This window comes from Pseudarthrobacter raffinosi (assembly GCF_023913835.1).
In the GTDB taxonomy this organism is placed as follows: Bacteria; Actinomycetota; Actinomycetes; order Actinomycetales; family Micrococcaceae; genus Arthrobacter; species Arthrobacter raffinosi.
In genome coordinates this window covers 115,344-171,782 of record NZ_JAMXBG010000002.1, presented here as the reverse complement: position 1 = coordinate 171,782, position 56,439 = coordinate 115,344, and the positions used below count along the sequence as shown (strand labels likewise).

Below are 56,439 nucleotides of genomic sequence, written 5' to 3'. Positions count from 1 at the left end.
GACCTGACTGCCCACGGGACCACCTCTGACGAGGACACCATCAAGGACACCGCCGTTGCGCAGCCCCTGATTGTTGCCGCCGGACTGGTGGCCGCAAAGTCGCTGTTCGACGTCGAACTCGGCACGCTTCCCGTGATCCTTGCCGGCCACTCCGTCGGTGAAATCACCGCCTCGGCCCTCGCCGGCGTGCTCACCGAGCAGGAAGCCATGACGTTCGTGCGTGAACGCGCCAACAGCATGGCCGCCGCCGCTGCCGTAACCCCCACCGGCATGAGTGCCGTTGTGGGCGGGGACCCCGCAGAGGTCCTGGCCGCCATCGAGGCTACCGGCGCGACACCTGCCAATGTCAACGGCGCGGGCCAGACCGTGGCAGCCGGAACCTTCGAACAACTCAAGGCCCTGGCGGACAACCCGCCGGCGAAGGCGCGGGTCATCCCGCTGAAAGTGGCCGGGGCGTTCCACACCTCACACATGTCCCCCGCCGTGAGCGCCCTCGAGTCGCTCAAGCCTGGCCTCAAGCCGCAGAAGCCGCAGGTGCCCCTGCTGTCCAACTTTGACGGCCGGGAAGTGACCGACGGCGGCGCCGCCGTCGAGAGCCTCATCGCGCAGGTCTCCCGGCCGGTCCGCTGGGACCTCTGCATGGAAACCCTTGTGCAGCGCGGCGTCACCGGTGTCATTGAGCTGGCCCCGGCCGGCACCCTGGCCGGGCTCGCCAAGCGCGGCATGCCCGGCGTCAAGACCGTTGCAGTCAAAACCCCGGACGACCTCACGGCCGCACTGGCACTCTTCGCAGAACTGGAGGGAAACGCATGAGCGTTCCCACGCTGAAACAGGTTTCCGTAAACGAATACAGCCGCATCATCGGCCTCGGCGCATTCCGGCCTGACGTCATCGTCACCAACGACGACGTCTGCCAGTGGATTGATTCCTCGGACGAATGGATCCGCCAGCGGACCGGCATCGTGACCCGGCACCGGGCCGCTGCCGACGTCAGCGTCATCGATATGGCCGAGGGCGCTGCCCGGGAGGCCCTGCAGCAGGCAGGCATCGAAGCCTCCCAGCTTGGTGCCGTCATCGTTTCCACCGTCACCCACCCGTACGCCACGCCGTCGGCTGCCGCCGCCTTGGCTGACCGCATCGGTGCGACGCCGGCTCCGGCCTTCGATATCTCGGCCGCCTGCGCCGGGTACTGCTACGGCATCGCCCAGGGTGATGCCTTGGTCCGCTCCGGCACGGCCACCTACGTGCTGGTGGTCGGCGCGGAGAAGCTCTCCGACGTCATCGACAACCGGGAACGTACCATTTCCTTCCTGCTGGGCGACGGCGCGGGCGCTGTTGTCATCGGCCCCTCGGACACCCCCGGCATCGGACCCTCAGTGTGGGGTTCGGACGGCAGCAAGTGGGACGCCATCGGCATGACGCGTTCCATCCTGGATGTCCGCGACCTCAGCATGGCCGCCCGCCAGTCCGACGAGCCCGGCGACTTTGCCCTGCTCGAAGAAGCGCAGGAGCTCTACCCCACACTCCGCCAGGACGGGCAGACCGTCTTCCGTTGGGCGGTCTGGGAAATGGCCAAGATGGCACAGCAGGCTTTGGAGGCCGCGGGCGTCAAGGCTGAAGACCTCGTTGCGTTCATCCCGCACCAGGCCAACATGCGGATCATCGACGAGATGGTCAAGAAACTGAATCTTCCTGAATCCGTCACCGTGGCCCGGGACATCGCTGATGCCGGAAACACCTCGGCGGCCTCCATCCCCCTTGCTACCCACCGCCTGCTCAAGGAAAACCCTGAGCTCAGCGGCGGCCTCGCACTCCAGATCGGCTTCGGCGCCGGGCTGGTCTTCGGTGCCCAGGTAATCGTCCTTCCTTAGGAACGCCCCATACAGCCCGCATCCGCGGACTGCACCGTTTCCGGCACCCCCTGCCGGCAATAACAAGAAAAGGAGCCATCAATGGCTAGCAACGAAGAGATCCTGGCCGGCTTGGCTGAAATCGTCAACGAAGAAACCGGCCTTGCCCCCGAGGCTGTGGAACTGGACAAGTCCTTCACCGAGGACCTGGACATCGACTCCATCTCCATGATGACTATCGTGGTCAACGCCGAAGAGAAGTTCGGCGTGCGTATCCCGGACGAAGAGGTCAAGAACCTCAAGACCGTGGGCGACGCCGTCAGCTTCATCGCAGGCGCACAGGCCTAGCCAAGGCTTCAGCCCCTTAAGGCTGACTGGACTGCCGGTCCGTGCTCAGGCCGGACCGGCAGTCCACCACATTTTTCGGCAGCCAGCTGCCCCACACGCGGGACCCCGCCGGACAACCGGATACGGCCTGCCCACCGACAGAGAGTGATCCAATGACACGCAAAGTAGTCATTACCGGTCTGGGTGCCACCACGCCCATCGGCGGCGACGTACCCACCATGTGGAACAACGCGCTGAAGGGGGTCTCCGGTGCCCGCACGCTGGAAGACGAATGGGTCGCCAAGTACGAACTGCCGGTCCACTTCGCCGCCCGCTGCTCCACTCCGGCACTATCGGTCCTGAGCCGCGTTGAGGCCAAGCGGATGGACCCGTCCACCCAGTTCGGCGTCATCGCCTCCCGTGAAGCCTGGGCCGATTCCGGCATCACCGAGATTGACCCCGACCGCCTTGCCGTCGCCTTCGCCACAGGCATCGGCGGCGTCTGGACGCTGCTGGACGCGTGGGACACGCTGAAGGAAAAGGGCCCGCGCCGCGTCCTGCCCATGACGGTGCCCATGCTGATGCCCAACGGCGTCGCAGCAGCCGTCAGCCTTGACCTTGGCGCCCGGGCCGGCGCCCACACCCCGGTTTCGGCCTGCGCGTCGGGCACCGAGGCCCTTCACCTGGGCCTGGAGCTGATCCGCTCCGGCAAGGCCGACGTAGTGATGTGCGGCGGCGCCGAGGCAGCCATCCACCCCATGCCCCTGGCCGCGTTCTCGTCCATGCAGGCCCTCTCGCGCCGCAACGACGACCCCCAGGGCGCCTCACGCCCCTACGATCTGGGCCGCGACGGCTTTGTGATGGGCGAAGGCGCCGGCGCGCTGGTGCTCGAAGCTGAGGAACACGCCATTGCCCGCGGCGCCCGCATCTACGGCGAACTGGCCGGCACCTCCGTGACGGCCGATGCCTACCACATCACCGCCCCGGACCCCCAGGGCCTGGGCGCCACGCGCGCGCTGAAGGCAGCCATGTTCGACGGCCGGATCCAGGCCGAGGACGTTGTCCACGTCAACGCGCACGCCACTTCAACTCCCGTCGGTGACAAGCCCGAGTACACGGCCCTCCGCGCATCGCTGGGGAACCACCTCGACAACATCGCAGTGTCCGCCACTAAGTCACAGATGGGCCACCTGCTGGGCGCGTCAGGTGCCGTGGAGGCAGTACTCACTGTGCTGGCCGTGTACCACCGCAAGGCCCCGGTCACCATTAACCTCGAGAACCAGGACCCGGAGATCCCGCTCGACGTCGTCACGTCGGCGAGGGATCTGCCGGCAGGCGACATCGTGGCCCTGAGCAACTCGTTCGGCTTCGGCGGCCACAACGCCGTGATCGCTGTCCGCAGCATCTAGCAGCAGCGCGGGAACAGCAAGTACCGCAGACGAAGCAGAGGCCCCGCCATGTGGCGGGGCCTCTGCTTTTGCTATGGAGCGCCGCCTTCCGATCCGGCACGTCTTCTGCCGGGACAGCGGACAGGAAGTACGACGTCGTGATGTCCGACGGCGGTCAGCCCACCTGGTGCAGCCAGCGGACCGGTGCGCCCTCGGCTGCGTGGCGGAACGGCTCTAGTTCCTCGTCCCACGCCTCACCCAAGGCCAGGGAAAGCTCGTGGTACACGGCCGAGGGATCGCCGGCACCCGATTCGTAGGCGTAACGGATGCGGTCCTCTGAGACCATGATGTTGCCGTGGACGTCCGTTGTGGCGTGGAAGATTCCCAGTTCGGGGGTATGCGACCAGCGGCCGCCGTCAACTCCCTGGCTCGGCTCTTCAGTGACCTCGTAGCGAAGATGGGCCCAGCCGCGAAGTGAGGATGCCAGCAGCGATCCGGTGCCCGGGGTTCCTGTCCAGGAGAGCTCGGCGCGGAACATTCCGGGCGCGGCAGGCTGAGGGGTCCACTCTAGATCCGTCCGCTTGTCCACGACGGATCCAATGGCCCACTCAACGTGCGGGCACAGTGCTGTAGGGGCTGAGTGAACAAACAGCACACCGCGGGTCATTGCAACAGACATTCCATCCTCCATAGCTGTAGGTACGTCTTCCCCAACGACCTCTGCCTGGATGAAACTGCCCGGTGCTGTATGTTCCAGCGGCGGTGTTCCCTGCCTGATTATTAAGCTGTGTCCGGACTTGCGGGTGACGCGCGAAGCGAAAGAGCTTCAAGCGTCACTTGAAAGTTGCCGGACGTGACTCTTATTGTGCCGTACGCCGCGTAATTACGCCAGTGCGATCCGCCATAGGTAACACAGTCCTGGAATTAACCCCGCGTTGGCGGGAATCCACGGCTCTCAGGCCCGGGGATGGGCCTGCTGGTAGCTGCTCCGGAGCCGCTCAACGGACACATGGGTGTAGATCTGCGTGGTGGCGAGGCTGCTGTGGCCCAGGATTTCCTGGACCGCACGAAGATCCGCGCCGCCATCGAGCAGGTGCGTTGCCGCAGTATGCCTTAGCGCGTGCGGACCGGTTGCTGAGGTGTCGCCCAAAGCTTCGAATAGAGCATTCACCACGGTCCTGACCTGACGCTGGTCAACACGGTTTCCTCTGGCGCCCAGGAAAAGCGCCGGTCCGCTGTGGCCCGTCGCCAGGAGCGGCCTGGCCCTGCGGAGCCAGTCGTCGACCGCTACAGCTGCCGGGACGCCGTAGGGAACCGTCCGTTCCTTGTTGCCCTTGCCGACCACCCGTAGGGTCCGGCGGTCCGGGTTGAGATCGTCCACATCCAAGGCGGCCAGCTCCCCCACCCGCAGCCCCGTGGCGTATAGGAGCTCCACCATGGCCCGGTTACGCACCGGAACCGGTGACCCGTTAGCCGCGGCTTCTTCCAGACTGTTCAGCAGCCTGAGGAGTTGTTGGGACTGCAGCACCCCGGGCAGTGACTTTTCCGCTTTGGGAGCCCTGAGACGGAGGGCAGGATCGGTCTCGATGAGCTCTTCCCGCATGGCCCACGTGGTGAAGGAACGCGCTGTAGCCGATCGCCGCGCAAGGGTGGCCCGGGATATCCCGGCCTGGCTCTGCGCCCCGAGCCAGCGTCGGAGAGTGCCCAGCTCCAGTTCCGGCAGATCCGTGACGCCCTCGGAGGCGGCGTATTCCAGGAGGCTTCGAAGATCGGACAGGTATGCCCGAAGCGTATGCCCGGACCGGGCCCGCTCGGCGGTCAGGTATCTGCCGAAGTCTGCGAGTGCCTGCTCAAACGCCCGGGACAGTTCCTGATTCTGCACTGTTCCACTGTCCCAGAACTCCGCGGGAATCCCGTGCCGGACACAGGCAACTACGCTAATTCCTTGGCCCGTTTCCAGCCTCCCCTTTCTGAAGCTGCGAGCCCCAGCAGGCCTAGCCTGCCCAACCCGGCCCGCACGGAGTCCGCACTGAGGCCGGCAACTGCGCAGAGCTTGTCCACGGACGTGGTGGACCGCAGCGGCAGGGCGTCAAGAAGGATCAGATCCTCCAGGGTCAGTCCGTCATGGTCGGCCGCATGCGCTGTCCCGGGCGCCGCAAGCCCCACGCCGCTTGGGGAGGCCAGTTCGGCGATCTCCGCGGCGTCAGTCACGCAGACAGCCCCGCCATCCCGGAGTAGACGGTGGCAGCCGGCGGAGTTGGCGCTGTGCACGGACCCCGGCACAGCTCCCACCGCCCGGCCAAGCGTCTCCGCGTGGTGGGCCGTGTTCAGCGCACCGGACCGCCAGCGCGCTTCCACCACCACCGTCACAGCGGCCAAGGCCGCGATCAGCCTGTTCCGTTGGAGAAAGCGGTAGCGAGTGGGCGCCGACCCCGGCGGCACCTCTGCGAGCACCGCTCCCTGGTTGCAGACCGCCCGCAGGAGATCCTCATTGCCGGACGGATAGAACCGGTCCACACCACCAGCCATCACCGCGATGGTAGGCACCGCCGCTGATCCCCCGGCCAGTGCTGCCCGGTGCGCGTGGGCGTCGATGCCGTACGCGCCCCCGGACACCACGGTGAAGCCCCGCTGAGCCAGGGAGTAGGCGAGGTCCCCGGTCACCGATGCGCCGTAGCTGGTGCTGTCGCGGGACCCCACCAGCGCCACGCTCCGGGCCGGACCGGGAAGCTCCTGTTCCAGGCCCCGCCACCACAGACAGATGGGCTCCTGCATCCCAAGGTCCCCGAGCTGGGCAGGCCAGAGATCATCCGACGGGATTATCAGCCGGCCGCCAAGGCGTGCCATGGTGGCCAGGTCACGCTCGGGCGCCAGATCCGGAATGCGGGGAGCCCAGCGTTTGAGGGAGGCAGCCATCCCCGCCCAGCTGGTTCCGGCGCCGTTGTCCGCCAGCAGTCCGGTGATCTCCCGCTCCAGTGCCGGGCCGGCGGCCGCCTGGCCCGTGGCGATTTTCAAGGCGTCGGGTGCGCCGGTGGCCTGTACCAGGGCCAGTCCGGCCGCGTCCTGCGGTTCCATGAGCCGCGACAGGGCGGCCCGGGCGATCCGTTCGTTGTCCATGTGGTTTCTTCCTTCACGCAGCTGCCGAGGCAGCCTGCCGGAGGCCAAGGGCCTGGCCGATGTCGTTGGTGTCGGGCATGTCGCGGTGCGACAGGTCCGCCAGGGTCCAGGCCAGCCGGAGAACCCTGTCATAGCCCCTGGCGGTCAGTACGCCCCGCTCCAGTGAGTGGTCCAGGATCCGCGTGGCGTCGGCCGGCAGCCGGAGGGCGCCGCGCAGAATCCGGCCGGGCACCTGCGAGTTCGTTTCCATTCCCAGCGGCCGCAGCCGTTCGGCCTGGCGCCGGCGTGCGTCGCCTACCCTCCGTGCCACGGCGGCTGTGTCTTCTTCGGCGCCCGCCTGGCCGAAGTCGGCCAGTGACACGCGTTCCACCTGCAGCTGGATATCCACCCGGTCCAGCAGCGGACCGGACATCCTGGCCACGTAGCGGCGCCGCATCATGGGCGTACACGTGCAGTCCAAACCCTTTCCCGAAGCCTTGCCGCAGGGACAGGGATTGGCGGCAAGGACCAGCTGGAACCGGGCAGGGTAGGCTGCCGTTCCTGCCGAGCGGTGAATGACCAGCTCCCCGCTCTCCAGGGGCTGGCGGAGGGCGTCCAGGACGCGCCGTTCGTATTCCGGGGCCTCGTCCAGGAACAGGACACCGCGGTGCGCCCGCGACGCCGCACCCGGGCGCGGCAACCCCGATCCCCCGCCGATAATGGCGGCGGCTGTAGCCGAATGATGCGGGTTTTCGAACGGCGGCCGCCGCACAAGCTGAACGGCGGATGAGGGAAGGCCGCAGAGGGAGTGGATGGCAGTGACTTCCATGGCCTCATTATCGGCAAGGTCCGGCAGGAGACCGGGAAGTCTTTCGGCCAGCATGGTCTTGCCCGCACCCGGGGGTCCGGTCAGGAGCAGGTGGTGGGCCCCGGCAGCGGCCACCTCGAGTGCACGTCTGGCTTCGCCCTGGCCGGAGACGTCGGCCATGTCAGGAACAGCCTGGGCTCCCGGTTCGGAGTCCCCGTGACCGGCCTCGTCCTCCGGCTCGAAGTCCAGTGCGAGCTCTTGCGGGTCTGCACCGAAATCGAGCGCCAGCCGCGCCAGCGTGCGGTACCCCTTGACGTTGGCTCCGGGGACTAGCGATGCTTCGCCGAGGTTGGCGTGCGCGACCACCACGTCCGGATAGCCGGCCTGCACCGACGCCATCACTGCCGGCAGGATGCCGCGCACCGGCCGTAGCCGGCCATCCAGCCCGAGTTCGGCGATGAAGACGGTCCGGCCGGTGGGCTTGATGTCATTTGCGGCCCTCAGGACTGCCATGGTCACGGCAAGGTCGAAGCCGGAACCGCGTTTGGGCAGCGACGCAGGGATGAGGTTGGCCGTGATCTTCCGCCGGCTCAGCGGAATTCCGGAATTTTTGGCCGCGGAACGTATGCGTTCCTTGGCCTCGTTGAGGGCTGCGTCCGGGAGGCCCAGGATCACGAATGCCGGCAGGGTCTGGCCAATATCTGCTTCTACCTCGACGATGTACCCGTTCAATCCCACCAGTGCCACGGAGTAGGCCCGGCCCAGCGCCATCTACCCCACCCCCTTGAGGTGTTCCACCACGGGTTCGCCGCCGCCGTCGTCCACCACGGCAATGACGTCCACGCGCCGTAGCGGCATCCGCAGCTCCCGGTCTCGGCACCACGCCGAACCGAGCCGATGCAGCCGGGCGAGTTTGTCCGGCCCCACGGCTTCGAACGGGTGCCCGTAGTCCAGGGAACGGCGGGTTTTCACCTCTGCGATGACCAGGGCGTCGCCGTCCAGGGCCACAATGTCTATTTCACCGTCGGCGCAGCGCCAGTTGCGTTCCACCACCAGCATGCCGAGCGATTCAAGATAGCCGGCCGCGAGTTCCTCGCCGCGCCGGCCCAACAGGTCTTTGGATTTCATTTCTACCTCCGCAACCAGCCTGCAGTGGCAGGACAGCGGAGGACAGCAGGCTATTCGCGTATGTGGGCAACCCGGGAAAACCGCCCCAATACAGCGGGGCTGTGGAGGAGCAGTGGGCCGGCGTCAGTTGCCGAGGTCAGCGTCCTTCGGCAGGGCGAGATCCTCGTTGCGGGGCAGTTCTTCGACGTTGACATCCTTGAACGTCAGGACACGGACTGTCTTCACGAACCGTGCCGAACGGTACACATCCCACACCCAGGCATCCTGGAGCGTCAGATCGAAGTAGACCTCGCCGTCGGCGCTTCGGGCCTGCAGGTCAACGTGGTTTGCGAGGTAAAAGCGGCGTTCGGTCTCGACAACGTAACTGAAGAGCCCGACAACATCGCGGTATTCACGGTAGAGCTGCAGCTCCATGTCGGTTTCATAGTTTTCAAGATCCTCTGCACTCATGCTTCCATCTTGCACCATCCAGGGCGCCGCAGTCGCAGCGTCCGCGCCGCACGAGCCCCACACCAGTGCGGCAGGCACTGGAGCGGCACGGAATCAGAGTTCGCCGCCCAGGAGGTTCCAACTCACCCGGTGGTACGGTGTGGCTCCGGCGGCGCGGAGCGCGTCCCGGTGAATTGCCGTGGCGTAGCCCTTGTTGACGTCCCAGCCAAACTCGGGGTATTCACAGTGCAGGCCGCGCATCTGCTCGTCGCGTTCCACCTTCGCAATCACGCTGGCTGCGGCCACGCTCAGGCACTGCATGTCCGCCTTGATCTTGGTGTGGACCGGGGCAAGGCACGCGAAATCCACGGGCGGCTCGTCAAACAGGGAGGGCTGCCCGGCGGGCGAGAGCCAGTTGTGGCTGCCATCGAGCAGCACCACATTGGGGCTGATGCCGGCCGCAAGGATGTCCTGCCAGGCGCGCGTACCGGCCAGCCGCAGCGCAGCGATTATGCCCAATGCGTCGATCTCCCGCGCGGAAGCGTGCCCGACGGCGGACGCAACACTCCAGCGTCTGACCAACGGTTCCAGCCGTTCCCGTTCGGCGGGGCTGAGGAGCTTGCTGTCCCGCACACCGGCCAGGGGCTTCTGGGTGTGGAGGTCCACGACGGCGATTCCGACGCTCACCGGTCCTGCCAGCGCCCCGCGGCCGACTTCGTCCACGCCGGCCAGGTAACGGGCGCCCTGCGCTTTGAACGTCCGCTCATGCCGGAGCGTCGGCGCTTTGGAGCGGACCCCGTCCGTCTGGCGGGCCGGAGCCTTGGACCCGGTGGCCGGTATCACTGCGGACACCCCTAGCCTCCCGCAGGCACGTTCCGGAAGACGGCCGGATAATTGTCAAGGACAGTGATCCGGTTCAGCGGCCATGCGATGACGGCGGCTTTGCCCTCTACGTCCACGAGGTCGACGAATCCGCCATTGGATTCCAGGTGCGAGCGGGAATCCGCGGAGTGATTGCGGTTATCGCCCATGACCCAGACCTTTCCTTCAGGAACAACGACGTCGAAAGCACGGATCTGCGGTTCCTCAGCCCCGTTGACATAGGTTTCATCAATAGGAGATCCGTTGATGGTCAGTTTACCGCCGGCGTCGCAGCAGATCACGTGGTCACCGGGTAGCCCGACAACCCGTTTGACGAGGTGCTGTTCCGAGTTGTCCGGCAAAAGTCCCACAAATGTCAGACCGTCCTGGACCCATGTGAAAGGTCCATTCGGTTCCTCCGGTGCGGAGCTCAGCCAGCCCTTGGTGTCACGGAAGACCACAACGTCGCCGCGTGAGAGGGAAAACGGCTCCGGAACCAGCAGGTTCACGAAGATGCGGTCGTTGACGTCCAGGGTGCTGACCATGGACTCGGACGGAATATAGAACGCGCGGAACAGGAACGTCTTGATCAGGAAGGACAGCACCACGGCGATCACCACTACCGTGGCAACCTCCTTCAGCCAGACAAAGAGCTGGCTGGGGGCGGCGGGCTCGGAAGTCGGTGCCGCGGATCGCCTGCCGGACTGTGGCGCCGACGGGCTGCTATCCGCCACGCCGTCGGATGTCCCGCCGCCGGAAATCGCGTTGGCGGACATACCGTCGGTGTCGGCACCGGGGGCGCCGTCGCGAGGCGGCTCAGGTGTCCGGGCTTTGTTCTCGGGCATCTACTGTCCGTCCTCTGTTGTTGATCCTGCCGCTGGCGGCCGTGGTACTGCAGCAAATCTATCAAGTGGCCAGACGATCTGGACCGGCGTGCCGATAACGCGGTCCATTGGCACCATGCCGCCGCCGGGCGCACCGAGCAGGCTGCGCGAATCGGCGGACGCCGAGCGGTGGTCACCGAGCAGCCAAAGCCTTCCGTCGGGCACCACGGCGCTGAAGACCTGCGTGCTTGGGCTGTCTCCGCCGAACAGGTACGGCTCATCGAGTGCCCCACCGTTGACGGTGATCTTTCCGTCTGCATCGCAGCAGACCACGGTGTCCCCGGGGATGCCGATGACACGTTTGACGTACGTGGTGTCGCTGCTGGCCAGGCCAAGCCACTGCCCGGCCGCTGCAAGGGAATCCAGAAAGGGGCCCTTCCCACTGTGCAGGGGAGCAAACGAACCCCTGCCGTCGAAGACCACAATGTCGCCCCGACGGATGGGTTCGGCATGGAAGTCTGTCCTGGAGACCAGGATGCGGTCCCCCTTCGCGAGGACCGGCTCCATGGATTCGGACGGTATGTAATAGACATCCAGCAAAAGTGAACGGACCAGCCCGCTGATGGCCACGGCCAGGAGAACTGCCAGGAACGCAAAACGCCAGCCCATTCGTCTGGGCTGGCGTTTTGTCTGGTCCATGATCCGTATTCCTGGGGCGCTGATGCGAAGGGCTCCGGCGCTGGCCTGGTACGGCTGGGGCCTGCTTTGTAGGTCCCTGGGGACTTACTTCTTGGGCTGGAAGTCGCGCTTTTCCTTGATCTTCGCAGCCTTGCCGCGCAGGTCGCGCATGTAGTACAGCTTCGCGCGGCGCACGTCACCCTTGGAGACAACTTCGATCTTGTCGATGATCGGGGAGTGCACCGGGAAGGTACGCTCCACACCGACGCCGAAGGAGACCTTGCGGATGGTGAAGGTTTCGCGAAGACCGTCGCCGTGGCGGCCAAGGACGAAGCCCTGGAACACCTGGACACGGGAGTTCTTGCCTTCGATGATGTTCACGTGAACCTTGAGGGTGTCACCCGCGCGGAAGACAGGAACATCGGTGCGCAGCGAGGCTGCATCTACGGAATCGAGAATATGCATAATTGCACTCCTGGTGAACGCCACAGGACATTCACTTTGGGTCACGGCGGGCAAGCCCGGAAGTACCGGAAATTACCGCCGAAAATTAAGTGGGGCCGGTTCCTTCACTGATTGAAGGTCCCGGGGTGTCCAGCTGTTGGTTGCGCTCCCCCTGTGGCAGGTGCGGACCCAGCAGACACAAAGACTAATTTTGCCACACTCGCGGGCCTACAGCCAATCGCCTTGGACCACAGACGCGCCGGTTCAGGTTGAGGCGTCGGTTCCGGCGTCCGTGCTGGTATCGGCCTGCCGCCGCGCCAGGAGGTGACCGTCGACGACCTCGTACCCGAGGTCGGCGAAAGCCGTCCGGTCGGCACGTGGCAGCTTCCCGGCGTCGAACGTTTCCAGGAGGTCCGGACGGCGTTCCGCCGTCCGCCGGTACTGCTCGTGGCGGCGCCACTGCGCGATCTTCCCGTGGTTGCCGCTCAGCAGCACTGCCGGGACTTCCCGGTCCCGCCAGCTGGCGGGCTTGGTATACACGGGGTATTCCAGCAGCCCGTCCGAATGCGACTCCTCCACCAGGGAATCAGGGTTGCCCACAACGCCTGGCAGCAGCCTGCCGATGGCTTCGACCATGGCCAAAACGGCCACTTCGCCGCCGTTCAGCACATAGTCACCAAGGCTCATGGGGCGCACCGTGAAGTGCTCTTCCGCCCACTCGATGACACGCTCGTCGATGCCCTCATAGCGGCCGCAGGCAAAAACCAGCTGGTCCTCTTCTGCGAGCTCATGGGCCAGGGCCTGGTTGAAGCGCTCCCCTGCCGGCGACGGGACGATCAGAACCGGTTTGGCGGGCTCGGCCGCCGTGGCCTCGGCGCCCCCTGCGGCTTCACCGGATCCGGCGACAGCAGCTGCGGCAACAGCAGCCAACGCCTGCGCCCAAGGCTCAGGCTTCATCACCATGCCGGCGCCGCCGCCGTACGGGGTGTCGTCCACTGAGCGGTGCTTGTCGGTGGTGAAATCACGCAGGTCATGGACGCGCAGGTCCAACAGGCCGTCCTGGCGGGCCTTGCCAATGAGCGAGAGCTCCAGGGGCGCCAGGTACTCCGGGAAGATACTGACGACGTCGATTCTCATCTACGCGTTTTCCTCCGCTTCACCGGGGCCGGCTTCGCCGTCGTTGACCTCAAAGAGACCGTCCGGCGGCGTCAGCAGGACGAAGCCATCGGCCACATTGACCTCCGGAACGATCTGCTCCACAAACGGGACAAGGATTTCCTTGCCGTCCGGCGTTTCAACCACGAGCAGGTCCTGGACGGGCAAGGTGTGCAGGGCGGCGATCCTGCCGACCACCTGCGACCCGACGCGCGCCTCGAGCCCTACTAGTTCGTGCTCGTACCAGCCTTCGTCGTCGTCCTCGTCCAGCTCTTCGGTTTCGATGAAAAGCTTGGCGCCGCGCAGGGTCTCTGCCTGGTTGCGGGTCTCGATTCCTTCGAATGCGAGCAGCAGGATGTCCTTGTTCCAGCGCGCACCCTCAACAATGAGCGGGCCGGCCGATGCAGGCTCCACCACAAACTCGGTACCGGGAACAAACCGGTCCCCCGGAGCGTCGGTCAGCACCTGGACCGTCACTTCGCCGCGGATTCCATGCGGTTTGCCGATTCGTGCCACCTGAAGCTGCATCTGTTCCTCTGTCTGTGATCGTGCCGGGATTGGGCGATGTGGTGAAAGCACTCCGGCCCCTCCACCGTTGCTGGTGGAAGGGCCGGAGCAAAAAACTGATGTTGCCGAGCGCTTAGCGGCGGCGGTCGGTGTCGACGACGTCGACCCTGACCGGCTCGCCGTCTGCCAGTGCCGCCACAACGGTGCGCAATGCCCGTGCGGTGCGGCCCTGGCGGCCGATCACCCGTCCCAGGTCATCCTGATGAACACGAACCTCGAGGGTGTCCCCGCGGCGGTTGTTCTTCGAGCTGACCTTGACATCCTCCGGCGAATCAACGATTCCCCGGACGAGGTGTTCGAGCGCTTCTGCCAGCAATCTACTCAGCCTCTGTGGTCTCTGCCTCGGCCGGGGCCTCGGCTGCGTCAGACTGCTTCGACTTCTTGGTGATGGCTTCCGGGATGATCACGGAACCCTTTTCAGGGGCAACAAAGGCAGCCTTCGGAGCTTTGGTCTTCAGGGTGCCTTCCTGGCCCGGCAGGCCCTTGAACTTCTGCCAGTCACCGGTGATCTTCAGGATCGCGGCAACCTGCTCGGACGGCTGTGCGCCGACGCCGAGCCAGTACTGGGCACGGTCCGTGTCCACCTCGATGTATGAGGGCTCTTCGGTGGGGTGGTACTTACCGATCTCTTCGATGGCACGGCCGTCACGCTTGGAGCGTGCGTCCATGACGACGATGCGGTAGTACGGTGCGCGCATCTTGCCAAAGCGCTTAAGGCGAATCTTTACGGCCACTTTTGTGGTCACTCCTGTTTCAGAAAAGGGGTGAACCGACGTTCTGCACCCGTGGGGCGGGCCATACTTGAGGGTTCGAAGGACAGGATCCGGACGCGGAGAGAGGGGCCACGCAGATCGAGTACCTGTTTATTGTGCCAGATCAGCGTCCGGATTTCGACTTGACACGTCGGGATGGGGCAGCCGGGCGGACCCGGCGGGCCACGGCCGGCCTACGACGACCAGACATACACGCCCGTGCGTGCGGCGTCATCGACGGAGTTGGCCAGCTCAGCGAACTGCTGGACATACGTCCGGGCCTCGGCCACGCCGAACGGCATGTCATCCTGGGCAGCCCACCTTTCAGCGACGTCGTCCAGGACATTGCCTTCGCCTTCAGTCTCGTAGCTGAGCAGGTCGGCGAGCGCACGCACCATGGCCGGCGGGACCCCGAGGAGGGAATCACTGGCCACGTCAACCATGGCCAGTTCGTAGTCCGCGCCACCGGCGTGCACCGCAACGCCGGCAAGATCGCCAAGCTGCTCGATTTCGAAATCGCTGATTCCGGGAATCCGCAGGGCCTGGCCCGCCGGGGAGCCGCCTGCATCCAGGACGTCCGCCCGCTTCAGCGCGGCATCGTGAGTGGAAACAAAAATTTCAGTGAAGCCCATGGGAACAGCCCTCATTCCGTCGACGGTGCGGCCTGGAAGGGCAGCAGCAAGTGCCGCCCCGGCCGTTCAGAATCAGCCTAGTACAAGGCAGTCCGCACATTTGGCATCCGCACTCAGCGGACGGCGACACGGATATTGTTGCGCCACGGGTCCTCGAAGCGAAGCTCGGCGCCCGTGTGGTGCGAGGCTACACCGGCGACCTTCAGGCGGTCGGCGAGCGCTCCGACGTCATCCCCGGAAGGGACCTCGATGAGCACTTCGCCGAGGCCCAGGGTGTCCTTGCGGGGACCGGCTCCGCGGCTGTTCCAGACGTTCATGGCCATGTGGTGGTGATACCGGCCCGCGGAGACAAACAGCGCCTGCCCGTGCCAGCCGGCGGTCTTTTCGAAGCCCAGCGTGCCCACGTAGAAATCGTGCGCTGACTGGACGTCGCCCACCTGGAGGTGGACGTGGCCCACGCCGGCTTCGCTGGCCCGCTGGCCGGCCACGGATTCCTGGGTCAGGTGCTGCTCGAGGTAGCGCTGCGGCGGCAGTGCCAGGCTGTCCATCACTACAGCCTTCCCGTTCCAGGACCAGTTTTCGCGGGGCCTGTCCCAGTACAGTTCGATGCCGTTGCCTTCGGGGTCGTTGAAGTAGAAGGCCTCGCTGACGAGGTGGTCGGCGCTGCCGGTGAAGGACCGGGGTTCGTACTGGGCGGCGGTGGCTACCGTGGCGGCCAGCGAAGCCTGGTCGTCAAACAGCAGTGCGGTGTGGAACAGCCCGGCCTCTCCCCTGCCAGGCAGATTCAAGGACGGGGCGGCCGCGAGATGGACCAGCGGGCGTTGAAGGCGGCCAAGATAGACGCCGCCGTCCTGTTCTGCGACGACCTCCAGGCCGAGCGCACGCTGGTAGTAGTCGGTCATCAGCTTCATGTCGCCCACCTTGAGCATCACGGTGCCCATGGAGAGGTCGGCAGGAAGGAGATCCCGGCTGGTGGCTTCCGCAGTCATTTGAACACTCCCGGTCCGTTGGCCTTCGGATGGAAGGCGGCTATGGTTCTAATTTACTTGAAGCTTCAATTTAATTCAAGTGGCGAAGCAGACTGATTGCGACCGCTTTCCCGTGATTGCTGTCACCAGTCCACCCTCGGCCTGTGGTAGCTTCGACTTGACCACACGGGAGCCCTTGCACGGGCTGAGATCGGGCTGACGCAGCCTGCGACCGTTGAACCTGTCCGGGTAATGCCGGCGAAGGAAGTGAGTATTCATTGAATACACAAGAAACACAGCTGATCCCCGTCCAAAATGAAACCGACGTGGATCAAACGCTCCAGCCTGAAACCCAGTCACTGAAGTCCCACTCGCTGGCGTTTATCACTGATGACGCCACCGGGATCCGGGTTCCCGTGACCGAGATCGCCCTCGAACCGTCGCCAAACGGCGCGCCGAACGGGCCTTTCCGGACCTACCGCACGGCGGGACCGGGCAGCGATCCGGTGGTGGGCCTCAACCCGTTCCGCTCAGAGTGGATCGCCGCCCGCGGAGACACTGAGCCCTACAGCGGCCGGGAGCGGAACCTGCTCGACGACGGCAAGTCGGCCGTCCGCCGCGGCGCAGCCTCTGCGGAGTGGAAGGGCGCGCAGCCGGTGCCCCGCCGCGCCGTCGGCGGCCGGACCGTCACGCAGATGCATTATGCGCGGCAGGGTGTCATCACCCCCGAGATGCAGTTCATCGCCCTCCGCGAAAACTGTGATGTGGAACTGGTCCGCAGCGAAGTCGCCGCCGGCCGCGCCATCATCCCCAACAACATCAACCACCCGGAATCCGAACCGATGATCATCGGCAAGGCCTTCCTGGTCAAGATCAACGCCAACATCGGCAACTCGGCAGTGACCAGCTCCATTGCCGAGGAAGTGGACAAACTCCAATGGGCCACCCAGTGGGGCGCCGACACGGTGATGGACCTGTCCACCGGAGACGACATCCACACCACCCGGGAATGGCTCATCCGCAACTCCCCCGTGCCCATCGGTACGGTGCCCATTTACCAGGCGCTGGAGAAGGTCAACGGGGAGGCCAACGCCCTGACGTGGGAGATCTACCGGGACACGGTCATCGAGCAGTGCGAGCAGGGGGTGGACTACATGACCATCCACGCCGGTGTGCTGCTGCGTTACGTGCCGCTGACGGCCAACCGCGTTACCGGCATCGTCTCCCGGGGCGGCGCGATCATGGCCGGGTGGTGCCTGGCGCACCACCAGGAGAACTTCCTCTACACCCACTTCGACGAGCTGTGCGAAATCTTCGCCAAGTACGACGTCGCGTTCTCCCTGGGCGACGGACTGCGCCCGGGGGCGACGGCGGACGCCAACGACGCCGCCCAATTCGCCGAGCTGGACACCCTGGCTGAACTGACCCAGCGGGCGTGGGAATTCGACGTGCAGGTCATGGTGGAAGGTCCCGGGCACGTCCCGTTCCACCTGGTGCGGGAGAACGTGGAACGCCAGCAGGAACTCTGCAAGGGCGCCCCGTTCTACACGCTGGGGCCGCTGGTCACGGATATTGCCCCCGGCTACGACCACATCACGTCCGCCATCGGCGCCACCGAAATCGCCCGGTACGGCACGGCGATGCTTTGTTACGTCACGCCCAAGGAACACCTTGGCCTGCCGAACAAGGACGATGTGAAGACCGGAGTGATCACCTACAAGATCGCCGCCCACGCAGCAGACCTTGCCAAGGGCCACCCCGGCGCCCATGAGCGGGATGATGCCCTGTCCAAGGCCCGGTTCGAGTTCCGCTGGCGCGACCAGTTCGCGCTGTCCCTGGATCCGGTCACGGCGGAGGCCTTCCATGACGAGACGCTGCCGGCCGAACCGGCCAAAACCGCCCACTTCTGCTCCATGTGCGGCCCGAAGTTCTGCTCCATGAAGATCAGCCAGGACATCAGGGACGAATACGGTTCCGCCGATTCGCAGGCGGCCATCGCCGAGGCCTACAGCGGGATGCGCGAAAAGAGTGCGGAGTTCCTGGCCGCCGGCGGGAAGGTCTACCTCCCCGAGCTTCGGATCCCGGCCGGGAACTGACGGCTCAGGACGCCTGAACCGAGCGTGACCTGCCGACGTCGGCGATGAAGGACCGGACGGCACGGTCACCTTCGGCAGAGTCCTGGGGCCGGTGTCCTCCCGCAGCGATGCGGTGCAGGGCACCGGTTTCCTGCAGATATCCGGCGATTTCCTCGTAGAGCGGTTCCCACCCACCCGTCAGGACCATGGTGGGGACGCCCGGAACTATGTGCAGCGGGGCCTCCCAGGACGGCGCCTGCAACCGGAGCCGGCGCGCCGACCGTTTTTCCTCCGGCGTGGCGGGCTCCTGCAGGTCCGCCGCGAACATTCGCCGCACGAACTCACGCTGGAAGTCTTCATCGCTGAGCTGGCGCCGGACGTCGAACAGCGGTTGCATCAGGGCGCGGTGTGCGGCCGTGGCAGGCAGTTCGGCGGTCAGGGACAGGCACGCCGGTTCTACCAGCGTGAGGGAATACACCAGTTCGGGGCGTTCGACGGCAGCCATCATGGCCGCAATCGCGCCCTCGGCGTGGGCAACAACATGGCCCCCAGTAGCCCCGCGGCCGTCATCGGCAAGTGAGCGCAGGATGATGGCGGTGTCTTCAGCGAACGAGGACTCTACGGGTTCAGCGACGGGGTCAAAACCGTGCCGCCGAAGGAACAGGGCGTCGTACGTCAGCGCCATGCCGTGCTGGCGCAGCCACGCCGCGGCACCGAAAGGTCCGGCGCCGTGCACGAATACTACCCGCTGTTTGAACATGACCCAACCCTATTCCACGGCACCGACATCCCAATTGGGCAGCTGCCAGTGTCGTTATGAGTGCCCACAACGACGCCTGCTACCCAGCCGGGAGGGGTGGCTACTTGCCGAGGAACTTGTCGAATCCCTTGGGCAGGTTCAGCTGCGACGGGTCGAAGTCGCCGGCCTGCTGGCCGAACGCCGCCCCCGTGGGGAGCGCCTTCGCCGCCCCGGCCCGCCGGGCCTCGGCGTCCTTCAGCTCCTGGGCAGCCTTGGCAGGGTTGCCTGAGCGGGCCTTCTTCTTCGGGGCGTTCTTGCCGCCCTTCCGCGCGCCGCCGGGGCCGCCCATGCCAGGCATCCCGGGCATTCCGGGCATGCCGCCGCCCTGGGCCATCTTCTTCATCATCTTCTGGGCCTGGCCGAAGCGCTCCAGCAGGCCGTTGACCTCGGAGACATGCACGCCGGAACCCCGGGCAATGCGTGCCCGGCGGGAGCCGTTGATGATCTTCGGGGCGACGCGTTCGTGCGGCGTCATGGAACGCACGATCGCTTCGACACGGTCGATCTCGCGCTCGTCAAAGTTCTCCAGCTGCTCACGGATGTTCTGCGCACCGGGCATCATCATGAGCATCTTTTTCATGGAGCCCATGTTGCGGATCTGCTGCATCTGGGAGAGGAAGTCGTCCAGGGTGAAGTCTTCCTGGTCGGCGAATTTCTTCGCCATCCGGGCGGCTTCGTCCTTGTCCCAGTTCTTTTCGGCCTGCTCAATCAGGGTGAGGACGTCACCCATGTCCAGGATGCGGGAGGCCATGCGGTCCGGGTGGAACAGCTCAAAGTCATCCACGCCTTCGCCGGTGGAGGCGAACATAACCGGCTTACCGGTGACCGACGCAACCGAGAGTGCGGCACCGCCGCGGGCGTCGCCGTCGAGCTTTGACAGCACGATTCCGGTGAAGTTCACACCCTCGTCAAACGCCACAGCCGTGTTCACGGCGTCCTGCCCGATCATGGCGTCGATCACGAACAGCACTTCATTGGGGACGATGGCGCGGCGGATCTCGCTCGCCTGCTCCATCATCTCGGCGTCAACACCGAGGCGCCCGGCGGTGTCAACAATCACGACGTCGTGCAGCTTCTGGCGCGCTTCCTCAACGCCGGCGCGGGCGACGGCGACCGGGTCACCGGCGGGGTGCTCCAGTTCCGAAGTGGCTCCGGGGTGCGGCGCGAAAACGGGCACGCCGGCGCGGTTGCCGACAACCTGGAGCTGGGTGACGGCATTGGGCCGCTGGAGATCACATGCCACCAGCAGGGGGCTGTGGCCTTGGGCCTTGAGCCATTTGGCGAGCTTGCCCGCCAGGGTGGTCTTACCGGCACCCTGAAGGCCGGCCAGCATGATGATGGTGGGACCGGTCTTGGCAAGGCGGATCCGGCGGGTCTCGCCACCGAGGATCTCAACGAGTTCCTCATTGACGATCTTGACGATCTGCTGGCTGGGGTTCAGCGCCCCCGATACCTCTGCCCCGAGGGCACGCTCGCGGACGCGGGCCGTAAACTCACGCACCACGGGAACGGCGACATCGGCATCCAGGAGGGCGCGGCGGATCTCCCGGACTGTGGCATCGACGTCGGCCTCAGTGAGGCGGCCCTTGCCACGGAGATTCTTGAAGGTTGCTGTCAACCGGTCAGAGAGTGAATTGAACACGCGCCGCGCACTTCTTTCAGTGGATTTACAGGGGGGACTCGACTATCTAGGGTACCAAGTCGGGCTTGCCGGATGGCATGCTGGCAGGGTGACCAGCCAAACAAGTGTAAAAACCCTGCTCGTTCTGGGTGCCTCAGGCGATCTGACGGGACGCCTCCTGCTCCCGGGACTGGCCCGGCTGGTGGCGAGCGGCCGCGCCGATGGCCTGACCCTGGTGGGCGCCGGCTCCGATGCCTGGACGCCGGAACAGTGGCGGACCCGGGTCCACGAAGCCTTCGCCCCCGCCGCGGAGGCCGCCGACGCGGCTGGAAAAAAGGCACTCACCGCCTTGGCGAAGGCCACTCCCTACCACCAGCTTGATGTTACGGCTGACGGGGCCCTGGCGGCATTGTTGGCCGGGCTCGAAGGCCCCACCGCGATCTATTTTGCGCTGCCTCCCCATGTCAGCCAGCTGGCCTGCGAGTCCCTGCACCGTGACCAGGTTCCGGCCGGAACACGGCTGGTAATGGAGAAGCCCTTCGGCGCAAGTGTTGCTTCGGCCCGTTCCCTTAACCACACGCTCGCCGCCCTGGTGCCGGAGGACCACATCCACCGGGTGGACCATTTCCTGGGCAAAGCGACGGTGCTGAACATCCTGGGCCTGCGTTTTGCGAACAATTTTTTGGAACCCGTCTGGAACCGCGATCACGTGGAAAAGGTCGAGATCATCTTCGACGAGGACCTGGCACTGGAGGGAAGGGCGAGGTATTACGACAATGCCGGCGCCCTGCGCGACATGATCCAGAGCCACCTGCTGCAGATCATGGCACTGATGGCCATTGAGCCGCCGGCCACCATCGGGGAGCGGGACCTACGGGACGCGATCGCAGCCGTGCTCCGCGCCAGCAGCATCAGCGCGCCGTACGCCAAATCCACGCGCCGGGCCACGTACACGGCAGGTTCGATTGCCGGCAGGAACGTCCCAGACTATACGCAGGAAGAAGGGGTGGACGCAGCCCGCGGGACCGAGACTCTGGCGGAAGTCCGGGTGGACATCGACAACTGGCGCTGGAAGGGGGTCCCGTTCATCCTGCGTTCGGGCAAGGCCCTCGGGGTGAAACGCAAGGAAGCCGTGGTCACGTTCCGCCCTGTCCCGCATCTGCCGGGAGGATTCACCGGCGTGGACTCCCCCAACCAGCTGCGGATCGGGTTCGGGCCGGATACCCTGGCGTTCGACGTCGACGTCAACGGCCCCGGCAGCATCTTCAGCCTGAGCCGCACAACGCTGAATGCGGAGCTGAGCGCTTCTGAGCTGCTGCCCTATGGCGAAGTGCTGGAGGGCGTCCTGAGCGGCGACCCGCTGCTCTCGGTGCGCGGCGACACCGCGGAGGAATGCTGGCGGATTCTTGAGCCCGTGCTGAAGGCCTGGCAGCGGGGCACGGTGCCGCTGGAAAAGTACGACGCCGGTTCCGCCGGTCCCGCCGGAGGGCCAAGTTCCGCGCCGACTGGCTAAGTGCTCGCTGGCTAAGGCTGGCTGGCTGAGCGGCGGCTGAGTAGGCCAGAACAAACGGAGCGGGCAGGGAGCCTTTTGAGGTTCCCTGCCCGCTCTTTCGTGTGGAACAGTCTGCTTTGCCGATCAATCAGCTTCCGGAACTGCTAGATGGCGGCGACGCCGCGTTCTCCCGTGCGGACCCTGACTGCTTCGAAGACGTCCACGGTCCAGACCTTGCCATCGCCGGCGCGGCCTGTGTTGGAGCTGGCGATGATGACGTCCAGGATGTCATCGGCCTGTTCGTCCGTGGCGAGGACTTCAACCCGGATCTTGGGCAGGAGGTCCACGTTGTATTCAGCTCCGCGGTAGACCTCTGTGTAGCCGCGCTGGCGGCCGTAGCCGCTGGCCGCGCTGACCGTCAGCCCCTGGACACCGTAGGACTCCAGGCCTTCCCGGATGGCTTCGAGCTTCTCCGGGCGGACGATGGCTGTGATCAGTTTCATGCTTCCACGCTTTCCTTGCCCGCTGCCGGTTCGGTCTTCTTTGCGCCGGCTGCTTCGCCGTCAGTGGCCGAACCCTTGCCCTTGATCAGTTCGTGGAGCGGCTGGAAGCTCCCGCCGTGGCCGCCCACTCCGAACTCGTACGCCGTCTCGGCGTGCAGGCTGAGGTCAACACCAACGACTTCCTGCTCCTGCGAGACACGGAAGCCCATGGTCTTGTGGATGGCGAAGGCGATGATTGCGGTGAGGATTGCCGAGTAAGCGATGGCGATGCCTGCTGCTGCGAGCTGGGCCCAAAGCTGGGTCGCGCCGCCGCCGTAGAAGAGGCCGCCGCCCACACCGTCGGTGGGGAGGGCGATGAAGCCCAGGGCAACCGTTCCGATGATGCCGGAGACCAAGTGAACGCCCACAACATCCAGGGAGTCATCGAAGCCCCAGCGGAACTTGAGTCCGACAGCCAGGGCCGAGGCGACACCGGCGATGACACCGAGGCCGAGCGCGCCCACCGGGCTGACGTTGGCACAGGCCGGGGTGATGGCAACCAGGCCGGCAACCACACCGGAGGCAGCACCAAGTGAGGTGGGGTGGCCGTCGCGGATACGTTCGGTGACGAGCCAGCCGAGCATTGCCGCGGCCGGGGCTGCGAGGGTGTTGATCCAGATCAGGCCGCCCTGCTCAGCAGTGGTGGCCGCGCCGCCGTTGAAGCCGAACCAGCCGAACCACAGGATGGCTGCACCGAGCATCACGAACGGGATGTTGTGCGGGCGGTGGTTGGGGTCCTTGCCGAAGCCGCGGCGGTTGCCGATGATCAAGACCAGGACGAGGGCTGCCACACCGGCGTTGATGTGGACCACGGTGCCGCCGGCGAAGTCGATGGCCGGTCCGAGTGCCTGGCCAACTGCGCCTTCAGGGCCGAAGAGGCCTCCGCCCCAGACCATGTAGGCCAGGGGGCAGTAAACGACGGTGACCCAGACGGGGACGAAGAGGGCCCAGGCGCCGAACTTGGCGCGGTCAGCGATCGCGCCGCTGATGAGGGCGACGGTGATGATGGCGAAGGTGGCGGCGTAGCCGACCTTGATGAGCCCGTCCGGGGTGGTGATGCCTTCAAGGCCGAACGTGGCGAACGGGTTCCCGACGATTTGCAGGAAGCCCTCGCCGGAGCTCATCGAAGCGCCCCAGAGGACCCAGACCACGCCGACCATGCCGATGGAGATGAAGCTCATCATCATCATGTTCAGTGCAGCTTTGGCGCGCGTCATGCCGCCGTAGAAAAATGCCAGACCTGGTGTCATGAACAGCACGAGTGCTGCTGCCACCATGAGCCATACGTGACCTGCGGTAAGTTCCATGGTGCACGTCCTCCCTATGATCGATGCTGCGGAATGCTCCGCCTTACTAACGCCTTTTGCGTCCTGCATCGAGTCTGTCGCTGCCGTGTTTCGCCCGCGGAGGATTTACATTGCTGGCTTGTTACAAGAACCTCCCGGAAGTAAATGGTGCATATCTGGCTTGTTACGGTTATGTTTCACCATTGCCGCCGACCCTCGGCTGCCTACCTTGCAAGGAACCCGCCCCATGACGGCACCATCACGCGTGAGCCGCGCCACAACGCGGATCTTGTCCGTTATCCGCCCGCAGAAGCCCACGCTTCCGCGCGACATCAAGGTGATGCTCGCTGCGGCGTTCCTGATTGCCCTCGGCTTTGGGCTGGTGGCACCGGTCTTGCCGCAGTTCGCCACCACTTTCGACGTCGGGGCAACAGCGGCCGCCGTGATCGTGAGCATCTTCGCCTTTATGCGGCTGGTGTTCGCACCGGCCGGCGGGGCCTTGATCGGACGATTGGGTGAGCGGCCGGTCTATGTGGCGGGGCTGCTGATTGTGGCGGTATCAACCGCGGCGTGCGCTTTTGCCCAGGACTATTGGCAGCTCCTGGTCTTCCGGGGGCTCGGCGGCGTGGGCTCGGTGATGTTCACGGTGGCCTCCATGGCCCTTGTGGTGCGGCTGGCGCCGCCGGAAAGCCGGGGCAGGGTATCCGGCGCTTACGCGTCCGCGTTCCTGATCGGCAGCGTCCTGGGCCCGGTGGTAGGCGGGCTGCTCGCCGGATTCGGCTTGCGGGTGCCGTTCCTTTGCTACGCCGCCGCGCTGATCCTTGCTGCCGCGGTGGTGCAGACCCAACTCAGCCACGCGCCGTCCGCGGACCGGTCCACAGTGGGCCGCGCCCCGGACATGCGCTTCGCCGAGGCCTGGGGAATTGGTGTGTACCGCTCGGCGTTGCTGTCCAGCTTCGCCAACGGCTGGGCCACATTTGGTGTGCGGATGGCCACCGTCCCGCTGTTTGCCGTTGCTGCGCTGGGTGCCGGTCCCGAGGCCGCCGGCCTTGCGCTGGCCGTTTTCGCCGCGGGCAATGCCGCCGCACTGACATTCTCCGGCCGGCTGGCGGACAGCCTGGGCAGGCGGCCGTTGATGGTCGTAGGGCTCCTGGTCGCTGGGCTCGCCACGGCCGCCATCGGCTTCACGTCCCACCTGGGCTGGTTCCTCGCCGCATCGGTTGTGGCCGGGGTGGGGTCCGGCCTGCTGGGACCTGCCCAGCAGGCCGCCGTCGCGGATGTCATTGGCAATGAGCGGTCCGGCGGGCGGGTCCTGGCGGCCTACCAGATGACCTCGGACGTCGGGGCCATTGCCGGACCGGTGCTGGTGGGCGTCCTGGCGGACCGGCTGGGCTACGGCTGGGCATTCGGCGTCACCGGCGGTGTGCTGGTGCTCGCGGCGGCCTGCTGGTCCGTGACGCGCGAGCCGCTGAAACGCGTCGAGGGGTGAGGTCCCGCTGCTCAAGCCTGTGCTTAGCGGCGGGAACTCACCCCTCGTTGGTGTCGACCCGGTGTAGACCCGGTCCCTAGTTCAGCAGGGCGTCGACAAAGCTTTCAACTTCGAACGGAGCCAGGTCGTCGGCGCCTTCGCCAAGACCGATCAGCTTGACCGGCACGCCGAGTGATTTCTGGATGGCCACCACGATGCCACCCTTGGCGGTCCCGTCCAGCTTGGTCAGGACAATGCCGGTGATGTTCACTACCTCGGAGAAAACGCGGGCCTGGTTCAGGCCGTTCTGGCCGGTGGTGGCGTCCAGCACCAGCAGAACCTCATCCACCTCGGCCAGCTTCTCGATGACGCGCTTGACCTTGCCGAGTTCGTCCATGAGGCCGGTCTTGTTCTGCAGGCGGCCCGCCGTGTCAATCATGACAACGTCGACTTCCTGCTCAATGCCCGCCTTGACCGCCTCATAGGCGACGGACGCCGGGTCCGCGCCGTCGACGTCGGACTTCACGGTGGGAACACCCACACGCTGGCCCCACGTGGCCAGTTGTTCGGCGGCTGCTGCGCGGAAGGTGTCCGCCGCGCCCAGCAGGACGTCCTTGTCCTCGGCAACAAGCACGCGGGCGAGCTTGCCCACGGTGGTGGTTTTGCCCACGCCGTTGACGCCCACTACCAGCACGATGGCCGGCTTGTCCGCATGCCTATCGGTGCGCAGTGCGCGGTCCATGGTGGGATCCACCAGCTTGATCAGTTCCTCGCGGAGCAGTGCCTTGACCTGCTCGGGGGTCCTGGTGCCGAGTATTTTCACGCGCTCCCGGAGGGCGTCGACCAGCTGCATGGTGGGTTCGGTGCCGAGGTCGGCCAGCAGGAGGGTCTCCTCCACTTCGTCCCAGACGTTCTCGTCGATCTTGTCGCTGGACAGCAACGCAAGCAGGCTCTTGCCGAGGATGTTGTTCGACCGGACCAGACGCTCGCGGAGGCGGGTCAGGCGGCCGGCAACGGGAAGGGGGGTTTCAACCTGGATGATTTCCAGGCCCGCCACGTCATCAGGAACATCGGTGACTTCGAGGTCTTCGAGGTCCACGCCGGAGGGAGCGTTGCGCTCGGCCGGAACCACGGGCGCGTCCTCGAGCAGTGTTCCCCCGCCTTGCGGGGTGGCGGGATCATTGGCGTCGCGCGTCCCGGGGTACTGGGTGATGTTCTTCCGCGTCTTCAACAGGACCGGGATCAGCCCGCCAATAACCGCCAGGGCAGCAACAATGGACAGAATAATGGGGAGGATGTCATTCACTCCCCTAGCTTCTCACAAACGCGGCAGGCGTTCGGGGCTGCCACCTGCGCGGACGCTAGACGTCGACGCCCAGCCGCTGGCTGATGACGGTGGACACGCCGTCCCCGCGCATGGTGACGCCGTACAGCGCATCAGCCACTTCCATGGTCCGTTTCTGGTGGGTGATCACGATCAGCTGGCTGGACTCCCGCAGCTCTTCGAAGATGGTGATGAGCCGGCCAAGGTTGGTGTCATCCAGCGCCGCTTCAACCTCGTCCATGACATAGAACGGTGAGGGACGGGCCTTGAAGATGGCCACTAACAGTGCGACGGCGGTGAGGGACCGTTCGCCTCCTGACAACAGTGAGAGCCGCTTGATTTTCTTGCCGGCAGGTCGCGCTTCAACCTCGATTCCGGTGGTGAGCATGTCCGAAGGGTCGGTGAGGACCAGCCGGCCTTCGCCGCCGGGAAAGAGCCGTTCAAAGACGTGGACGAACTGGTCCCGGGTGTCCTCAAAGGCCTCGGTAAAGACACGCTGGACCCGATCATCCACTTCCTTGATGATGTCCAGCAGGTCCTTGCGGCTGGATTTCAGGTCCTCCAGTTGAGTGCTGAGGAACTGATGCCGCTCTTCCAGGGCCGCGAACTCCTCCAGCGCCAGCGGGTTGACCTTGCCCAGGGCTGAGAGGTCCCTTTCGGCTTTCCGGAGGCGCTTCTCCTGCTCCTCCCGGACGAAGGGCTTGCCTTCGGTGACCGGTGTGCCGTCGTCGTCCACGGGTGTCCGCAGTGCGGCCCATTTGTCCCCGCTTTCCTCTGCGGGGACGGGCACGGGCACGTCCGGGCCGAAGTCCGCCACCAGCACGTCGGGGGTGATCCCGAGTTCCTCGATGGAGCGTGTTTCCAGGGCTTCAATCCGTGCCCTTTGCTGGGCGCGGGCCAGTTCGTCCCGGTGAACCGAGTCCGTCAGTTCTGCCAGCTCGCGGGCCAGGGCGTCATTGGTTGTCCGGGTCTCCAACAGTGCGCGGTCCCGCTCTTCCCGGTTCTCTTCGGCGAGGTCGCGTTCATGCCGGGCCAGCTCAACAGACACGTCGATGAACCGGATTGCCAGCTCCACCGCAGCCGAGACGGCGGCTGCCCGCCTGGCCTGGATCCGACGGCGGCGTGCCCGTTCGGCAGCCTCTTCACGCGCCCGGCGTTCGGTGGCCGCTGCCCGCTCCAGCGATAGGGCCCGGTTGCGGGTGGCGGTCAGCTGCTCTTCCGTGCTGCGGAGCGACAGCCTCGCATCCATCTCCGCAGCCCTGGCCAGCGACGCCGCCAATGCGAGGGCATCACGCTGTTCGGTGGAGGGCTCCTCCTCGGCCGGCGCCTCCTGCGCCGCAGCCAGCCGCGCCGCAACGGCGGCCAGCGCCTGTTCCTCGGTCACAACGTTGGCCTCCGCCCTGGCCAGCGAGGTGGCCAGCCTGTCGCTTTCGCCGACGGCGCTGCGCAGGATGGAGTTCAGGTGGCCGAGCTTTTCGGCCACGGCCGCGAGCCGGGCATCAGAATCGTGCAGGCGGTCCAGGGCAGCTTCTGCCCTCGTCAGGGCCTCGGCGCGCCGGACCTCGGCGCCTGCCAGGGCGAACCTGTTCCGTTCCAGATCCGCGGTGACAACGGCCAGCCGGGCCTCGGCGTCGTCCACGGCGGCCTGCACCTCAAGCAAGGACGGCGCCTTCGCCGAGCCTCCAGTCACCGTGAGGGCGGTAAACACGTCCCCGGCCCGGGTCACGGCTGTCAGGTCCGGGCGTTCGGCAACCAGCAGCCCCGCACCATCCAGGTCTTCAACAACTGCCACCCCGGTCAGGAGCGCGGCCACGGCGGGTGCGGGCACGCCCCCGCCGGATGCCAGGTCCACAGCCCAGCGTGCGCCTGCCGGCAAGGGTCCGCCCGTGCCGGAGTTTGCGTCCCGCATGGGCACAGCAGACGCCAGCAGCAGGGAGGCACGCCCCGCATCGTCGTCCTTCAGAAGTTGCACCACGACGGCGGCCACGGCTGGATCCCGGACCACTATCGCTTCGGAGGCGTCGCCCAGTGCCGCGGCAATCGCCGTCTCATAACCCGGCTGAATGGTGAGGCCCGAGGCAAGCGTGCCCACAACGCCGTCCAGCCCGGAGTTGAGGGCGTGCGCCGCGCCGTCTTTTCGGTTAAGGCCGAGCTGCAGTGCGTCCCGTCGGGCCACGAGGGCGTCACGTTGGCGGACAGCTTCTCCCCCTGCGGAGGTCAGATCGGCAATCTCCTGGACGACGGCGTCGAGCTCTGCGCTGGCGTCCTCGTAGTCGGCGTCGAGGCTTTCCTCCCCCTCTTCGACCCCCGCCACCTGCGTTTCCAGGGCGGTGAACTCGGACTGGGCACGGCGGCGGCGTTCCTGTCCGGCGGTAAGTGACTCCCGCAGCCTGCCCAGCTCGGCCTGCGCGGATTCAACCCGCGATCTTGCCGCACCAACTTGTCCGGCAAGTTTCGCCAGGCCCTCGCGCCGGTCCGCTGCGGCCCGCAGGACGGCAGTGAGCCTTTTTTCCTCGGCAGACGCCTCGAGTTCGGCCCCGGTCTTCGCAGCCGTCGCTGAGTCCAGCGCGCTGCGCCGGTCCAGGATGTGGCGCTCCAGCTCCGTCAGCTCGTCCCGGACCCGGACGGCCTGCCGTTCCAGCTGCTCAGGATCCCTGCCCGAGTACGGTTCAGCATCAACGGCGCCCAGCAGCCGGCCGCGTTCCTGGGCCAGTGAGCCCAGCGAACGGAGCCGTTCCCTGGAAGCGGAGAGCCGGTACCAGGTATCCCGCGCGGCGTTGAGCTTTGGCGTGGCCTCGGCGGCGAGCTGTTCCACAGCTGCCTGCTGGCGGCGCCCCTCCTCCAGCTGCTGCTCCACTACGGCACGGCGGGCCTTCAGCGCCGTTTCGTCAGCCACGTCCTGCTCGAGTGAACTCTGCTGCTGGACGAGGTCGTCGGCCAACAGCCGTGCGCGTGCGTCCCGGACATCGAACTGGACCCGCTGGGCGCGGCGCGCCACATCAGCCTGCTTGCCGAGTGGTGTGAGCTGGCGCCTGATCTCCCCCGTCAGGTCGCTCAGCCGTTGCAGGTTCGCCTGCATGGCCTCAAGCTTGCGGACCGTTTTTTCCTTGCGGCGGCGGTGCTTGAGGATCCCGGCCGCTTCCTCGATGAAGCCGCGGCGGTCCTCCGGAGTGGCGTGCAGGACCTTGTCGAGCTGCCCCTGGCCCACGATGACATGCATTTCCCGGCCCATACCGGAATCCGAGAGCAGTTCCTGGATGTCAAGCAGGCGGCAGCTGGCGCCGTTAATGGCGTATTCAGAGCCCCCGGTGCGGAAGAGGGTCCGCGAGATGGTGACCTCGCTGTATTCGATGGGCAGCGCCCCGTCAGCGTTGTCGATGGTCAGGGACACATGGGCCCGGCCCAGCGGCGGCCGCCCGGAAGTCCCGGCGAAAATGACGTCCTCCATTTTGCCGCCGCGGAGGGTTTTGGCTCCCTGCTCCCCCATCACCCAGGAGAGGGCGTCCACCACGTTGGACTTGCCGGAACCGTTCGGCCCCACCACTGCCGTGACTCCGGGCTCAAAATCGAAGGTCGTGGCCGACGCAAACGACTTGAACCCACGGACGGTAAGGCTTTTGAGGTGCAAGGTGTTTCTGTTCTCCTGAATGGCTGAAGCGGCTGCTTTGCTGCCCCAAATCTACTGCGTCCCTGCGGGTTTCCACGGATTTCCGGGTGTCTGTCCCTGCACCGGGCAGCGCCCGATCATGCCCGGCAGGGCGACGGCGGCCTACCAGCGGCCGTTGCGCGGGCGCGGCTGACAGACCGGGCAGGTGTAGGACGAGCGGTTCATGAACAGTTCGCGGCGGAGTACGGAGTTAATCCCGACGGCGGCACAACGGCTGCAGGGTTTCCCTTCCCGCCCGTAGGCATTCAGGGAGCGGTCGAAGTAACCAGAGGCCCCGTTGACGTTGACGTACAACGAATCAAAGCTGGTACCGCCGGCGGCAAGTGCGTCCAGCATGACTTCGCGCGCGCTGGTGATGAGCCGTTCCGCGTCGCCGCGTCGCAGCGTATCGGTGGGCCTGGCGTAATGCAGTTTTGCCCGCCACAGGGACTCGTCGGCATAGATGTTGCCGATGCCTGATACGAGACCCTGGTCCAACAGGGCGCGTTTGAGGCCCGTCTTGCGCTTTCGCAGCCGGCTGTAAAAAAGGTCAAAGGAAAACGCCGGATCCAGGGGATCCCGGGCGATGTGGGAGGCTTCCTCGGCGATGAACGCAACGGGAGATTCCGCCTGGCCGCCCGGGCCGCCGTCGTCCGTGGGAACCATGCCGGTGACGAACAGCCCGCCGAAAATCCGCTGATCCACAAACCGGAGCTGTTCAGGCATACCGGCCCCGGGACTCAGGCGCAGCCTGACCTTGAGGTGTTTCTCGTCGGGCACGTCCGCGTCCTGCATCAGGAGCTGGCCGCTCATCCCGAGGTGGGCCATCAGTGCGACGGTGGGCGTGTCGGTGGCGCCGGGTGTCTCACACAGCGGCATCCAAAGGAATTTACCGCGGCGCACCACGTCCACAACCGTGGCACCCTGGAGGTTGCCTCTGAAATCCTCGGCGCCCAGGGCATGGCGGCGGAGCGAACGCGGATCCAGCACGTCCACCGATGTGATGGTCCGGCCGCGGACCCAACTCACCAGTCCGCGGCGGACTACTTCGACTTCAGGCAGTTCGGGCACGGCTCAGCCTAGACGCTGCGGGAGGACTCTGGTGATGCGTCCTCCGCCGCTGAGGCCACGGCGGCTCCCGCGCTTGGGGAGAGCTGCCGCCAGGCGTCCGCGGCAGCTTCCTGCTCCGCTTCCTTCTTCGAATGGCCCGACCCATTGCCATATGGCTTGCCCCCGATATTCAGGACAGCCGCGAAAGTACGGGCGTGGTCGGGCCCGTCCCCCTCAACGGCGTAGTAGATAGTGCCCATCTGCCGGCTGGCTGCCAGTTCCTGGATGCTGGTCTTCCAGTCCGTGCCGGCGCCGAGTGCGGCCGCATCCCTAAGGAGCGGCCCAATCAGGCGCATGACCAGCTGGCGGGCAGTCTCAATGTCGTTGGACACGTACGTGGCACCAATGAGTGCCTCCATGGTGTCCGCCAGGATGGAGGCCTTGTTCTTGCCCTCGGTGAGCTTTTCGCCCTGCCCCAGGTAGATATAGTCCCCGATGCCCAGGCTGCGGCCGATGCCGGCGAGGGCGCGCGTGCTGACAACCGCAGAGCGGCGCTTGGCAAGGTCGCCTTCGGGCAGCGTGGGGTTGTCCCGGTACAGGGCATCGGTCACGGAGAAGCCCAGGATGGAGTCGCCCAGGAATTCGAGCCGCTCGTTGGTGGGGATGCCGCCGTTTTCGTAGGCGTAGGAACGGTGTGTGAGAGCAAGACGAAGCGTCCCGGCGTCAATGGAGACACCGAGACGCTTCAGAAGCTCTTCAGTTGAAGACATCATGTCAGCCCAAGCGGCCGATTAGACGTCTGCGACCTTGCGGCCCTTGTACTCAAGGAACAGCGCGGTGCCAGCCGAGTCGGTAACGACCTTTGCCTGGTGCGGCAGGCTGTAGGTAACCTGGCCGTTTTCGACAGTCTTCACCAAGTGGGGGGCAGTTGCCTTCCACTGGGAGCGGCGGGCGCGGGTATTCGAGCGAGACATTTTCCGCTTCGGGACAGCCACGGCTAACTCATTTCTCTCTAGACAAACACGTACAAATCAGTTTTGCCGGTCAGGCTTAGCCAAGTCGGCTAGGGCAGCCCAGCGAGGATCTACGATCTCGTGGTGATGCCCCGGCTCGTCTTCCAGGCGGACTCCACATTCGGAGCAAAGGCCCTGGCAGTCTTCCCGGCACACCGGCTGGAACGGCAGCATGGTTACAACTGCGTCCCGCAACACCGGCTCAAGATCGATGACATCGCGCTCGACTCGATATTGCTCTTCTTCGTCTTCTTCGTCCGAAAGCACAACGCCCTCGTAGAAGAAAAGTTCTTGCACATTGACCTCAAGGTCATACGCAAGGGGATCCAGGCATCTGCCGCATTCGCCTTTTACTTCGGCGACTGCGGTTCCTGATACCAGGATTCCTTCGTGTACGGCCTCAAGCCTCAGATCCAGCTCGATGTCCGAGCCTTCCTGAACGCCAATGAGTGCCGCACCAAGATCACTTGGTGCGGGTACATGTTCCTTCAGTGTCCGCATGCTGCCCGGGCTGCGCCCGAGATCCTTGACGTCGAACGCCAAGGGCGAACTAGCATCTCGTTTAATGAGAACTCCTGTTGAACATATGACCGACGTACCATCTTAGCCTGAAGAACCGCAGGGACTCAAACCAGGCGACGGACGGCCGTCGAAGTACCGGACTAGCCTACCCTCTTGCCGGCTGATCGGGCGCAGACCCGCCCGCGAGCAACCTTTTATGTACGGACCGGGGCACATAGTCGGACACGCTGCCACCCAGACCGGCCACCTCTTTGATCAGGGTGGATGACAAATGCAGGTAGTGCGCCTCCGCCGGCAGGAACACTGTTTCCACGCCGCTGAGCTGGCGGTTCATCGTTGCCATCGGAAGTTCGTAGTCGAAGTCTGAGGATGAGCGGAGACCTTTGACGATCGCGGAGACACCGCGCTGGCGGCAGTACTCGGCCAGGAGACCGTCGCCCACCGGTTCCACCACAATGCCTTTGAGGGATGCCAGGGTTTCGCGCGCCATATCCAGACGGTCCCCCAGGCTGAACATGTACTTCTTCGCATAGTTGGTCGAAACCGCCACGATCACCTCATCGAAGAGGCCGGCGGCACGGGCGATGACCTCGAGATGGCCGTTGTGAATGGGGTCAAAGGATCCGGGGCAGACAGCGCGTCTCATGCACCGAACCTACCGCATGGGACGGCCGGGATACCATGACTGGATGCATCCACCACGGGACCTTTCCATGCCCACCGTGCCTGCCCCGTGGCAGCGCACCGCCTCAGGCGCCAATCTGCTGGGACCTGCCGGCCAACTGGGCGTCACCATCTTCGAAGAGATGACCACGCTGGCGGCGCAGACCGGCGCCATCAACCTCGGGCAGGGCTTTCCTGACGAGGACGGACCGCGGGAAATCAAGGCGGCAGCGATGGCCGCGATCGAAGCCGGGGCCAACCAGTACGCGCCCGGCAAGGGCATCCTGGAACTGCGTGAGGCCGTGGCTGCCCACCAGGAGCGGTTCTACGGGCTGGCCCCGGACCCGCACACAGAGGTCATCATCACTACCGGCGCCACAGAGGGGATCGCCGCAACGTTGCTGGCGTTCGTCGGCCCTGGCGATGAGGTGCTGACGTTCGAACCGTTTTATGACTCGTACGGCGCCGTCATCGGCCTGTCAGGGGCCACTCACGTCACCGCCCCGCTGCTGGCTCCCGACTTTTACCCGGACATGACGGCCATGGAGGCGGCCTTCACCGACCGCACCAGGGTGGTGCTGTTGAACAACCCGCACAATCCCACCGGTGCCGTCTTCCCCCGCCATGTTCTGCAGCGCGTCGTTGAGCTTGCCGCAAAGCATGACTGCCTCATCATCACCGACGAGGTGTACGAGCACCTCACCTTCGGCGCCAGGCACATTCCTGTCGCCACCCTGCCGGGTGCAGCGGAGCGGACCATCACCATCTCGTCCGCCGGAAAGACCTTCTCCTTCACTGGCTGGAAGATCGGTTGGCTGACCGGCCCGGACCATCTGGTGGCGGCTGTCCGGACGGTCAAGCAGTTCCTGACTTACAGCTCCGGTACACCGTTCCAGGCGGCCATTGCGACCGGCCTCGCACTGCCGGATGAGTTTTACCAGGGCGTTGCGGCCACTCTCCAGAAAAAACGGGACATCCTCAGCGAAGGCCTTCGCGCCGCAGGATTCGACGTTTACACGCCGCAGGGAACCTATTTCGTCAACGTGGATACCGCACCCCTCGGCATTGGCGACTCCGTGGACCTGGCCCGCAGGCTGCCCGGACTGGTGGGAGTGGCCGCGGTCCCCGTCCCCGTGTTCTGCCACCCGGAGGGCGCGGAACGGACACGGAGCCTGCTCAGATTCGCGTTCTGCAAGAAAGTGGAGCTCCTCGAGGAGGCCGCCGCCAGGCTGGCGACCCTCCGCGGAAAGCTCTGATGGCGGAGCCCGACGGCACACGTTCCACGCGGTTCCTGCGGACCACGGGACAGCACGCCTCCATCGAGCCCGATGCTTTCACCGACGGCGGCTACGTCCTGAGGATCGGCGGGGCCGAGCAGTCCCATGTTAACCTGGCGCATCCCGAGGAGATCTTCTACGAGTACCTGCGACGGATCGGCCACATTGTGGACCTCGCCGCTCCCGAAGGCCGGCCAATCACCGCGCTCCATCTTGGGGCCGGAGCCCTGACCCTTGCGCGCTACATCCAGGCGACGAGGCCCGGATCCGTCCAGTATGCGGTGGAGCTGGAACGCGAGCTCCTCGACTTTGTCCTGCAGCAACTCCCCCTGCCTGACGGTACCGAGCTGCACACCGTCATCGGCGATGCCCGAGACGCCCTGGCGGACCTGAACGCGGAACTTCTGTTCGACGTCGTGATCCTGGACATCTTTTCGGGTCCGGAAGCCCCGGCCCACATCGCCTGCGAGGAGTTCTACCAGGAGACGCGTGCACGCCTTGCACCGGAAGGCTTGCTGATCGTCAACGTGGGCGATGAACCCGGCCTGACCCTGGTACGAAGCCAGGCCGCCGCCATGCGCCGCGCCATGACCGACGTGGCGGCCTTCGCCGAAACCGGGATGTTCGCGGGCCGCTACCCCGGCAACATCATCCTCGCCGGAACGCAGGCGCCCTGGCCCGAAGCCTGGTCAGCCGAATTGACGGCACGCGGCCCCCACCCCGCGAAGGTTCTCGCCGGCGTGGACCTGGATAGGCTGGCCGGCTGAGCCGCAGACTCCCCGCCGTCCCAGGCGTCCCAGGCGTCCCAGGCCCTAAACCTGCTTCGGCGGCTGCTCCTCAATAACAACGTCCGGCGTGATGGCGTCCGGCGTGATGGCGTCCGGCACAAATGGCTCCGCGAACCAGAGCCGCGTTTCGCCGTACTTCTTCTCGGCAAACCGTTCCAGGCCGGCGGGCCAGAACGGCTCCGGTGAACGCGAGGACCGCTCCACCACTACCACGGCCGCCGGAGCCAGATGATCGGCGAGTTTGCCCAGCACCGCCGACAGGGCAGGGTCATCCAGCGGATACGGCGGGTCCAGGAACACCAGGTCCCAGCTGGCCGTCTCCGCCGTGCGCTCCAGGAAGGACTCCACCTTGGACCGGTGTACCGTCACTGCCTTGCGGCCCAGCACGCCGTTGATCAGGTCCGCGTTGCGTTGGCACACGGAACTGGCCTTGGCATCGAATTCCACGAGGTCGACGGCCTCAGCGCCCCTGCTGCTGCTCTCCACGCCCAACGATCCGGACCCTGCGTACAGGTCCAGGACCCGGGCGCCGGCAATGATCCCGAATGCGTCGAGCCGGGAGAACAGTGCTTCCTTCACGCGGTCGGTAGTGGGCCTGGTCAGGGAGCCGGGGACGCTGACCAGGGGGGTCCCGCCTGCGGCGCCCGCGATGATGCGGCTCATGGCCGCCTCCTATCCGCGCTCAAGGAACGCCTCCTTCTCGGGGTTCAAGTACTCGTCAATGGCCTCCGCCAACCGCGGATGCCGCGCCAGGGCCGGATCCGAGCCCACAATTTCCTGGGCGTCCTGGCGCGCCTGCGCAATGATGTCCTCGTGTTCCAGCACGCGCAGCAGTTTCAGGGTGGAGCGGCCGCCGGACTGCGACGCGCCCAGGATGTCGCCCTCGCGGCGCAGCTTCAAGTCCTCCTGCGACAGTTCGAAGCCGTCGGTGGTTGCCGCCACGGCATCGAGCCGGCGCCGGCTCGGGTGCCCGCGTTCGAAGTTGGTGACGAGCAGGCACGTTCCGGGAAGCCCGCCACGGCCCACCCGGCCGCGCAGCTGGTGCAGCTGGGAAATGCCGAAGCGGTCGGCGTCGAGGATCACCATCAAGGTGGCGTTATGGACGTCGACGCCGACTTCGATAACGGTGGTGGAGACCAGGAGCTTGGTCCGGTTGGCGGTGAAGTCGGCCATCGCGGCGGATTTCACTGCGGTGTCCAAACGGCCGTGCATTGGCCCAAGGGGCACACCGGCCAGAGCCGGCACCTGCTGGAGATGTTCGACGACGGCGGTCACCGACGCAAGCTCCCGCGCAGCGCCGTCGCCCGCCAGGTCAGCCGCGGAAGGTTCCGCTTCCCCCGGGCTGAAGTCGCCGTCGTCGTCCGTTCCGATCCTGGGGCACACCACATACACCTGATGACCGGCGTCGATCTCCTCACGGGAGCGGGACCAGATGCGGTCTGCCCAGCCGGGGTTCTCGGCGAGGCCCACCACATGCGTGGAAATCGGCGCCCGGCCGGCCGGGAGCTCGTCCAGGACGGACGTTTCGAGGTCGCCGAAGACCGTCATGGCCACGGTGCGTGGAATGGGCGTGGCCGTCATGACCAGCAGGTGTGGCGGTTTGTTGGCCTTTGACCTGAGGACGTCCCGCTGCTCCACACCGAACCGGTGCTGTTCGTCCACCACGATCAGGCCAAGGTCGTAGAACGCTACGTTGTCGCTGAGCAGCGCGTGCGTGCCGATCACAATCCCGGCGGCGCCGGATGCGGCGTCCAGCATGGCCCGTTTCCGGGCGCCGGTGGGCATGGAGCCGGTGAGGAGGGCGACCTGCACCGCCCCTTCGGCCAGGCTGCCCAGCAGCCCGTCCGCGGACAGCATCGGGTCACGGGACAGGGAGCCCAGGGTCCGCCGGATGGATTCGAAGTGCTGGGCGGCGAGGACCTCGGTGGGCGCCAGGAGGGCCGCCTGCCCGCCGGCATCCACTACCTGCAGCATGGCCCGCAGCGCGACGATGGTCTTGCCCGAGCCGACCTCACCCTGCAGCAGCCGGTTCATGGGGCTGTCCTGCGCCAGCTCCGTGGCCAGCGTTTTTCCGACGGCGGCCTGGCCGCCGGTGAGCGTGAAGGGCAGCTGCCTGTCGAACGCCGCCAGCAGCCCGTCCGTGGCCGGGCGCCGCGCCGTGGCTTCCTCGGCCGCAAGCTGGGCACGGCGCCGCGCCAAGGCCGCCTGCAGGACCAGGGCCTCCTGGTAGCGCAATCGCTCCTGGGCCTTCATCCAGTCAGCCTGCGATTCCGGCCTGTGGATGAGCCGGTAGGCCTCGGCCACGGGAAGGAATTTCTCCCTACGGGCCACCGCCTCCGGCAGCGGATCCGGCAGGGCATCCAGATCCACGGTTTCCAGGAGCGTGGCGATGACTTTCTGAATCGACCAGCTGGTGAGCTTTGCGGTGGCCGGATAGACCGGGATGGGCATCGCGGCGAGCTTTTCGGGGTCCATGACCGGCATGTCCGGGTCCTCGTCGAGGAGGTGGAAGTCCGGGTTGGTCAAGCCCAGGGACGCTCCGTAGCGCGTCACCTTGCCGGAGAACATCACGCGCCGGCCCGGCAGGAGCTGCGCCTGTGCCCGGTGTCCGCTAAAAAAGGTGATCTTGAGCGTGCCGTGCCCGCTGCCGGGGCCTACCGCGGAAAGGCGCGGACGGCCGTGGGAGGCGGCGTCGTCGGTGATCACAACGTCGGTGATGGAACCACGGCGCGTATGCATCTTGCGCGTGCTGTTGGAGAGCACCCGCGCAAAAAGCGTGACCTCTTCATCCAGCGGCAACTCGCTGATGGGCGTCAATTCACCCCGGTTCAGGTAGCGGCGCGGGAAGTAGTTCAGGAGGCCGCCGACTGTGGCGATGCCCAGGTGCTTCTCAATGGCCGACGCTGACCGCTTTCCGATCAGGCGTTCCAGGCCCAGGTCCAGTTCAGCGTTCATGCCCACTGGAGTTCACCGGAGCTGGTTCGGGTTCGCGGGCCAGGGCGAGTTCGCTGACCGAAATGTCGCTGGGCTCGCCGAGGGAACGGATCAGGGCCACCGCGGGTGCGGCGTCGGGGACGTGGACATGGACGCGCCACCGGTAGCTGCCTTCAGCATCGGCCAAACTGTCCACCTGGCTCATGATGACGGACTCGCCGACCTCGTCGAGCCGCTGGCGCAGCGTGGCCGCGCTGAGCGGCGAAAGGCTGATGGTGCACATGACCTCAACGCCGTCGTCAGCCGGCATGTCAGCGTGGATGTGGGGGTCCTGGACGTCGAAGCCGTGCAGCCCGTCGAGGAGTTCGCCCTGCAGTTCTTCGCCCAGGACGGCGGAGCGGAGGCAGTCAAGGATGAGCAGCATGCCAACGCCCCCGGCATCGACAACATGCGCGGCTTCAAGGGCTGCCAACTGGCTCTCGGTGCTGACAACTGCTCTCAGCGCACCGTTGACGGCAGCGTCGAGGGCTTTGCCCAGGGCCTGGTTGCTGTCGTCGCCGTTGTGGCCGGCGTCCACTGCCGCGGCGGCCCGTGCGGCGGCTTCCATCACCGACAGCATGGTGCCGGGGACGGGATCGCTCAACGCGGACCACGCCCGGATCTGGGCGCGGTTCAGCGCGGCGGCCAGGAGGGTTGACGTCAGTCGGGTGTGACCGGCCAGGGGTTCAGCCGCGGCGCAGAGAAAGACCGAGAAGAGGGTTCCGGAATTGCCGCGGGCCTGCTCCATCGCGGCCCTTCCGGCACGCGCCAGCACCGCTCCGACATCCGCCTGGCCGGCGTCAGCCGGGACTGCCGCGCCTTGGCCCGCCGGGCCGCTGTGCAGGGCACGGGCGGCCGCCCGAACGGTGAGGTAAAGGTTGGTGCCGGTGTCACCGTCCGCCACGGGGAAAATGTTGATGGCATTGAGGCGGTCGCTGTGGTTGGCAATGGCGGTTTCAGCCTTGTCCAACCACCGCTTCATCGCTTGCGCGTTGGCGGCAACCTTAGTCTGCAAAGTGATCCCATCCCCCGGTGCCAACGGCGTGGCCCGCAATTGTGACGCCCGGAAGTGTGGCGCTTCCCAAGGCTTGTACTGAGCCTATCGCAGTGAATCCGGCAGGCAGCTGAACGCCGGCCGGGAATGTGGCCAGCAGCCCGTGGTCCTCTCCCCCGCCCAGCACCCAGGCCATGGGGTCAGCTCTGAGAAGGTCCGACGCCGGGCGCAAGGCTTTCGCGAGAGGTTTCAGTGCGGCGGGGTCAAGGTCCAGGACAACCCCACTGGCCGCGGCGAGGCGGCCGCCGTCGCGCACCAGGCCGTCCGATATATCCAGCATGGCAGTGGCTCCGGCTGACCTGGCCAGCGGCCCCGCGGACAGTGGCGGCCGTGGCCTGCACTGCACTTCCACGAGCGCCCATTGCGCGGGCACCAGGGATTGCACAGCAGCCTCTGCTTCCAGGAGCGCAAGCCCGGCCGCGGCCCTGCCCACCGTACCGGCCAGGGCCACAACGTCGCCGGCACGGGCCCCCGACCGCAGGACCGCGTTGCCGCCAGCCAATGAGCCCAGCACGGCGACCGTCACGGAGATTTCCCTGCCGCGGCCCAAATCGCCCCCAGCCACCGAACAGTCTGTTGCCCCGAGTTCCCGGATTCCCGCAGTCAGGCCGTCGGCCAGGTCCGCCACCCAGCTGACAGGGGTGTCGGGCGGCAACGTCAGGCTCACCACCAGCGACGTGGCCACGCCGCCCATGGCGTTGATATCGCTGAGGTTCTGGGCCGCCGCCTTCCAGCCGACGTCGAAGCCCGTGGTGCGGTACCCGCTGGGCCATTGGAGCCGGAAGTCCTGGTCCTGCACCTGGGTATCGATGCTGATTACTGTCCTGCCATCCGGAGCGGCGATAATGGCGGCATCGTCGCCCGGGCCAAGCAGGGTTGCCGAACTGTACGTTCCGGCCATTTCCAGCCGCGGAAAGATCCGGGCCAGCAGTTCGGCTTCGGACAGCGCGGCGACAGTCAGCGTTTCTTCAGTCAACGGAATTTCAGGCACGCCCCTACGCTACAGCGCGGCACCGACATTGCTGGTCCGCCCCTTGTTGTAGAGATCCTCGCGACGGACGTCCGGTCCTTCCTGCGTCCCGCTCCATACGGCGGCGACGCTAGGCTGGATGGATGCGCAATCCCCGTTTTCCCTTGCCTGTCAGCGTGTCCGGAATCCTGCTGACCGCGGCCCTCACTGCAGCCGCTTTGTCCGCCTGTGCCCCGACTGTGGATGTCACCGCCGCAGGCGACGCGGCGAACCCGGCCTGCGCTCCGATGATGGTGGCCCTTCCTGACGCCATCGGCGATGCTGCCCTGCGGAAAACCAACAGCCAGGCCACCGCCGCCTGGGGGGACCCGTCTCAGGTGATCCTGCGCTGCGGCGTCAACGCTCCTGGCCCGACGACGGACCGCTGCGTGAGTGTCAACGGCATCGACTGGGTCATCAAGGAGGGCGACCCGATCTACACGCTGACGACATTCGGCCGCGAACCTGCTACCGAAGTCCTGATGGATCCGGAGGTCATCAGTTCAGCGACCGTCCTGGCTGATCTCTCCGCCGCGGCCGCAAAGATCCCGGCCAGCCGGAACTGCGTGGGTCAGGAAGACCTGCAGAGCCTGCCGTCCAGTCAGTAGGGTCCCGGTGGTGGGCCCACGCCGGCAGGGTTCCCTGGCCGAAGCGGAGCGAGGTTAGGGTGCCGGTGGGGACCGGTCAGCGCAGGCCGGTCTTCCGGTTCAAGGCCAGATGGATCAGCTCATCAATCAGGTCCGCGTAGTTCAGGCCTGATGCTGCCCACATCTGCGGGTACATGCTTTTGGGCGTAAACCCGGGCATGGTGTTGATCTCGTTGATGATCAGTTCGCCGTCGGGCGTGTAGAAGAAGTCCACTCGGCTCAGGCCTTCGGCACCCACAGCGTCGAAGGCAGCTGCTGCGAGTTCCCGGACCCGCACGATGGCTTCGTCGGGAATGTCGGCGGGGCAGCTCAGCGCGGCGGCGTCGTCCTCAACATACTTCGCGTTGAAATCGTAGAATTCGTGCGTTCCGGCGGCGACGGAAATTTCGCCCGGCATGGACGTCCGGGGGGAATCGGTCCCGCGTCCTTCCAGGACCGCGCACTCAATCTCACGCCCTACGATGCCAGCCTCGATGACCAGTTTGAGGTCGTGGCGCCGGGCTTCCTCGACGGCGGCGTCGAGTCCCTCGAGGGAGTCCACCTTGGAGATCCCCATGGACGAACCCGCCCGCGCCGGCTTGACGAACACAGGAAAGCCGAGCTGGTCCACCTGCTTGCGGACGGCCTCCGCGTCCTTGACCCATTGGCGGTCCGTGACGGCAATGTAGGGCCCCACGTGCAGCCCGGCGGCCTCGAACACAACCTTCATGTAGTGCTTGTCCATGCCCACAGCCGACGCAAGCACGCCGGCGCCGACGTAGCGCGTGTCGGACAGTTCCAGGAGCCCCTGGATGGTGCCGTCCTCGCCAAAGGGACCATGGAGAAGGGGAAAAACGACGTCCACGGTTCCGAGTTCCTGCGGGACCTGGTTCGGTGCGGCGACGATCAGCTGGTGCTCGCCGCCGATCTCGGCGAGCGTCACGGTTTCCGACGACGGCGGGACCTCCGGCAGCGACGACGCGGACAGCGACCATTGGGCGGTATCCCCCGCGGCCAGCACCCATTGCCCCGATTTGGCGATGCCGATGGGGATGACATCGTACTTGTCTTTGTTGATGGCGCCCAGGACGCCGGCAGCGGTCACGCAGCTCACGGCATGCTCGCTGGACCGGCCACCAAAAAGCACCGCGACGCGGGGTTTGGCCCGTGGGGCTTCATCCGCTGCGGTCAGGTTTTCATCGGACATCGTCAGTAATCGCCTTCGGGTTTCAGGTCCCGGGCCAGCAGCAGCGGCCCCAGTTGGTCAACGGACAGTTTGCCGGCCAGGACGGCAACGACGGCGGCGGTGATGGGCATCTCGACGCCCAGTTTCCCCGCTAGCTCGTGCACGGCCTGGCCGGATTTGATGCCTTCGGCTGTTTGGGTCATCTTCAGTGCCAGCTCGTCAAGAGTGAGTCCCTGGCCCAGCAACCGGCCAGCCGTATGGTTTCGCGACAGAGGCGAGGAACACGTCGCCACCAGATCCCCCAGGCCCGCCAGCCCGGCCATGGTCCGTGCCTCGCCACCAAGGGCAAGGGCGAGCCTGGATGTTTCGGCCAAGCCTCGGGTGATCACGGAGGCCTTGGTGTTGTCCCCCATCTGTTTACCTTCACAGATGCCCACGGCCAGCGCTATGACATTCTTGACGATGCCGCCAATTTCCACACCGACGACATCCGCCGTGGTGTACGGACGGAAGTACGGTGCGGTGCAGCTCCTCGCGATCCAGCCCGCGGCCGCCGCATCGGAACAGGCCACCACAGAAGCAGTCGGTTCCTCCCGGGCGATCTCCATGGCCAGGTTGGGACCGGAAACCACGGCAATGCGGTCCTTGGGAATCCCCAGTTCGTCGCTGATCACCTCACTCATCCGGGAGTCCGTGCCGAGCTCCAGGCCCTTCATCAGGGACACCACCACGGCGTCAGCGGCGATCAGCGGCTTCCATTCACGGAGCTGGAGTCGCAGTGACTGTGCAGGAACGGCCAGGACCACCAGGTCCGCGCCCGCCAGCACCTCGCTGACGTCTGTGGACGCTGTGATGCTGGGCGGCAGCTCTGTGTCCTTCAGGTACTGGACGTTTCGGTGCGTGCTGTTGATCTGCTCCACCACTTCGCTGCGTCGGCCCCAGATCCGGATGCTCCGCTGTTCCCCCGCTGCCCGAGCCGCATCGGCGAGGATCTTGGCGAACGTGGTACCCCAGGAACCGGCGCCCAGGACGGCGACAGACCGGGCGGAACCCTGACGGCTTCCGTCAGCCATCAGGTGGCATCCGCAGCGTCGTCAGGATTTTCCCGCACAACGAAGCGACCGTGCGTGGCTTGATTGTGCTTGGAAGGGTCCCAGCGTTCAGCGGGCGGCTCCTCCCCGCGGATGTCGGCCAGCAAACCGGTCACGGCATCCATGATCTTCTCGGTGGCCGCGGTCAGCGTTGCTTTGTCCAGTGGCCGGCCCATGAACTGGCTGAGGTCAACGGGCTTGCCCACCATCACCCTGGACGTCCTGCGCGGGAAAAGGTGGAACCGCTTCGCATAACGCGGGAACACCTCATGGGCGCCCCAGTGCGCGATCGGTACCACGGGAATGCCGCCTTCCAAGGCAAGGCGGGCAGCGCCGGTGTGGCCCTTCATCGGCCACAGCGCGGGATCGCGGGTGAGTGTGCCTTCGGGGTAGATGATGATGGCCCCGCCGTCCGCCACAATCTCCTGGGCGAGCTGCAGCGAGCGGTTCGCTCCCGCCGTCGAGCGTTCCACCGGGATCTGCCGGGTGGCCCGCAGGACCGCGCCCAGGACGGGAACCTTGAACAGCCCGGCCTTCGCCAGGAAGTGCGGGGCGCGGTTCTGGTTGTAGAGAATGTGCCCCACGATCAGCGGATCGATTTCCGTGCAATGGTTAGGCGCGGCAATAAACCCGCCGGCGGGGAGGTTCTCGAGGCCTTCCCACTTCTTGTTCATCATTGCGTTCAGCACCGTGCGCACTATGGCCGCGACCAGAACGAATGTGGCCTGGCTCTTGGCCGTTTCCTTCACGTACCCACCGCTACTTTGTCGAGGTGATGTCGAAGTCGGCGCCGAGGCCGGACAGCTTTTCGGTGAAACGTTCGTAGCCGCGGTTGATGATGTCGATCCCGGTCACGCGCGACGTGCCCGAAGCGGCCAGCGCCGCGATCAGGTGGCTGAAGCCGCCACGCAGGTCCGGTACGTCGATGTCGGCGCCCTTGAGCTGGGTGGGACCGGAGATGACGGCGGAGTGGAGGAAGTTGCGCTGGCCGAAGCGGCACGGCACGCTGCCCAGGCACTCGCGGTGCACCTGGATGCTCGCGCCCATCCGGATGAGCGCGTCGGTGAAGCCGAACCTGTTTTCATAGACGGTCTCGTGAACGATCGACACGCCTTCGGCCTGGGTCAGGGCCACCACCAGCGGCTGCTGCCAGTCGGTCATAAAGCCGGGGTGCACATCCGTTTCCAGGACCAGAGGGTTGAGCTTGCCGCCCCGGTGGTAGAAGCGGATGCCGTCCTCGCCGATGTCCATGCCGCCGCCTACCTTCCGGTAGGTATTCAGGAACGTCATCATGTCCCGCTGCGAGGCGCCTTCGACGAAGATGTCACCGCGGGTCACCAGTGCTGCCGAAGCCCACGACGCCGATTCGTTGCGGTCCGAGAGGGCACGGTGGTTGTAGCCGCCCAGGTCCCGGACGCCTTCAATGCGGATGGTCCGGTCGGTCTGGACGCTTATGATGGCGCCCATCTTCTGCAGCACTGCGATGAGGTCGATGATCTCAGGTTCCGTGGCAGCGCCGGAAAGCTCCGTGATCCCTTCGGCGCGGGTGGCGCTGAGCAGCACCTGCTCCGTCGCACCCACCGAGGGGTAGGGCAGATTGATCTTGGCGCCATGCAGGCCCTTGGGCGCAGAGATGTGGATGCCGCCCGGGCGCTTTTCCACCACGGCGCCGAACTGGCGGAGCACGTTCAGGTGGTAGTCGATGGGCCGGTCACCGATCTTGCAGCCGCCAAGGTCCGGAATGAAGGCCTCACCGATCGCATGGATCAGGGGTCCGCAGAGCAGGATGGGGATACGCGAATCACCGGCGTGGGCATCGATCGCCGTGCTCGGGGCGGTTTTGGCCGCCTTCGGATCCAGGGTGAGGTCACCGCTGACGGGATCCTTGACCACCGTCACTCCATGCAGCTGCAGGAGCGAGGTGACAACCTCGACGTCCTTGATCTCCGGAACGTTCCGCAACACCGACGGCTCGTTGCCCAGTAATGCTGCCACCATGGCCTTGGGAACAAGGTTTTTGGCTCCCCGGACGCTGACGCGGCCTGTAAGCGGGACTCCGCCGCGGATTGTCAGAACACTACTCATATACCGGTTTCCTTACGATTACTCGCCCCAAAATCCTTGCAAAGGCTCCAGCTAAGCATAGGAGGTTGCGTTACCGAACCGAAATACGGGCGCCGAAAGCCTCCGGCGCGGCGCTGTACAGGCGGCTCCGTCCGGGGCGGGAAACTCCGCGCTCCCGCTCAGGAAAGGCGGGCCGGAAGCGTTTTGGGCATAAAGGCCGGACGGGTGGCCTCGAAGGCGGTGATGTCCTCTTCGTGCTGGAGCGTCAGGCCAATATCGTCCAGGCCTTCCAGGAGGCGCCAGCGTGTGTAATCGTCGATTTCAAAAGGCGCGACGATACTGCCGCAGATAACAGTCTTTGAAACGAGGTCAACGGAGACTTGGGTGCCTGGTGCGTTTTCCAGTTCTTTCCAGATCAGCTCGATATCGTCCTGGGCGAGCTCGGCGGCCAGCAGCCCCTGCTTGCCGGAGTTCCCACGGAAAATATCGGCGAAACGTGAAGACAGGACCGTCTTGAAGCCGTAGTCCTTCAAAGCCCAGACGGCGTGTTCACGGGACGAACCGGTACCGAAATCCGGGCCCGCCACCAGAACGGAGCCGGCGTTGAACGGCGCCTGGTTCAGGATAAAGGCCGGGTCCTTGCGCCAGGCGGAGAACAGTGCGTCCTCGAAGCCGGTACGGGTGATCCGCTTGAGGTAGACCGCGGGGATGATCTGGTCCGTGTCAACGTTGCTCTGGCGCAGCGGGACGCCGATGCCGGTGTGGGTGGTGAACTTTTCCATGGCGGCCTCCTAGGCTGCGTCGGTGCGGATGGCGGCGGATTCGGGGGCCGGATCGAGATCCGACGGCGAACTCAGGGTGCCACGGATGGCCGTGGCCGCTGCCACCACAGGCGAGACCAGGTGGGTGCGGCCGCCCTTGCCCTGCCGGCCTTCGAAGTTACGGTTGGACGTCGAGGCGCAACGCTCCCCCACCTCGAGCTGGTCCGGGTTCATGCCCAGGCACATCGAGCAGCCGGCGAAGCGCCACTCGGCGCCGAAGTCCTTGAAGACCTTGTCCAGGCCTTCGGCCTCTGCTTCCAGCCGCACGCGGGCCGAACCGGGTACCACCAGCATCCGGATGTTGGGGTCCTTCTGGCGCCCGCGGATGATGTCCGCAGCAGCCCGGAGGTCCTCCATGCGCGAGTTGGTGCAGGAGCCCAGGAAGACCGTGTCCACCCGGATGTCCTTCATGGGCGTACCGGCGGTCAATCCCATGTACTGCAGGGCGCGTTCGGCGGCAGCCTTGGCGTTTTCGTCGCCGAAGTCCTCCGGGGACGGCACCTTGGCGGAAAGCGAAACACCCTGCCCTGGGTTTGTGCCCCAGGTGACGAACGGCTCCAGCGTGTCGGCGTCCAGGGCCACCTCGACGTCGAACGTGGCGTCGTCGTCGGTCCTCAGCGTGTTCCAGTACTCGACGGCGGCATCCCACTCGGCGCCCTGTGGCGCGTGCGGGCGGCCATTCATGTAGTCGTAGGTGATCTGGTCCGGGGCCACCAGGCCGGCGCGGGCACCGGCTTCGATGGACATGTTGCAGATGGTCATGCGGGCTTCCATGGACAGCGCGCGGATGGCGGAACCGCGGTATTCCAGGACGTAGCCCTGGCCTCCGCCGGTGCCGATCTTGGCAATCACGGCCAGGATGATGTCCTTGGCGGTAACGCCCGGGCGCAGCGTGCCTTCGACGTTGATGGCCATGGTTTTGAACGCCTTCAGGGACAGCGTCTGGGTGGCCATGACGTGCTCCACTTCGGACGTGCCGATGCCCATGGCCAGGGCACCGAACGCGCCATGGGTGGACGTGTGGGAGTCACCGCAGACAACGGTCATGCCAGGCTGCGTGAGGCCAAGCTGCGGGCCAACCACGTGCACAATGCCCTGTTCCGCGTCGCCGAGAGAGTGCAGGCGGACGCCGAACTCCGCGCAGTTGTTGCGCAGCGTCTGGATCTGCGTGCGGCTGGTGAGATCGGCAATGGGCTTGTGGATGTCCAGCGTGGGAGTGTTGTGGTCCTCCGTGGCGATGGTGAGGTCCGGGCGGCGCAGCTTGCGGCCGGCCAGGCGCAGGCCCTCGAAGGCCTGCGGAGAAGTCACCTCATGGACAAGGTGAAGGTCAATGAAGAGGAGGTCGGGCTGGGCATTGGCTCCTTCGCCCTCGCCTTTGCGCACCACATGTGCGTCCCAGACTTTCTCGGCCAGTGTCTTTGCCACGGCCATCTCCCTTCACTGCTGTTTGGCTGTTTGGTTCCACTGAACCAGCAGGGCTGCATTTTGTGCCAGCCCAAAGATTTGCATCTCAGATAATGAGACGGCAATATCATTACATGGACAATTCTAGTGGAGTCGGTGTCATTGATAAAGCGGCCCATGTGCTTGATGCATTGGAGGCCGGCCCCACCACGCTGGCACAGCTGGTGGCCGCCACGGGCCTGGCCCGGCCCACGGTGCACAGACTCGCCCTGGCCCTGATCCATCACCGGCTGGTAAGCCGCGACATCCAGGGCCGGTTTGTCCTCGGCAGCCGCCTGGTGGAGCTGGCCTCCGCCGCCGGCGAGGACCGTCTCATCGCTTCTGCCGGGCCGGTCCTGATGCAGCTGCGCGACGCTACCGGCGAAAGCTCCCAGATCTTCCGCCGCCAGGGCGAATGGCGTATTTGTGTCGCCTCCGCGGAACGCCCCATCGGCCTGCGCGACACCATCCCCGTCGGCACCAAGCTTTCCATGAAGGCCGGCTCCGCCGCCCAGGTGCTGCTCGCCTGGGAAGACCACGACCGGCTTCTCGAGGGCCTGCAGGCCGCCCGATTCACGCCCACCGTGCTGGCAGGCGTACGACGGCGGGGCTGGGGACAGAGCCTCGGCGAACGCGAGCCCGGGGTCGCCTCAGTCTCGGCACCGGTCCGGGGACCGTCCGGACGCGTGATCGCCGCGGTCTCGATCTCCGGCCCCATCGAGCGGCTCACCCGCCAGCCGGGCCGCCTCCACGCCGAGGTGGTTTGCAACGCCGCGCGGATCCTCACCGAGGCCCTGCGCAAGGGCAACGACTGAAGGCTCGCCTCCGTCCAGGCCTGGCTGCCCCCGGCTAGGCTGTCGGCATGAACAGCTACGCAGTCTTCCTCCGCGGGATAAATGTCGGCGGGATCAACATCAAGATGGCGGACCTCAAGACTGCGCTTGCATCGCAGGGGTTCGCGGACGTCAGGACACTGCTGGCCAGCGGCAATGTGGTGCTTGCCAGCGACGAGGATCCTGCCGCGGTCAAGCAGACCTTTGAAAAGTTCCTGCGTGACGCCTTCGGCTACGAGGCCTGGGTGGTTGTCCTCACGGCACGGCGGGTCTCCGAACTCGTGGCGGCCTGCCCGTATCCGGCAGACGACAAGGCAACGCACACCTACATCACGCTGGCATCGGACACCGCCATGCTCAATGAGCTTGAAGCCGCCGGCGCAGCCTTTGAAGGTACCCAGCAGAAACGCCTCGGCCCGGAGGCACTGGCCTGGCTGGCTCCGGCCGGCGGGACGTTGGACAGCCCGTTCAGCAAGATTTCGTCCAAGGCCAGGTTCAAGGCAACCACTACCACCCGGAACCTGCGGACGCTGATCAAGGTCAGGGACGCCGCAACCGCACTGGTGTAACTACCTTAGTTTCCGCCCGCGACCTTCAGTGCGGCGTTGAAGGACGCGAGCCTGCTGACCTCAATTTCAACCGGCTCCACTACGAAGTCCCGGGCAACCTCGCCCACCGCTGCCCGCAGCCGTTTCCTGGCCCTGGCTGCGCGCGCCCTCGCGGCTCCTGACCCAATGAATTTTCCAGTCAGCGCCAGGAAGATCCCCAGCACCACACCGCCGCCAATCAACAGCGTCGGCACCGGCCAGCCCTCCACCTTGGGAACCTCGGGGACGGGCAGCTGGAGATAGCCGAGCCCGGCCAGCACGCCCAGCCAGCCCAGGCCGCCCTGGACTGTCAGCAGCGCGAGCCACTGGACCACGTTGAACATGCCCCACCACCAGGACTTCCGGGACGCCATCAGGTCCGTGCCTGCGATGGCCTGGTCCAAGGCATCCGGCAACGCCTCCCGCCCCTCCCGGGCAGCACCCCTGATCGCGGCACGCCACGGTCCGGGTGCGCCCGCACTCGCCGCGTCCGCAAACTCACGGACAGCAGCATCCGTCCGGGCGCGTTCCGGGGCGCCCGCGGCCGGGAGCGAGGTCCGGTTAAGTTGGGACGGAGAAGAACTTCTCAGATTGAGCCGGCGGAGCGGATCAGGCCGGAACCGCACCAGCCACCGCGTCACCGGCCACCCCGTGCGGCGCGTCGACTCGATGCGGTAGGACCGCGCAACTGCGTCCACCACCACGGGCACGTTGGCGGCCGTTGCCAGCTCATCGGTGAGCCGGGATCTCGACGCCGGCCTGACACCGGCGGCTTCCCCGGCGCCGGCGGCTTCCCTGAGTTGCCCGGAGGCCCGTGAAACGTCAGCGGCCAGCCGCTGTGAAAGCGCCTGGCGCTGCACCACAACATGTCGGATGGCACTCCGGACTTTGTCCACGCCGGTGCCCTTCAGGGCGGATGCGCCCAGGACCTGGACCTTGCCCAGCCCGTCGCGGGCAAGGATCCCTTTCAAGGACTCCAGCACAGGCTGCACGTCCCGTTCGGGCAAGCGGTCCACCTGGTTGAGGACCACCAGGGTCACGGCGCCATGCGCGGACAGGGGCGCCAGGAAATCGTTGTGGACCGCCGCATCGGCGTACTTTTGCGGATCCAGTACCCAGACCAGGACATCAACCAGGCCAACCATGCGCTCCACGATCTCGCGGTTCGCGGCCCTGGTGGAGTCGAAGTCCGGCAGGTCCAGCAGGATCAGCCCCGTGCGCTCGTCCGCGAAACCTGCCACGGGCTCCGCATGGTGGCGGTTGCCCACCTCAAGCCAGTCCAGCAACGGCTCGCTGCCGTCCGCTCCCCAGACACCAGCCAAAGGTTCCGACGTTGTGGGCCGGCGGGCGGCCGCCGTCGCGATTTCAGCGCCGCTGACCGCGTTGAAGAGTGACGATTTTCCGCTGCCGGTGGCACCGAAGAACCCAACAACGGTGTGATCAGCCGACAGTGACCGCCGGGAGCTCGCGCGTTCCAGGAGCTGGAACACCTCCTCGAGTGCAGCATCCGGTAAGACGCCTTCGGCGAGTTCACGGGCATCGTTGAGGGCTTCGAGCCTGCGGTCCAGCTGCGACGCTTCACGGGCTACGCTGTGGCGGCTCATGCCTTGTCCGCCAGCCGGGCCAGGGCAGCGGCGTGGCCCGTCAGGATCCGGCCGGTGACCGCGCCGCCCTCCGGCAGGCGTTGGATGAATTTCTGCTGCTCTGCCTGCAGCAGCCGCTGGCAACGGGCATGGAGGTCATCCCGCGCAGTCTTCGCAAGTCGGCGGACCGCGTCTTCGCCGAACACTGCCTCGAGCAGTTTCTGGCCGACGACGGCGGTACCGCCCGCGACGCCGATCTCCAGCCCGGTGAGGCCGGCTGTCATGGAAAACACCACGATCATCAGTGCGGCACCCAGCCCGTTAATCCCGAAGGAAAGCCATCTGGCCTGCGTGCGCTTGCCCTGCCCTTCCGTGCGGATCAGTTCCATCAGGCCGGCCTGCCAGGCCCTGATCTCCGCTGCGGCCGCATCGGCAAAGCCGGGGCTGGTGCCGGACAGATCCTCCGTCCCCAGGAGCTCGCGGCCGGCCGGGTCCGAGCGCCACCGCTCGTCGGTTTCCTCGCCGGCATTGGCGGCCTCGTCCAGGATGACGGCCTGCAACCCCGTTTCGATGGCGGCCTCAACCCGGACGGCCGGCGTCGGCTCGCCCCGGAAGAACGCTCCCACGCGGTCCCGCAGCCGTCCGATGTTCTGCTCCAACGCCCGGAAGAATTCCCCTGTTCCAACGAAGTCCTGCCAGCGCGCCAGTACTTCGCCACGGAGGAGGGCGCCGTCCTTTGTTGCGTCCAGGATCCGGGCCCCGGCATCGCGATAGGCGGCCTCAGCGCCTGCACGGAGCGAGGCCGCGGCACGCTCCTGCCCCTGGACCGCGTGCGCCACGGAACCGACCCGCCCGGCCAACGCCTTCACCGTCCCGTTGAGGGTACGGCGGGCAATTTCGGACCGCCCAGCGGCGTCGGCAGCAAGTTCCTGCAGCCAGCGCCGCAGCGGCTCCACGGCGCTCGTTGGCAGCATGCCAAGATGGTCCAGGTCCGTCTCCGGCACAATGAACAGTCCGGCATCGCCGAGGCCTTCTTTCTGCAGCAATGTGCGGAGGTCGGCGCTGACTACGGCTTCCGCCTCCGCCGGCACACGGTCCAGGACCACGGCCACCATGATGTCCCGCGAGGACGCGTCCAGGAGAAGCTTCCACGGGACCGCGTCCGCGTAGCGGTTGGCGGTGGTCACAAAAACCCAGAGGTCCGCGGCGGCCAGCAATTGACCGGCGAGCCTGCGGTTGTCGTCGGAAATAGAGTCGACGTCGGGGGCGTCAAGCAGTGCGATCCCCTGCGGAACAGCCTGGTCCGCTACCAGCACAAGGGAGGAAATGGCTTCCGCATCGGGTGTTGCGCCGGCCCGGCTGGCCGGAACGGGTTCCCTGGAGACGGTGCCCCGGATCCGGTTGAGGGTGGGCAGCACGCGGTGGCCTTCGAACCAGCCCGCATCGGCCGGGTGGTGCAGCAGAATTGGCTGCCGGGTGGTGGGCCTGATGGCCCCGGAGCGTGTGACCGGGTGCCCCACCAAGGCGTTCACCAGCGTTGACTTGCCGGCACCGGTGGAACCTCCGACGACGGCAAGCAGCGGCGCGTCCAGGCTGCGGTACCGCGGCAGGATGTAATCGTCCAGCTGGGCGACGGCGTTCCGAGTGTCCTGGCGCGCCTGTTCCACGTCCGCAAGGGCGAGCGGCAACGACACGGCGGACAGATCCCCACGCACGGCCTCAAGCAAGGCCACGGCTGGCTCCGATGCCGCGTCGGGCCGGCCCGGCTGGGTTCGCGGTGCGCGCTTAGGCGGCGGAGGCTGCGTGGGACGAAGCCCGTCTGAGGAGGTCACAGGATCATCATGCCAGTTGCGCCGGCTGTTCCACCGGGCCCCGGCTTTGTCCTATATCCCGCAGCGCAGCCTCCACAACGAAAAAACGGCCCCGGGCTGATGCCCGGGACCGTTCGTTGGTGACCCCAGCGGGATTCGAACCCGCGTTACCGCCGTGAGAGGGCAGCGTACTAGGCCGCTATACGATGGGGCCGCGTACTTCCAGGAAGTTTTCACTTCCAACCGGCGCCAGGCCGGTTTGCTAAGTGAGTATTTCATACACTCAGCGCGCGTTTCAAATCGGCGAACCGATCTGAAACCACTGATTTGCCGCGGTTAGCCTGCGACCAAACAGAGCTGGGATACCAGGACTCGAACCTAGAATGACGGTACCAGAAACCGTAGTGTTGCCAATTACACCATATCCCAATGATACTTTCGGGCCGGAGTTTCGGGCTTCAAGCCCTGCTCCGTGCGCCTCAGCACGAGAAATTACTTTACCCGAGACTTTGGGCTGGCACAAATCGGCACCGAAGACCCAAGGTCCGAACCCCTTGCCAGATCACCCGGAATAAGTTTACTCTCGGTAAGTTACCCGAGAGTAACCACCCTCTGCCTTTGCTGCAGGCACTTCGGAATTTAGATTTTCGTCCGGACTGCCGCCCCTGGTCCAGGTGGGTGGCCGGCAGATTTCACACTGCCGGCAAACCGTCGAGAGGACCCACCGTGACACAAAGTCGTGCCGCCGCGCCCACCAAGACCCGAACCCGGGCACAGCAGCTAGCCATCGCCGTCCTGGCCCTGATGCTGATTGCTTTGCTTGGATTTTACACCCTGGTCACCGGCAGGATCACCGACGGATCGGCCAAGCTGATGGACGGTGCGGGCCAGGCCTCGGCCGGCGCTGAGCAGCTCAAGGACGGCGCCGGTCAGCTGGCGGCCGGCGCGGGCCTGGCAGACACCGGTGCCGGCAAGCTCTCCTCCGGCGCCGACAAAGTCTCCCTGGGTGTCAGCGAGAAGCTGGCCCCGGGCGCTGAAAAACTGCAGTCCGGTGCAGACCAACTCGCCGCTGGCGCTGTCAAGATCGAAACTGACGTCAACAACAAGTTCGCGCCCGGCGTGTACAAAGTGGACGATGGCGCCCGAAAGCTCGCCGCCGGAGCCACCCAGCTCGCCGCGGCACTGACGCCTTCGGCCGCCGGAAACGCCGAGAACAACCTGGCCGACGGCGCGACTGCGCTGAATGCAGGTGCGGGCCGTCTGGCCTCCGGAACCGGCGAGCTGGCCACCGGAACGGCCCAGCTGAAAGGCTACCGGGGAGCGAACAACTCCCCCGAGGCGGGCACTGGCACGGCGGCCTTGGCACAGGCCCTTGAGCTGCTGGAAGCGGCAGCGTCGGACCCGCTTCAGGGGCTGGTTCCACTGTCCGTTGTCAAGGACAAGATCACCAATATCACCGCTGGAGCCCACAAGCTCGACGCCGGGGCGCAGCAACTGCAGGCTGGTGCCGGGAAGCTCAATGAAGGAGCGGCACAGTTGCACACGGGAACAGGGCGTCTCACCGCCGGCTTCGCCACGCTGGGTGGAAAGCTCAACAGCCGCGATCCCAACAACCCCGGCGTTGTGCTGGGTACCGAACTGCTGGCCGCCGGAACGTCCCAGATCCGCACTGGTATGGACGGCGTGCCTGGCAATGCCGACCGCCCGGGCCTGATCAAAGCCGTCGCCAAGATCACGGAGGGCAGCTCACGGCTGGCGGACGGCACGGTGGCGTTGAATGCCGGGATCAAGGGCGATCCGGCCGATCCGTCAAACCCTGGCCTGCTCCACGGCTCCCAGGCACTGGCTGCGGGCGCTTCGGAGCTGGCCACAGGCAACACCAAGCTGGCCTCGGGATCGACAGAGCTGGCCACCGGTGTCCAGAAACTTGCTGATGGCAATGCCCGGATTGCGGCTGGCACGGACACCCTGTACTCCAGCGCAGCGGCCATCTCGCCCACCAGTATGGTGGGGAAGTCGGATACCGCCGTTGCTCTCGGCCTGGTTGCTGTGCTGGTGCTCGGATCCGTGAGCATCTACATGGTGCTGTGGAACAGGCGAAGGCTGCAGTCTGCGGAGTAAGCGGCCGGTCAGCCCAGCAGCTGCCCCAGCGAGCTGACCTTGTGGCCGGAGAAATCCGGCGCAGGCTCCCCCACCCTGTTGAGCCAGACGCCTACCAGGCCCGCCGCCGTCGAACCTTCTGCGTCCAGCATTCTGTTGTCCCCAACGTAGAGGGTCTCCTCCGGGGCAGTCCCCAGCAGGCGGACGCCTTCGAGGTAGATGGCCGGCTCGGGCTTGGCAACGCCTACCGTGTCCGTGCCAACCAGGCGGCGGACGCGTTCCAGGCCGGCGCCGTCGAGCTTGGCCCGCTGGTAGTCGTGCACGTTGTTACTGACGGCACCGTAGGGGATGCCGGCAGCGTCCAGCAGGTCCAGGAGCGGCAGCACGTCCTCAAAGGCACGCACATACGTGGGCTGCAGCCGGCCGTAGGCCGAGAGCCACCCGTGCGCTTCTTCGCCGTCGGCAAGATCCACACCGAAGTGCCCCAGGGCGGCGCGTCCCCGCAGGAGGCGCTGGTCGTTGAAGGTCAGCTCCCCCGCCAGGTACCGGTCGTAGTAGTGCGTGGTCTCGTGCGTGAAGATCCTGCCGAAACGCTCCCACCCGGTCTGGTCCAGACCCGGCAGGAGGTGCTCGCTGACCTCACGCAGGGCGGTAGTCATGGCGTATTCGAGGTCCACCAGGGTGTCGTCGATGTCGAAGAGGACGCCCCGGATGGACCCGAAGCGTGTGCTCAGGACTCCGTCAGCCGTGGTGCCGGTGGTAGACATCAGCCGCGGAAGGTGCGGAGCCGGCTCAGGGACGAGTCCTTGCCCAGGATCACCATGGATTCGAAGAGGGGCGGCGAGATCCGGCGCCCGGAGATGGCCGTGCGGACAGGACCGAAGGCCAGCCGCGGCTTCAGCCCGAGGTCCTCCACGAGTGCCTGCTTCAGGGCCGTCTGGATCTCCTCCGGGTTCCAGTCCTGAACAGGCTCAAGGGCCGCAAGGGCGGCATCAAGTACTTCGGTCAGGTTTGCGGGCAGGCCCTTGCGGGCGTCGTCTGCGACGTCGATCGCGTCGTCGGCCTTGAACAGGAAGGCGAGCATCTCCGGGGCCTCCCCCAGCAGGGTGATCCGCTCCTGGACGAGGGGTGCAGCCTCGGTGAGGATCTCTTCTTCCCGGTCCGTGAGGATCTCCCCCACCAGGTCCGCGGCCCGGAGGTACGGCACCAGGCGCGCACGGAAATCGGCCGCCTCAAGCAGCCGGACGTGCGTGCCGTTGATGGCCTCTGCCTTTTTCAGGTCAAAACGTGCCGGGTTGGCCAGCACATCGTGGATGTCGAAGTGCTCCACGAGCTGCTTGACAGTGAAGATGTCCTCGTCGGCGCTCAGGGACCAGCCCAGGAGGGACAGGTAGTTCAGAAGGCCTTCGGGAATGAAGCCGCGTTCGCGGTGCAGGAACAGGCTGGATTCGGGGTCGCGCTTGGAGAGCTTCTTGTTGCCCTGGCCCATGACGTAGGGAAGGTGGCCGAACTCCGGCATGTACTCGGCCACGCCGATGGCATAGAGGGCACGGTACAAGGCGATCTGGCGGGGCGTGGAGCTGAGCAGGTCTTCGCCGCGCAGCACGTGCGTGATTCCCATCAGGGCATCGTCCACCGGATTTACCAGCGTGTACAACGGCGCGCCGTTGGCACGGACCACCGCGAAGTCCGGCACGGAGCCGGCCTTGAACGTGATCTCGCCGCGGACGAGGTCCTTGAACGTGAGGTCCTCGTCCGGCATCCGCAGGCGCAGCACGGCCTGGC

54 protein-coding genes, 2 tRNA genes and 1 riboswitch (2 of these 57 running past the window's edge) are annotated in these 56,439 nt (G+C 66.0%); of the genes, 13 read left to right on the top strand and 43 right to left on the bottom strand.

Translation table 11 applies throughout. From position 1 onward, the window contains the following. The 4 genes from NG697_RS02590 to NG697_RS02575 form a co-directional block, all read left to right on the top strand. Positions 1–813 carry the 3' portion of an ACP S-malonyltransferase gene (locus NG697_RS02590; RefSeq protein WP_181037144.1) on the top strand. Its footprint begins 117 nt before the window's first position, so the window shows 813 of its 930 coding nt (coding positions 118–930); its start codon lies beyond the left edge, outside the window; it ends in the stop codon at positions 811–813. Beyond that, complete coding sequence (locus NG697_RS02585; RefSeq protein WP_252601563.1) at positions 810–1,871, top strand: beta-ketoacyl-ACP synthase III; 1,062 nt, start codon at positions 810–812, stop codon at positions 1,869–1,871. The genes NG697_RS02590 and NG697_RS02585 overlap by 4 nt, the downstream gene beginning before the upstream one ends. Positions 1,872–1,952: 81 nt before the next feature. Further along, complete coding sequence (locus tag NG697_RS02580) at positions 1,953–2,198, top strand: acyl carrier protein (protein WP_009359314.1); 246 nt, start codon at positions 1,953–1,955, stop codon at positions 2,196–2,198. 152 nt (positions 2,199–2,350) lie between these two features. Then, positions 2,351–3,586 (top strand): beta-ketoacyl-[acyl-carrier-protein] synthase family protein, encoded by a 1,236-nt coding sequence (locus NG697_RS02575; RefSeq protein WP_252613546.1) that lies wholly within the window; start codon positions 2,351–2,353, stop codon positions 3,584–3,586. A gap of 154 nt (positions 3,587–3,740) precedes the next feature. Here NG697_RS02575 and NG697_RS02570 read toward each other — a convergent pair whose 3' ends face one another. The 16 genes from NG697_RS02570 to NG697_RS02495 form a co-directional block, all read right to left on the bottom strand. Further along, on the bottom strand, positions 3,741–4,244 hold the full coding sequence (locus NG697_RS02570) for a DUF3145 domain-containing protein (protein ID WP_056349065.1): 504 nt from the start codon (positions 4,242–4,244) through the stop codon (positions 3,741–3,743). Between the two features lie 276 nt (positions 4,245–4,520). Further along, positions 4,521–5,447: a tyrosine recombinase XerC gene (locus NG697_RS02565; protein WP_252601567.1), complete on the bottom strand. Its 927-nt coding sequence runs from the start codon at positions 5,445–5,447 to the stop codon at positions 4,521–4,523. Positions 5,448–5,497: 50 nt separating this feature from the next. Next, complete coding sequence (dprA, locus tag NG697_RS02560; RefSeq protein ID WP_252601570.1) at positions 5,498–6,682, bottom strand: DNA-processing protein DprA; 1,185 nt, start codon at positions 6,680–6,682, stop codon at positions 5,498–5,500. A 13-nt stretch (positions 6,683–6,695) separates the two neighbouring features. Next, the gene (locus tag NG697_RS02555; RefSeq protein ID WP_252610007.1) at positions 6,696–8,240 is read right to left on the bottom strand and encodes a YifB family Mg chelatase-like AAA ATPase; all 1,545 of its coding nucleotides are present in this window, start codon (positions 8,238–8,240) and stop codon (positions 6,696–6,698) included. Then, positions 8,241–8,597: a YraN family protein gene (locus NG697_RS02550; protein ID WP_252601576.1), complete on the bottom strand. Its 357-nt coding sequence runs from the start codon at positions 8,595–8,597 to the stop codon at positions 8,241–8,243. Between the two features lie 123 nt (positions 8,598–8,720). Beyond that, the gene (locus NG697_RS02545) at positions 8,721–9,047 is read right to left on the bottom strand and encodes a DUF2469 domain-containing protein (protein WP_252601579.1); all 327 of its coding nucleotides are present in this window, start codon (positions 9,045–9,047) and stop codon (positions 8,721–8,723) included. Between the two features lie 93 nt (positions 9,048–9,140). Continuing rightward, positions 9,141–9,869, bottom strand: a complete 729-nt coding sequence (rnhB, locus tag NG697_RS02540) for a ribonuclease HII (RefSeq protein WP_374209885.1) — start codon at positions 9,867–9,869, stop codon at positions 9,141–9,143. Between the two features lie 11 nt (positions 9,870–9,880). Then, the gene (gene lepB, locus NG697_RS02535; RefSeq protein WP_252610005.1) at positions 9,881–10,732 is read right to left on the bottom strand and encodes a signal peptidase I; all 852 of its coding nucleotides are present in this window, start codon (positions 10,730–10,732) and stop codon (positions 9,881–9,883) included. Continuing rightward, positions 10,733–11,410, bottom strand: coding sequence for a signal peptidase I (gene lepB, locus NG697_RS02530; protein ID WP_252613544.1), 678 nt, complete (start codon positions 11,408–11,410; stop codon positions 10,733–10,735). An 84-nt stretch (positions 11,411–11,494) separates the two neighbouring features. Beyond that, a complete protein-coding gene (rplS, locus tag NG697_RS02525) occupies positions 11,495–11,854 on the bottom strand; it encodes a 50S ribosomal protein L19 (protein ID WP_056349088.1) in 360 nt (119 codons plus the stop codon). Positions 11,855–12,097: 243 nt separating this feature from the next. Beyond that, entirely contained in the window at positions 12,098–12,970 is an 873-nt protein-coding gene (trmD, locus tag NG697_RS02520) for a tRNA (guanosine(37)-N1)-methyltransferase TrmD (protein ID WP_252609999.1), read from the bottom strand. After that, a complete protein-coding gene (gene rimM, locus NG697_RS02515; RefSeq protein ID WP_252609997.1) occupies positions 12,971–13,516 on the bottom strand; it encodes a ribosome maturation factor RimM in 546 nt (181 codons plus the stop codon). 112 nt (positions 13,517–13,628) lie between these two features. Further along, complete coding sequence (locus NG697_RS02510) at positions 13,629–13,871, bottom strand: RNA-binding protein (protein WP_056349097.1); 243 nt, start codon at positions 13,869–13,871, stop codon at positions 13,629–13,631. Position 13,872: 1 nt separating this feature from the next. Beyond that, positions 13,873–14,289 (bottom strand): 30S ribosomal protein S16, encoded by a 417-nt coding sequence (gene rpsP, locus NG697_RS02505; protein ID WP_056349101.1) that lies wholly within the window; start codon positions 14,287–14,289, stop codon positions 13,873–13,875. Positions 14,290–14,501: 212 nt separating this feature from the next. Beyond that, a complete protein-coding gene (locus NG697_RS02500; protein ID WP_252613542.1) occupies positions 14,502–14,939 on the bottom strand; it encodes a hypothetical protein in 438 nt (145 codons plus the stop codon). A 113-nt stretch (positions 14,940–15,052) separates the two neighbouring features. Continuing rightward, on the bottom strand, positions 15,053–15,928 hold the full coding sequence (locus tag NG697_RS02495; RefSeq protein WP_252601589.1) for a VOC family protein: 876 nt from the start codon (positions 15,926–15,928) through the stop codon (positions 15,053–15,055). Positions 15,929–16,083: 155 nt separating this feature from the next. Next, positions 16,084–16,191: riboswitch (TPP riboswitch) on the top strand. On the opposite strand from NG697_RS02495, the gene thiC reads away from it, so the two are divergent. Continuing rightward, entirely contained in the window at positions 16,186–18,003 is a 1,818-nt protein-coding gene (thiC, locus tag NG697_RS02490) for a phosphomethylpyrimidine synthase ThiC (RefSeq protein ID WP_374209879.1), read from the top strand. It overlaps the preceding riboswitch by 6 nt. Before the next feature lie 4 nt (positions 18,004–18,007). Here the strand turns inward: thiC and NG697_RS02485 are convergent, their stop codons facing one another. Together NG697_RS02485 and ffh are read right to left on the bottom strand one after the other, a co-directional pair. Continuing rightward, the gene (locus NG697_RS02485) at positions 18,008–18,742 is read right to left on the bottom strand and encodes an alpha/beta fold hydrolase (RefSeq protein WP_252601592.1); all 735 of its coding nucleotides are present in this window, start codon (positions 18,740–18,742) and stop codon (positions 18,008–18,010) included. 100 nt (positions 18,743–18,842) lie between these two features. Beyond that, entirely contained in the window at positions 18,843–20,423 is a 1,581-nt protein-coding gene (ffh, locus tag NG697_RS02480) for a signal recognition particle protein (RefSeq protein WP_252609991.1), read from the bottom strand. A gap of 88 nt (positions 20,424–20,511) precedes the next feature. On the opposite strand from ffh, the gene NG697_RS02475 reads away from it, so the two are divergent. Continuing rightward, the gene (locus NG697_RS02475) at positions 20,512–21,915 is read left to right on the top strand and encodes a glucose-6-phosphate dehydrogenase (RefSeq protein ID WP_252613540.1); all 1,404 of its coding nucleotides are present in this window, start codon (positions 20,512–20,514) and stop codon (positions 21,913–21,915) included. 143 nt (positions 21,916–22,058) lie between these two features. On the opposite strand, the gene NG697_RS02470 is transcribed toward NG697_RS02475, so the two are convergent. Together NG697_RS02470 and NG697_RS02465 are read right to left on the bottom strand one after the other, a co-directional pair. Then, positions 22,059–22,397: a P-II family nitrogen regulator gene (locus tag NG697_RS02470; RefSeq protein WP_056349123.1), complete on the bottom strand. Its 339-nt coding sequence runs from the start codon at positions 22,395–22,397 to the stop codon at positions 22,059–22,061. Beyond that, on the bottom strand, positions 22,394–23,743 hold the full coding sequence (locus tag NG697_RS02465; RefSeq protein ID WP_252613532.1) for an ammonium transporter: 1,350 nt from the start codon (positions 23,741–23,743) through the stop codon (positions 22,394–22,396). The genes NG697_RS02470 and NG697_RS02465 overlap by 4 nt, the downstream gene beginning before the upstream one ends. A gap of 226 nt (positions 23,744–23,969) precedes the next feature. Between NG697_RS02465 and NG697_RS02460 the strand changes: the two genes are divergently transcribed. Then, complete coding sequence (locus NG697_RS02460; RefSeq protein WP_252613526.1) at positions 23,970–25,211, top strand: MFS transporter; 1,242 nt, start codon at positions 23,970–23,972, stop codon at positions 25,209–25,211. Positions 25,212–25,287: 76 nt separating this feature from the next. On the opposite strand, the gene ftsY is transcribed toward NG697_RS02460, so the two are convergent. The 7 genes from ftsY to coaD all read right to left on the bottom strand — a co-directional run bounded on the left by ftsY (position 25,288) and on the right by coaD (position 33,391). After that, on the bottom strand, positions 25,288–26,496 hold the full coding sequence (ftsY, locus tag NG697_RS02455; RefSeq protein ID WP_252613524.1) for a signal recognition particle-docking protein FtsY: 1,209 nt from the start codon (positions 26,494–26,496) through the stop codon (positions 25,288–25,290). A gap of 55 nt (positions 26,497–26,551) precedes the next feature. Continuing rightward, positions 26,552–30,142, bottom strand: a complete 3,591-nt coding sequence (gene smc, locus NG697_RS02450; RefSeq protein ID WP_252613522.1) for a chromosome segregation protein SMC — start codon at positions 30,140–30,142, stop codon at positions 26,552–26,554. A 141-nt stretch (positions 30,143–30,283) separates the two neighbouring features. Next, positions 30,284–31,231: a bifunctional DNA-formamidopyrimidine glycosylase/DNA-(apurinic or apyrimidinic site) lyase gene (gene mutM / locus NG697_RS02445; protein WP_252609981.1), complete on the bottom strand. Its 948-nt coding sequence runs from the start codon at positions 31,229–31,231 to the stop codon at positions 30,284–30,286. An 8-nt stretch (positions 31,232–31,239) separates the two neighbouring features. Then, entirely contained in the window at positions 31,240–31,980 is a 741-nt protein-coding gene (gene rnc, locus NG697_RS02440) for a ribonuclease III (protein WP_252609978.1), read from the bottom strand. 21 nt (positions 31,981–32,001) lie between these two features. After that, positions 32,002–32,205, bottom strand: a complete 204-nt coding sequence (gene rpmF / locus NG697_RS02435; RefSeq protein WP_009356569.1) for a 50S ribosomal protein L32 — start codon at positions 32,203–32,205, stop codon at positions 32,002–32,004. 36 nt (positions 32,206–32,241) lie between these two features. After that, a complete protein-coding gene (locus NG697_RS02430; protein ID WP_252613515.1) occupies positions 32,242–32,766 on the bottom strand; it encodes a YceD family protein in 525 nt (174 codons plus the stop codon). A 124-nt stretch (positions 32,767–32,890) separates the two neighbouring features. Continuing rightward, positions 32,891–33,391: a pantetheine-phosphate adenylyltransferase gene (gene coaD, locus NG697_RS02425; protein ID WP_141140891.1), complete on the bottom strand. Its 501-nt coding sequence runs from the start codon at positions 33,389–33,391 to the stop codon at positions 32,891–32,893. A gap of 43 nt (positions 33,392–33,434) precedes the next feature. Between coaD and NG697_RS02420 the strand changes: the two genes are divergently transcribed. Together NG697_RS02420 and NG697_RS02415 are read left to right on the top strand one after the other, a co-directional pair. Beyond that, positions 33,435–34,664 (top strand): aminotransferase class I/II-fold pyridoxal phosphate-dependent enzyme, encoded by a 1,230-nt coding sequence (locus NG697_RS02420; RefSeq protein WP_252609976.1) that lies wholly within the window; start codon positions 33,435–33,437, stop codon positions 34,662–34,664. Continuing rightward, the gene (locus NG697_RS02415) at positions 34,664–35,452 is read left to right on the top strand and encodes a spermidine synthase (RefSeq protein WP_252609974.1); all 789 of its coding nucleotides are present in this window, start codon (positions 34,664–34,666) and stop codon (positions 35,450–35,452) included. Before NG697_RS02420 ends, NG697_RS02415 begins: the two co-directional genes overlap by 1 nt. Before the next feature lie 45 nt (positions 35,453–35,497). On the opposite strand, the gene rsmD is transcribed toward NG697_RS02415, so the two are convergent. Genes rsmD through thiL form a run of 4 tightly spaced genes read right to left on the bottom strand, consistent with a single transcriptional unit; the run spans position 35,498 to position 40,491 of the window. Next, positions 35,498–36,136, bottom strand: a complete 639-nt coding sequence (gene rsmD, locus NG697_RS02410; protein WP_252609972.1) for a 16S rRNA (guanine(966)-N(2))-methyltransferase RsmD — start codon at positions 36,134–36,136, stop codon at positions 35,498–35,500. A gap of 9 nt (positions 36,137–36,145) precedes the next feature. Then, complete coding sequence (locus NG697_RS02405; protein ID WP_252613513.1) at positions 36,146–38,428, bottom strand: ATP-dependent DNA helicase RecG; 2,283 nt, start codon at positions 38,426–38,428, stop codon at positions 36,146–36,148. Next, positions 38,418–39,428, bottom strand: a complete 1,011-nt coding sequence (locus NG697_RS02400; RefSeq protein WP_252609968.1) for a DAK2 domain-containing protein — start codon at positions 39,426–39,428, stop codon at positions 38,418–38,420. Before NG697_RS02400 ends, NG697_RS02405 begins: the two co-directional genes overlap by 11 nt. A gap of 22 nt (positions 39,429–39,450) precedes the next feature. After that, complete coding sequence (gene thiL / locus NG697_RS02395) at positions 39,451–40,491, bottom strand: thiamine-phosphate kinase (protein WP_308293069.1); 1,041 nt, start codon at positions 40,489–40,491, stop codon at positions 39,451–39,453. Between the two features lie 122 nt (positions 40,492–40,613). On the opposite strand from thiL, the gene NG697_RS02390 reads away from it, so the two are divergent. Then, on the top strand, positions 40,614–41,117 hold the full coding sequence (locus tag NG697_RS02390; RefSeq protein ID WP_252609965.1) for a DUF3515 domain-containing protein: 504 nt from the start codon (positions 40,614–40,616) through the stop codon (positions 41,115–41,117). A 76-nt stretch (positions 41,118–41,193) separates the two neighbouring features. On the opposite strand, the gene NG697_RS02385 is transcribed toward NG697_RS02390, so the two are convergent. The 6 genes from NG697_RS02385 to leuC form a co-directional block, all read right to left on the bottom strand. Continuing rightward, a complete protein-coding gene (locus NG697_RS02385; protein ID WP_252609963.1) occupies positions 41,194–42,342 on the bottom strand; it encodes a D-alanine--D-alanine ligase family protein in 1,149 nt (382 codons plus the stop codon). A gap of 2 nt (positions 42,343–42,344) precedes the next feature. Continuing rightward, on the bottom strand, positions 42,345–43,394 hold the full coding sequence (locus tag NG697_RS02380; RefSeq protein ID WP_252609961.1) for an NAD(P)H-dependent glycerol-3-phosphate dehydrogenase: 1,050 nt from the start codon (positions 43,392–43,394) through the stop codon (positions 42,345–42,347). Next, a complete protein-coding gene (locus NG697_RS02375) occupies positions 43,394–44,161 on the bottom strand; it encodes a lysophospholipid acyltransferase family protein (protein ID WP_252613511.1) in 768 nt (255 codons plus the stop codon). The genes NG697_RS02380 and NG697_RS02375 overlap by 1 nt, the downstream gene beginning before the upstream one ends. 10 nt (positions 44,162–44,171) lie before the next feature. Then, a complete protein-coding gene (murA, locus tag NG697_RS02370) occupies positions 44,172–45,497 on the bottom strand; it encodes a UDP-N-acetylglucosamine 1-carboxyvinyltransferase (RefSeq protein ID WP_056349177.1) in 1,326 nt (441 codons plus the stop codon). 158 nt (positions 45,498–45,655) lie between these two features. Then, positions 45,656–46,258 (bottom strand): 3-isopropylmalate dehydratase small subunit, encoded by a 603-nt coding sequence (gene leuD, locus NG697_RS02365; protein WP_252609957.1) that lies wholly within the window; start codon positions 46,256–46,258, stop codon positions 45,656–45,658. Positions 46,259–46,267: 9 nt separating this feature from the next. Next, complete coding sequence (gene leuC / locus NG697_RS02360; protein ID WP_252613510.1) at positions 46,268–47,722, bottom strand: 3-isopropylmalate dehydratase large subunit; 1,455 nt, start codon at positions 47,720–47,722, stop codon at positions 46,268–46,270. A 113-nt stretch (positions 47,723–47,835) separates the two neighbouring features. Here leuC and NG697_RS02355 point away from each other — a divergent pair, with 113 nt between their 5' ends. Then, the gene (locus NG697_RS02355; protein ID WP_058932091.1) at positions 47,836–48,555 is read left to right on the top strand and encodes an IclR family transcriptional regulator; all 720 of its coding nucleotides are present in this window, start codon (positions 47,836–47,838) and stop codon (positions 48,553–48,555) included. 47 nt (positions 48,556–48,602) lie between these two features. Then, positions 48,603–49,142: a DUF1697 domain-containing protein gene (locus NG697_RS02350; RefSeq protein WP_252601415.1), complete on the top strand. Its 540-nt coding sequence runs from the start codon at positions 48,603–48,605 to the stop codon at positions 49,140–49,142. 5 nt (positions 49,143–49,147) lie between these two features. On the opposite strand, the gene NG697_RS02345 is transcribed toward NG697_RS02350, so the two are convergent. The 4 genes from NG697_RS02345 to NG697_RS02330 all read right to left on the bottom strand — a co-directional run bounded on the left by NG697_RS02345 (position 49,148) and on the right by NG697_RS02330 (position 52,983). Beyond that, positions 49,148–50,764, bottom strand: coding sequence for a GTPase (locus NG697_RS02345; protein WP_252613508.1), 1,617 nt, complete (start codon positions 50,762–50,764; stop codon positions 49,148–49,150). After that, on the bottom strand, positions 50,761–52,476 hold the full coding sequence (locus NG697_RS02340) for a dynamin family protein (protein WP_252613506.1): 1,716 nt from the start codon (positions 52,474–52,476) through the stop codon (positions 50,761–50,763). Before NG697_RS02340 ends, NG697_RS02345 begins: the two co-directional genes overlap by 4 nt. Positions 52,477–52,692: 216 nt before the next feature. Next, positions 52,693–52,768, bottom strand: a tRNA-Glu gene (locus NG697_RS02335). A 143-nt stretch (positions 52,769–52,911) separates the two neighbouring features. Continuing rightward, positions 52,912–52,983: transfer RNA gene (locus NG697_RS02330), tRNA-Gln, on the bottom strand. 297 nt (positions 52,984–53,280) lie between these two features. Here NG697_RS02330 and NG697_RS02325 point away from each other — a divergent pair. Continuing rightward, positions 53,281–54,675: a hypothetical protein gene (locus NG697_RS02325; protein WP_252613504.1), complete on the top strand. Its 1,395-nt coding sequence runs from the start codon at positions 53,281–53,283 to the stop codon at positions 54,673–54,675. Between the two features lie 8 nt (positions 54,676–54,683). On the opposite strand, the gene NG697_RS02320 is transcribed toward NG697_RS02325, so the two are convergent. Both NG697_RS02320 and gltX read right to left on the bottom strand, forming a co-directional pair. Continuing rightward, entirely contained in the window at positions 54,684–55,421 is a 738-nt protein-coding gene (locus NG697_RS02320; RefSeq protein ID WP_252601426.1) for an HAD family hydrolase, read from the bottom strand. Next, positions 55,421–56,439, bottom strand: the 3' portion of a protein-coding gene (gene gltX, locus NG697_RS02315) for a glutamate--tRNA ligase (protein ID WP_252613502.1). Its footprint extends 496 nt past the window's final position; 1,019 of the gene's 1,515 nt are visible here — the last part of the coding sequence; its start codon lies off the right edge, out of view; the stop codon is at positions 55,421–55,423. Before gltX ends, NG697_RS02320 begins: the two co-directional genes overlap by 1 nt.

Excerpts from the sequence above, each read along its gene's own strand:
- NG697_RS02585 (WP_252601563.1), top strand. The coding sequence starts at position 810 with ATGAGCGTTCCCACGCTGAAACAGGTTTCCGTAAACGAATACAGCCGC.
- NG697_RS02580 (WP_009359314.1), top strand. The coding sequence starts at position 1,953 with ATGGCTAGCAACGAAGAGATCCTGGCCGGCTTGGCTGAAATCGTCAAC.
- NG697_RS02575 (WP_252613546.1), top strand. The coding sequence starts at position 2,351 with ATGACACGCAAAGTAGTCATTACCGGTCTGGGTGCCACCACGCCCATC.
- NG697_RS02570 (WP_056349065.1), bottom strand. The coding sequence starts at position 4,244 with ATGTCTGTTGCAATGACCCGCGGTGTGCTGTTTGTTCACTCAGCCCCT.
- dprA (WP_252601570.1), bottom strand. The coding sequence starts at position 6,682 with ATGGACAACGAACGGATCGCCCGGGCCGCCCTGTCGCGGCTCATGGAA.
- NG697_RS02555 (WP_252610007.1), bottom strand. The coding sequence starts at position 8,240 with ATGGCGCTGGGCCGGGCCTACTCCGTGGCACTGGTGGGATTGAACGGG.
- NG697_RS02550 (WP_252601576.1), bottom strand. The coding sequence starts at position 8,597 with ATGAAATCCAAAGACCTGTTGGGCCGGCGCGGCGAGGAACTCGCGGCC.
- NG697_RS02545 (WP_252601579.1), bottom strand. The coding sequence starts at position 9,047 with ATGAGTGCAGAGGATCTTGAAAACTATGAAACCGACATGGAGCTGCAG.
- lepB (WP_252610005.1), bottom strand. The coding sequence starts at position 10,732 with ATGCCCGAGAACAAAGCCCGGACACCTGAGCCGCCTCGCGACGGCGCC.
- lepB (WP_252613544.1), bottom strand. The coding sequence starts at position 11,410 with ATGGACCAGACAAAACGCCAGCCCAGACGAATGGGCTGGCGTTTTGCG.
- rplS (WP_056349088.1), bottom strand. The coding sequence starts at position 11,854 with ATGCATATTCTCGATTCCGTAGATGCAGCCTCGCTGCGCACCGATGTT.
- trmD (WP_252609999.1), bottom strand. The coding sequence starts at position 12,970 with ATGAGAATCGACGTCGTCAGTATCTTCCCGGAGTACCTGGCGCCCCTG.
- rimM (WP_252609997.1), bottom strand. The coding sequence starts at position 13,516 with ATGCAGCTTCAGGTGGCACGAATCGGCAAACCGCATGGAATCCGCGGC.
- NG697_RS02500 (WP_252613542.1), bottom strand. The coding sequence starts at position 14,939 with ATGGGCTTCACTGAAATTTTTGTTTCCACTCACGATGCCGCGCTGAAG.
- NG697_RS02495 (WP_252601589.1), bottom strand. The coding sequence starts at position 15,928 with ATGACTGCGGAAGCCACCAGCCGGGATCTCCTTCCTGCCGACCTCTCC.
- NG697_RS02485 (WP_252601592.1), bottom strand. The coding sequence starts at position 18,742 with ATGTTCAAACAGCGGGTAGTATTCGTGCACGGCGCCGGACCTTTCGGT.
- NG697_RS02470 (WP_056349123.1), bottom strand. The coding sequence starts at position 22,397 with ATGAAACTGATCACAGCCATCGTCCGCCCGGAGAAGCTCGAAGCCATC.
- NG697_RS02465 (WP_252613532.1), bottom strand. The coding sequence starts at position 23,743 with ATGGAACTTACCGCAGGTCACGTATGGCTCATGGTGGCAGCAGCACTC.
- NG697_RS02460 (WP_252613526.1), top strand. The coding sequence starts at position 23,970 with ATGACGGCACCATCACGCGTGAGCCGCGCCACAACGCGGATCTTGTCC.
- rnc (WP_252609978.1), bottom strand. The coding sequence starts at position 31,980 with ATGTCTTCAACTGAAGAGCTTCTGAAGCGTCTCGGTGTCTCCATTGAC.
- coaD (WP_141140891.1), bottom strand. The coding sequence starts at position 33,391 with ATGAGACGCGCTGTCTGCCCCGGATCCTTTGACCCCATTCACAACGGC.
- NG697_RS02420 (WP_252609976.1), top strand. The coding sequence starts at position 33,435 with ATGCATCCACCACGGGACCTTTCCATGCCCACCGTGCCTGCCCCGTGG.
- NG697_RS02415 (WP_252609974.1), top strand. The coding sequence starts at position 34,664 with ATGGCGGAGCCCGACGGCACACGTTCCACGCGGTTCCTGCGGACCACG.
- rsmD (WP_252609972.1), bottom strand. The coding sequence starts at position 36,136 with ATGAGCCGCATCATCGCGGGCGCCGCAGGCGGGACCCCCCTGGTCAGC.
- NG697_RS02405 (WP_252613513.1), bottom strand. The coding sequence starts at position 38,428 with ATGAACGCTGAACTGGACCTGGGCCTGGAACGCCTGATCGGAAAGCGG.
- NG697_RS02400 (WP_252609968.1), bottom strand. The coding sequence starts at position 39,428 with ATGAAGCGGTGGTTGGACAAGGCTGAAACCGCCATTGCCAACCACAGC.
- NG697_RS02390 (WP_252609965.1), top strand. The coding sequence starts at position 40,614 with ATGCGCAATCCCCGTTTTCCCTTGCCTGTCAGCGTGTCCGGAATCCTG.
- NG697_RS02385 (WP_252609963.1), bottom strand. The coding sequence starts at position 42,342 with ATGTCCGATGAAAACCTGACCGCAGCGGATGAAGCCCCACGGGCCAAA.
- NG697_RS02380 (WP_252609961.1), bottom strand. The coding sequence starts at position 43,394 with ATGGCTGACGGAAGCCGTCAGGGTTCCGCCCGGTCTGTCGCCGTCCTG.
- murA (WP_056349177.1), bottom strand. The coding sequence starts at position 45,497 with ATGAGTAGTGTTCTGACAATCCGCGGCGGAGTCCCGCTTACAGGCCGC.
- leuD (WP_252609957.1), bottom strand. The coding sequence starts at position 46,258 with ATGGAAAAGTTCACCACCCACACCGGCATCGGCGTCCCGCTGCGCCAG.
- NG697_RS02355 (WP_058932091.1), top strand. The coding sequence starts at position 47,836 with ATGGACAATTCTAGTGGAGTCGGTGTCATTGATAAAGCGGCCCATGTG.
- NG697_RS02350 (WP_252601415.1), top strand. The coding sequence starts at position 48,603 with ATGAACAGCTACGCAGTCTTCCTCCGCGGGATAAATGTCGGCGGGATC.
- NG697_RS02345 (WP_252613508.1), bottom strand. The coding sequence starts at position 50,764 with ATGAGCCGCCACAGCGTAGCCCGTGAAGCGTCGCAGCTGGACCGCAGG.
- NG697_RS02320 (WP_252601426.1), bottom strand. The coding sequence starts at position 55,421 with ATGTCTACCACCGGCACCACGGCTGACGGAGTCCTGAGCACACGCTTC.